We start from the raw sequence: 55,931 nt of genomic DNA, 5'->3' as shown, positions 1-55,931 counted from the left end.
ACCGGTGACGGAATCTGGGGCGAGCCCGCCGATCATGCCGAATCTATCCGCACGCTGAAGCGGCTGCCGGAGCTTGGCGTCAACTTCATCGATACGGCCGATTCCTACGGCCCCGATATTTCCGAATGGCTGATCAAGGAGGCACTGCATCCCTATGCCGCCAAGTCCGTCATCGCCACCAAGGGCGGGCTCACCCGCCACGGCCCGAACATCTGGCTGCCCGTCGGACGTCCGGAATATCTGATCCAGCAGGCGCATAAGAGCCTGCGTAATCTCGGTGTCGAGCAGATCGATCTCTGGCAGTTGCACCGCATCGATCCGAAAGTGCCGGCCAAGGAACAGTTCGACGCGATCAAATCGCTGCTCGATGCCGGCCTCATCCGCCATGCGGGGCTGAGCGAAGTGTCGGTTGCCGACATCGAAGCGGCGTCGAAGCACTTCAAGGTCGCGACCGTCCAGAACCGCTACAATCTCGTCGACCGCACCAGCGAGGACGTGCTCGATTATTGCGCCAAGCACAATATCGGTTTCATCCCGTGGTATCCGCTCGCCGCCGGCGATCTCGCCAAGCCGGGTTCGCTGCTCGATACGATCGCCAGAAAGCACAATGCCGCCCCCAGCCAGATCGCGCTCGCCTGGGTGCTGAAGCGCAGCCCGGTCATGCTGCCGATCCCCGGCACCTCAAAGGTCAAGCATCTCGAGGAAAACGTTGCGGCGGTTGATATCACGCTGTCGGACGAGGAATTCTCGGCTCTCGATGCCGAGGGTCGGAGGGTGTTCAAGGCGGCTTGATTTGCACCCGGTGGCTGCCACTCACCGTAACCCTCTCCCCGTAAAAACGGGGCGAGGGGACCTGCCATGCGAGAGCCGAGGTGGGAATGGAGAGGGCGCGGTATATCCCCTTCGCCCCGTTTGCGGGGGGTCCGAAGGACGGGTCGAGACCAGTGGCTCGACCCCGGTCGGTGCCGGCAGGCGGATGAGGGTCCAGCCTCGCCGATCTCCCAGGCCGCAATTTTCGGCAGAATTTTGACCACATGGTCAAACATGCCGTAAAATGAGGCGCTGGCCTGTTATTTTAGAGGCAAGCCATGCGCTGATTGCATTGCTGCATTGCGGTATTTTCGCTATTCCCGATCAAAAGAATTGGGTATTACTATCTTCGTAAGCAGCGCACTCCTCCTCCCAGCGCTCTTACATCGGACTGACAACACTCCTCCTCCCAGTTGTCAGTCAGGATCAAGAGCCCGGCGCACCTCCTCCCGCGTCGGGCTTTTTTCGTTTCCCCATCGAAATCGATCAATTGCCGATCCGTGCCACGCCGGTCCTGCCGTTATCCCGGGTCCATTTGACCTTGTTGGCGCCAGTGCGTTCGAGTGCGAAGCACATCGGCCTGCCCTTGTTCCAGCTCTGGAATTTCTGGCAGAGGCGGTTGGCGTCGATCCACCATCTGCCGCTATCGCTGGGCTTGAAATAGCGGCCGAGACCGATCGCCTTGCCGTTGCCGTCGACCTTGCCGGAGGAGCGGAAGATCAGCGGCAGTTCGCCGCCGAGCGGGGTGGAGAGGTAGACCGTCCTGCCGATGATATCGCGGCGGATCTCGGCCTCGCCGAGCGTCTCGGTCGAGCCGAGAGACGGCATCAGCACCAACGTCGATAAGCATGTGATCCCGAGCAATTTCATCACCGTGATCCATCGATTGAATGCGATTGGGAAAAACGCCGTGGACGGCAGAAAGTTCAAGAGCAATCCCGCAAAACTCCGCCGCGGTCCGGGTCCGGGATTGCGCGCAAACAAAAGGCTTCCAGCCCGCGCGGTTTGACTCGGCAAGCCTCGTCGGACTATTTGAACGGGCGCCGCCTGTCCGGTGCGTGAACCGATTGGAGTTTGGTCATGATCGGCAAAAGGCGCGGCTCGCGTGCGGCTCTGACAGGTCTTCTGGTGGCAATCATGGCGCTTTCCGGCTGCGGCGGCAGGCCGGTCGGTGTCATGCAGGCGGCCGGCAGCGTGCCGCCGGGCACCTCGAAGGTCGATCTGCTCGTCGCGACGACGCGGGCTGCCGATGACAATCCCGCCGTGCTGTTCTCCGGCGAACGCGGCACCGGGCTCGCCGTCAATGCCGTCGACGTCTCCATTCCGCCGGACGCCAATCGCAAGGTCGGCCAGGTGCAATGGCCAAATCGGCTGCCGGCCGATCCGCTGCGCGATTTCGTCACCGTTTCCGTCGATCCGCTGGAAGGCGAGCGGGCAGGCGAGACCTGGCTGAAGAGCCACATGCCGAAGAGCCGGCGGGTGCTGGTCTTCGTCCACGGCTTCAACAATCGTTATGAGGACGCCGTCTACCGCTTCGCACAGATCGTCCATGATTCGCATGCCGACGTCGCGCCGGTCGTCTTCACCTGGCCGTCACGCGCCAGCATCTTCGATTATAATTACGACAAGGAAAGCACCAATTATTCCCGCGACGCGCTGGAGGAGCTGCTGACCCGCACCGCCGCCAATCCCGCTGTCAGCGACGTCACCATCATGGCCCATTCGATGGGCACGTGGCTCACCGTCGAGGCGCTGCGGCAGATGGCGATCCGCAACGGTCACGTCGCTTCGAAGATCAACAATGTCATCCTCGCTTCGCCCGATCTCGATGTCGACGTCTTCGGCCGCCAGTTCGCAAGCCTCGGCAAGGACAAGCCGCACTTCACCATCTTCGTCTCGCAGGACGACCGGGCTCTGGCGCTGTCGCGGCGCATCTCCGGCAATGTCGACCGGCTCGGCCAGATCGATCCCTCCGCCGAGCCCTATCGCAGCAAGCTCGAGGCGGCCGGCATCACCGTGCTCGACCTCACGAAGCTCAAGGGCGGCGACCGGCTGAACCACGGCAAGTTCGCCGAAAGCCCCGAAGTGGTAAAGCTGATCGGCGACCGGCTGATTGCCGGCCAGACGATCACCGATTCCAATGTCGGGCTCGGCGAAGCCGTCGGCGCGGTGGCGATGGGCGCTGCCCAGACCGCCGGAAGTGCCGTCAGCGTCGCCGTCAGCACGCCGATCGCGATCTTCGATCCGCGCACCCGACGCAACTACGACGCCCAGCTGAAACGTCTCGGCCAGTCGATGAACAATACCGTCGGTTCGGTCGGCGACAGCGTCGGTGCCGGTCTCCCCGAAAGCCAGTAAAAATTCCATAGGCATCATCGAAGATCTGATATATCAGAGTCGCGACGGCAATCCTGTCTGCCGTGCGATGGGTTGATTCATGGCGGATGAGACGAAGAAGAGCGTGGTTGTCGTCGGCGCGGGCGTGATCGGCGCCTCGATCGCCTTCGAGCTGCAGCGGCGGGGCCTGGCGGTGACGCTGATCGACAAGGGCGAGCCGGGACGCGGCACCTCTTTCGGCAATATGGCGAGCATCGCGCTGGATTTTGCCGCCGGTTCCGGCCCCTCGACCTGGAAGAAGATCCCCGGCTGGCTGCTCGATCCGGAAGGCCCGGTCTGGCTGCGGCCCTCCTATGCGGCAAAAATGCTGCCCTGGTTCCTGCGCTTCCTCGCCGCCGGCCGGCCGTCGCGGCTCCGAGCGATCGAGGATGCCGGCATGAGCCTGTCGAACCGCGCGCTCGGCGATTTCAGGCAGATGTTGCAGGCGATCGGCGCGCCTGAATTGATGACCGAGGAAGGATGCCTGGCGATCTACGAGACCGAGGCGGAATTTACCGCCGATCGCGCGCATCTCGCCATGATGCAGCGCTACGGTCTCGAATTCGAGGTCTTGAGCAACGGCGCCATCCAATATTACGAACCCGCACTATCACCGGCGATCGCCAAAGCCGTGCTGCTGCCCGACAATAAGTCGATCCGCGATCCCTACAGGCTGGTGGTCAAATTGACCGAGGCCGCCCTGGCCGCCGGTGCTGCCTTCGTTTCCGGCGCGGTGAGGAATATCGAGCGCCGGGGCGATGGCACATCAGTCATTCTCCTCGAGGATGGCAGGCGCATCGAAGCCGGTTCGGTTGTGCTTGCCGCCGGCGTCCACACCCGTTTCCTCGCCGAAAACCTCGGCGAGCCGATCCCGCTCGAAACCGAACGCGGCTATCACACCCAGATCATGAAGCCCGGCATCTCCATGCGCTATTCGGTGATCTGGCCGCATCGCGCCTTCATGGTGACGCCGACGGCGGGCGGCATCCGGGTCGGCGGCAATGTCGAACTCGCCGGTCTCGACGCGGCTCCGGATTTCCGCCGCCCCCGGGTGCTGGTGCGCCATGCCCAGCGTGCGCTGCCCGGCCTGAAGGTCGAGGAGGCGACGGAATGGATGGGTCATCGCCCGGCGCTGCCCGATACGATCCCGATCATTTCGCCGTCCTCGAAGATGCCGGGTGTTTTCTATGCGACCGGCCACGGCCATCTCGGCCTGACACTTTCGGCAACGACAGCGCTTGTGATCGCCGATATGGTGACCGGGGCGAAACCATCCGTCGATTTGACCCCGTTCCGCATAGACCGGTATTAACTTGGAACGATCCGCATCGATGGCGGCGTCACCCGTCACGTCCGAACTGGAGTTTTCGATATGAGATGGAAGCGCACGATCCAGCTGCTGGATGTTCATGCCGAAGGCGAAATCGGCCGTGTGGCGATCGGCGGCGTGCCGAAGATCCCCGGCGAGACCATCGCCGCCCAGCTGCATTGGCTGAACACCGATCCGAAGGGCAACGAGCTTCGCCGCTTCCTCTGCCTGGAGCCGCGCGGCGCGCCGATCGGCTCGGTCAATCTGCTGCTGCCGGCGCGGCATCCTGACGCGGATGCCGCCTTCGTCATCCTGCAGCCCGACCAGGCGCATGCGAGCTCCGGCTCGAATTCGATCTGCGTCACCACCGCCCTGCTCGAATCCGGCATCGTCGAGATGCAGGAGCCGGAAACGATCGTCACGCTCGAAACCGCCGCCGGCCTCGTCAAGGCGACGGCAACCTGCCGCGACGGGCGCTGCGAGAAGGTCAAGCTCACCATGGTGCCCTCCTTCGTGCATGAGCTCGATGTCGGCGTCGACACGCCGCATTGGGGAAGGATCAAGGCCGATATCTGCTATGGCGGCATTTTCTATGCCCTTGTTGATGTCGGCCAGATCGGCCTGACGATCGAGAAGGCCAATGCCGCCGGCCTCGTCCAGGCCGGCATGATCCTCAAGGAGCTGATCAACCGCGACATCAAGGTCGTCCATCCCGAGATCCCGGCGATATCAGGCGTCGCCTATGTCATGTTCCGCGATACCGAAGCCGACGGCACGGTGCGCACCTGCACCACCATGTGGCCCGGCCGGGCCGACCGTTCGCCTTGCGGCACCGGCAATTCCGCCAATCTTGCCACCCTTTATGCCCGCGGCAAGGCCAAGGTCGGCGACACCTTCACCTCGAAATCGATCATCGGCTCGGAATTCGAGGTCGGGCTACAGGCGGTGACCGAGGTGGCCGGCCGCCCGGCGGTCATCCCCACCATCACCGGCCGCGGCTTCACCTTCGGCCTGACCCAGGTGGCCCTCGACCCCTTCGACCCGCATCCGAACGGCTTCGCCCTGACGGATGTCTGGGGACCCTCGGCGGGAGAGATTTAACGCTCAGGCTCGATCCGGCGAAGGCCGGGCCTGGCATCGGCATTAGCCAGATGGGTTGAAAGCGAGCATCGTGTCGGAGAGTTTGTGGCCGGCCGTGGGCGTAGCGTGCAATGCCCGCTGCGAGTACGCGTGCAGCAATGCGGGATCATCGATCACATGGGCCGGGACTGCGTAGTAGCGGCGAACCGTCACCTCCCTGCCGGCCGCACGGTAGCTGAACGGTTCGGAACCATCGGCCTCGAACTCCGCGCGCATCGCATCGTCGACGCGGAGATACAAGATGCCCTTCATGACGAATCCGAATTGCGCGCCGTTTCGGACCAGAGCGGATCCGCCGAAGAAGCGTCGGACATCGATGGAGCCGGCTGGAGCGATCTGGCCCGCAAAGTCGAGCGCCAGCCTGCGTGTCGCCTCGCTACTCATGCGGCTGTGGCGCCAGAGGATCGAAGAAGCCGGTGATCGCGCCGAGCCGGCCATCGGAAATCACTCCGAAGCTGGTGCCCGTCTGCAAGACCATGTCGTCTTCCCGGCGCAGTGCCCAGCGTGCCAGCGAACGTTCATTATGATGGAGAACGCTCAATATCTTGAACCGGCCTCCCGGTACGCTCTCCTGAAATCCGGCCATGTAAGCCGAGAGACCGGTTCGTCCCGCGATCGCTCCATTCGGATCGCAATAGGTCACATTGTCAGCGAGGCAAGCCAACATTTCCGGCTCGCGAGCGGCAGCATCCAGCGACCAGATGGCTGCATATCGATTCCATAGCGCCTCAGGTGTCATGACAGCGTCTCCAGTTGATTGAATTCGTCTTCTATTGCCTGCCGCAGGCCGGTCTTGTCTTCGCCGCCGCGAATGAGCACGAGGAGGCCCTGATAGAGGGCAAGAAGGCGGATGGCTGTCCTCGTCGCCTTGGCGCCATCGGCATCCCGAGCGAAGGTCGACGCCTCGGTAAGCCTCGAGCCGAATGTGGTGCGGAGGAGACCGAGCGCGGCCTCGACACGGGGATGCGGTTGGACACCACCGCCGAATTCCACCGCCGTGTTTGTGATCAGGCAGCCGAGGGAGCCGTCGTCGGGCTCATGCAGGAGTGAAAGGAACAGTTGGCGCAAGCCTTGAAGTCCGCTCCCTGGCGGCGCATATCGCGCGATCCGCCCTTCCAGGACAATCCGGTGGTAGTGTCCGAACGCTGCGTCGAAGAGGCCGGCCTTGTCGCCGAACGAGTGATAGATGCTGCCGCCTTTGAGGCCCGTCGCCTCCTCGAGGTCCCGGATTGATGCGCCTTGATAGCCCTGCTTGCGAAAGATGTGCATCGCCCCCGTCAGCACCGCCTCCTCATCGAATTCCCGCGTCCGGCCCATAGTCGCTCCGATTCTTTATCGCTCATTCTAGAATGGCTGATAAAGAATGCAAAAGCAACCGCCTCCCGTGACTTTCCGAAAAATCCCGCCAGATCGACCTCGGTCGAGCCAGGCGATTCCGCGGGATTGGAATGTGCCGGGGAGCGGCTCAGGACTTCGTACGAAATTTGGCGTGAGAAGAGACTGCCTCGTCTCAGCCTAGAGCAATTCCAGGAAACGTGCGAAGCGGCTTTCCGTCCGGAATTGTGTAAAAACAAAAAGTTAGAGCGGTTCGGCATCCGCGGTCCGAGTGTCCCAACCCAGCATGGCCAGCTCGGCGACTGCCTCCAGTTCGCTACGGCTCGCTCCGTCACGGGCCAGGATCGACATGCCGTTCTGAACGGTCTGGATGAAGCGGGCGAGCGCATGGACGTCGGTCGAGACCGGAATTTCGCCTTCTGATATCGCCTGGTTCAGGCGCAGGTTCAGGCGGTCGAGCGTCACGGTGCGGGCGGCTCGCACGAGTTCGCCGAGTTCCACATAGCCCTCACTGCCGACCGAAGACAGCGTCACCATGCAGCCGCGGGGAATATCCACGACACAGCCGGTCAGGACAGCGGCCGAATCCATCAGAAGCGACTTGACCGCTTCGCGGGCCGTGCCCGCCGAAAAGAAGCCTGCCCAGACCAGCGCCTCGTTGTCCTCGCGATAGTGGCGCAACGCTTCGGCATAGAGCGCCTCCTTCGAGCCGAATGCGGCGTAGAGACTCGGCGATCCGATCCCCATCGCCTCGGTGAGGTCGGCGATTGAGGTCGCCTCGAAGCCCTTGATCCAGAACAGGCGGGTCGCCTGGGCGAGGGCTGCTTCCCGATCGAACGCCCGCGGCCGTCCGCGGCTACGGGCAGGGCTGTCATCGACTTTCCGGTTTTCATCCGATTTCTGCATCGATCATTATATAAACCCGTTGACACCTCGCGGCAATGCGCCTAGCTATTTATGTACCGATCATTACAGAAAGAGAAGATCATGACAGAACTGGCTGGTAAGCGTGCCCTCGTCACTGGTGGTTCGCGTGGGATCGGCGCCGCCATCGCATTGGCGCTTGCCGACAAAGGCGCTGATGTCGCCATCACCTATGAGCGTTCGGCCGATCGCGCCGCCGAAGTCGTCCGGGCGATCGAGCACAAGGGCCGCAAGGCGCTTGCCATCCAGGCCGACAGTGCCGATCCGGCGGCCGTGAAGCGTTCGGTCGACGAGGCCGCCCAGGCGCTTGGCGGTCTCGACATTCTCGTCAACAATGCCGCAATCGCGCTTTACGGTGCGATTGCCGACGTCAGCGTCGAGCACATCGATGCGCTGCTGGATGTCAATGTGCGATCGCCTTTGCTCGCTTCGCAGGCCGCCATTCCCTATCTGCAGGCGGGAGGCCGAGTCATCACGATCGGCTCGGCCGGTGCCGAACGCATCGTCGGTGACACCGGTACGGTCTATTTCATGACAAAATCCGCGCTTCATTCGTTTACCCGCGGCCTCGCTCGGGAACTCGGATCTCGCGATATCACCGTAAACCTGGTCCAGCCGGGCTCGACCGACACCGATATGAATCCCGCCGATGGCGACTTCGCCGACTTCCAGCGTGCGCTGATCCCACTTGGTCGTTACGGCAAGCCGCAAGATGTGGCGGCGGCTGTGGCTTTCCTCGCGAGCCCGGCTGCAAGGCACATCACGGGAACCATTCTCACGGTGGATGGCGGCTTGAACACCTGACCTTGTCGCGGCACTCCAATTGTCCTCATCGTGAGGCGGCACAGCCCGCAGGGCGAAGCCTCGAAGGACACGCCGCGACGCCGCTCCTTGCATAGATCCAACGCCGGAACGCCCGACCTCGCATCCGCCAAGAATAGGCACGCGCTTGAAAACTCCCAGGGCCTGTCATAACCTGTTTGAGCAAAGCTTGCTGTATTGATCGGCCACATCAGTGGCGACTGCAGCACTGCCAGGCGTATTGTCCTGGTGCCAAGCTTTGCCGATTATCCCAAAATATCCGGAGATTTCCGAATGACCCGTGCGCAATGTAGTTGCGGTGGACTCACCGTTACACTCTCGCAGCAGGCAAGATTGGTCGTTGCATGTCATTGTTTCGATTGCCAGCGCAGAACTGGCAGTCCATTCGGCGTCGGTGCGTTTTATCCCTCGGACTCCGTCGCCGTTTCGGGAAGCCAGCGTGAATTTAACCGGACAGCCGCAAGCGGTGGAAAGATCCGCAACTATTTTTGCCCGAACTGCGGGTCTACGGTCTATTGGAGGGCCGACAACCTGCCAGGTTTTACCGGTGTTGCCGTCGGTGCGTTGGCAGACCCGCAATCTCCGGCTCCTGCCCTGTCCATCTTTGAGCAATCAAAACATCACTGGCTTCATATCGACGGCGCCGTTGGGCATTTCCAACAAAGCAGCGCGACAAAGAATTCCAAGTAAGACCCGTCGACCCGTCAGCGCCGTTGCGAAAGTCTGGCGCTGACATGGTCTGCGGCGAGCATCTCGGCCGGGGCTGGCCTGCCGAGCAGATAACCCTGGCCGATGTCGCAGCCCAAATCCTGAAGCCGCTGAAGCTGGCTCTCCTCTTCGATGCCTTCGGCGGTTATCGTCACGCCAAGCCCGGCGCCGAGAGCGATGATCGCCTTGATCACCTTGTCCTGCTTGTCGTTGGTTTCGAATGAAGCGACGAAACTCCTGTCGATCTTGATCTTGTCGAACCGGTAGCTGGAGAGCTGCGAGAGGCTGGAATAGCCCGTTCCAAAGTCGTCGAGGGCAATCCTGACACCGGCGTTCACCAGATCGTCGAGCACGATACGTGCCGTGACGGCGTCCTGGATGATGGCGCTTTCGGTCACTTCGAGCTCGACCCTGTGCGCCGGCAGACCGACATCGCCCAATATCTTGAGAATTCTGAGGCCCAGCAACCGGTCGCTCAACTGGATCGGGGAAAGGTTGAATGACAGGACGAGCTCATTTGGCCAGGACAGCGCGTCGGTGCAGGCGCGGCGAAGCAGTTGGTCGGTCAATTCGACGATCAGCCCGGCTTCTTCCGCCACAGGAATGAATTCGTTCGGCGGGATGAATTCGCCGGAAGCGGTCTTCCAGCGTGCCAGTGCCTCGAAACCGATAATCTTGTTCGTCTTCAGGTCCACGAGCGGTTGATAGTAGGGAACGATCTCAGCCTTCCTGATGGCGGCTCTCAGATCGGCTTCCACCCGAATCCGTTTCGCCAACTCTTCCTGCATCGAAGGCACGAAGGGCTTCACCAGATCGCGCCCCTGCTTTTTGGCGACATACATCGCGCAGTCCGAATGTCGGATGACCTGGCTGAGGTCATCACCGTTCTCCGGATAAAGCGCGAAGCCGACACTGGCGCCGAGGTCGACGGCGACGCCATTGAAGGTGAAGGGCTTGCCGATCACGCTCACGATGCGGTTCCCCAAGGCGGCCAGATCGGGATTTCCCGTGCGTCGCGCCAGAACGACAAACTCGTCTCCACCAAGGCGGAAGACATGCTCACGCGGAAAGAGGGAGGAGAGCCGTTGCGCAACGGCCTTCAGCACCGCATCACCGTGATCGTGCCCCAAGAGGTCATTGATCTTCTTGAAGCCGTCGAGATCGATGCTGAACACGGCATAGGTCTCTTGGCCCCTCTGATCGCTCATCGACTGCGCGCAGACGGATTCCAGAAATCTGCGGTTCGGCAGTTCGGTCAGCGTGTCGTGACAGGCAATCCAGTCCACGTTCTTTTCGGCCTGCAGCCTGCGACGAACCTCCCTCGAGAGATCACGGATCCGCAGTGCGGAATAGATCAGCCCGAGAAACCCTGACATATTCAGGGCAAGGAGCGCGTGGTCCAGCGGATAGTCATGATGCTTCTCGATGAACGCATCCAGCCCCTCATGCCAGTGGAAGAACCACGACAGGCAGAAGAGAAGCAGGAAGACCGCGAGCCAGACAAGGATCTCCACCTGGGGTCTGGTCGGTTGGACGCGAGGCATATGAACAGGCTCCTGTTGTGCGAAGAGCCCTCATGGCCAGTTTGGAGAACCGCATCGTCTCCGACATGTTTCAATCAACAGCCGGCACGGCTGCTGCTCGTGTCACCGGATACCGGCGACCAATGGGCAACTTCACGGCATCGGCGTCCTGTCCGTGATTGAAGACCGCCACAACTCATTCGGGCGGAATTAAGAAAGTCGGGCAATACCGTCGTTGATAAAGCCGCACAGGTCCGTAAGTCGTTTGTGACCCTTGAAAGTTAATGGCGGGTTGCATTGAAGAAGGGGCGGGCGATTCGATGCGTGAAACGGATATTTCTCCCGCAAATCGGATGAGGCTTTACCAGGCCCGGAAAATCCCGCTTGACGACTTTGATTAATCAGCCGCTTCCACGATGCATTACCTCGCTTCAACGGAAACCATGAATTAGACATCGGCGCCTTTTCATAGGCCGGATTGTCAAGGCAATTTCGATTGGTGGAGCGAGGTGAGTTGGGCTTTTGCTTCAGCGAGGACGTTGTTCGTCATTCGAAGGTAGAGTGATGTGCCCGTCTGTTCGAATAGCGGCTTGACGCCTTCAGCTAAATTGACCGCCTCGTCCAACATCGCGATCCTCTCGTTTTTCGGAACCGAAGGAAGCTCTGCCTTTGCATAGTGCTGCAGGGTCCGCGCAAGTTTCATATTCATATAGGCGGAAGCGTCTTGCGAATTCTGCTTTTCCGTTATCGCGTATGCGTCACGATGAAGCTTCAACGCTTTCTGAAATCCAGCTTCCTGCTGGCTCAGTTCGGCTAGGAGTAGCGTGTCATCGCCAAGGTTCGCCATGTTTTCCCAGCTGGGGCCGTCCTTGTCTAATTTTCTGGCTATTTCAAATGCCTGACTATTGAATTTTACAGCCTTTTCAGCGTCTGTGCGCTGCTGGGTATCCGATGCGATGCGTCCGTATGCTGTGCCAAGTTTGCTATAGATGTATCGCAATTCACGTTCATCGGTGCTGTTTTCAAATTTGCTCAGCCACTCCTCCAGCGGCTTCACACCCCGCCTAGCGTGAGCGCTTCCGTTTCCTGGATTGAGCTCATTGGCATAGCCCAGCGTTGCAGAAAAGTCCTCAGCAAAGTCGAGCTCCGCTTCTTTGTCTGGATCTTTGATGCCTTTGTGTTCACGTTCCAATAGTTCTGCAGAACGCAACAGCAGGGTCTCGTTGGATTTCCAGCGCCCAAGCTCTTCCAGAGCCTTGGGCATTCCGCTTGGTACGAACCTATCGCAGTCGGTCCGACCGGCAAGCGGGCACAGGGCCAACAGCGCTTCACCAGATTCAGCTTTCATGGCAGAGCCAAACAGGAAGGGTGGATAATAACCGGTAGAGGCACCGCTCGCATTATTTGCGATCCAAAGGCTATCGAGAGCAGAGAAGGCTTCTTTCGCAGCATCCGGCGCAGCCGCATCCAGTGCGGCTCTCAGCATCGAGATTGCCAGGACAGCGCGCCTGTTTCGATCGGTTTCGTTGTCGGAAAGAGAATAAGTATACTCCTCGTCCGCGTCGCCAAGGATCATGGCCAACCAGATACGTTTTTGGCTTATCTCAGCTGCGCTGCCCGTTGAAATGTTGCCGCAGGCGTCTAGAAGCTCTTCTGCGGCATCCGCATTGGATTTTGTCATTTCCCGTAGTTCGATGCAGAGGTCGGCATCTCCGGCATAGGAGAATTTGTCTAACAAGGGCGTCGCAATATGCGCCTCGCGCCCTGAAGCATCCTTGTAGATCCTGGAAGGCGGCGTTTCGCTCGCCGGTGGGATGCCGTCTGGCTTGATAGGGGTAGACAATCGAGTTTCTGTCGTGAGCGCCATGTAGGCGGCGGCAACGAGCACGCAAGCAATCACCAGGCGCTCCTTCATTTGATTTTCCCAAACCAGTTCGACGCACACAGATGATCGATCAATCGACACTCCCGGATTCCACATGTCTTACGGCGTTGAGCGCTTGACACCCAACCGCTTCATCACCCGGTAGATCGTCGTCCGCGATAGGGCGCGAGGCGCTGCACGGAAAGAGATCAGACAACACTATTGCAGATCCAGGTTGTGAAAGTCTAACTTTTGTTTGAGGTTTTGCGACTGAGCGACGGCTAATGAAGCCGATCCCGACTGGAATTTCCCATCACCGAACGGCGGTTTTCACCCGACCGTAGAAATCCTCAGGCTTCTTCGGCGCCGATCCTGAGCGGCCTTTGCCAACCGGTCGTTCTAAAGTTCCGCCTCTCGCAGCAGCTCGTCCAGGCGGGTGGCCCATTCCTTGTTGCCATCTCTGAAAGGGCCAAGCGCATCGCCGGCAGCTTCGGGAAAGTCGCTGGCCGCCGTAGCAAAGCGGCGAGCCTGCTCACGATGTCCCGCGGCCGCATGGCAACACGCCTGAATGCGCAGAAGCGCCGGCCAGTCAGGCCGCGCCTTTAACGCCGTACGCCCCGTTTCGAGCGCGCTCTCCACGTCGCCCGAAAACAACAATGCAAGCATCAAGAGGCCGAACCAAACCCCATTCTGCGGATCATGGGGGTTGAGTTCGAGGCCGCGAGCCAGGGGCTTGCGCGCACCGGCGGCATCACCCGAAAAAAGACGGGCCATGCCGAGGACGAGATAGCCCAACGCGAAACTCGAACCGAGTTCGATGGACCGTTCCGCTGCGAGGATCGCCTGGTCAGCCCTGCCTGTATAGGCCGACACAATCGCCAGCGCATAGTGCGAATACGGGTTTCGCGCGTCGAGATAGATCGCGCGCAGCGCCGCATCCAAACCCTCCTTCCCGTCCGCGGCGGGGTTATCGGTCCAGCCGTAGGCAATGAGGCCCGCATTGACCCGCGCCCGCCAGATCTGCGCCTCCGGCAGCAGGGGATCGAGCTCCGTGGCCTCGCGGAAAAATCGCCGGGCCATGAGGTGGGTGGACTGCGTGACCTTGTGGAAATGGAATGTGCCTTGTCGGACAAGATCCCAGGCAGTGATGTTGCCGGTGTGCGGAGCGACCTGAAGCCCATGGCGCAACAGCAGCTCGGGCTCGACCGCCGCTGCAATCCGTTCGGCGATGGCGTCTTGCACCGCAAATACCTCGGCCACCTGAAGATCGTAATGTTCGGACCAGACGGTGGCGCCTTTCGCGACGTCGGCGAGGTGCACCGATATTCGTATCCGATCGCCGGCATGCCGAACAGCTCCATCCACCAGAAAATCGACGCCAAGTTCGTGCGCGATAGATTGCGGATCGCTCGAGCCATTCCTCCTTGTGAAACTCGCCCCACGTGACGCGACGCGGAACCATCTGAACCGGACGAGCGCCATGATCAGGTCGTCGGTGATGCCGTCGGCCAGATACTGTCTTTCAGCATCGCCGCCGAGATTCTCGAACGGCAGTACCGCAATCGCCGGGATCGAACTGGTCTGCGCATGCCATCCGCTATCGGCTGCATCGGTCCGGCTCTCCACCGGACCGGAGAATCTGTAGCCGACCCGCGGAACCGTGACGATCCATCCGCTGCCGTCTGATGCGGGGCCGAGCAGCTTGCGAAGGGCGGCAATCTGAACGGAAAGATTGCTTTCCTCGACGGCCAATCCCGGCCACGCGGCATCCATCAAGGCCGACTTGGAGACGACACCCCCCTGTGCCGAAAGCAGAACGGCAAGCAGCGAAGCACCTCGGGCGCCGATAGCGACAGGCCTATTGTCGCGAAACAGGCATCCGTTCTCGGCAATGAACTCGAAGTGGCCGAAGGCAAGGTGCTGGGTGTTCATGGCCGGGAATGATACCGCGATTTCGCAGCTTTTCGGAACTTTTCGGCCCCGCTTCAGGACTTGCGCCGGCTGAACGCGCAGTCTGCTCCAGTGCAGCGGTTGAAGTGGTGAAAGCGATGAAGAACGAAGCAACGCAACCGAAAAATCCGCATCTGTTAGCCGCGAAAGTCGTACGCGGGAGCGGCAGCCATGTCGCCGAGCAGGGGTCTGTCTATCGCTCGGGCGTCTCGGCGGAAAGCGTCGGATCAACCATGCTGTGGCTCGGGACGATTTCGCTACCCGCAGGCAGACGAACCAGGGCCCATCGCCATGAGGGACACGAGACGGCCCTTGTCATGACCGCGGGCCACGAGATCGAGATCTGGTCGGGGTCGAGGCTCGAACAGTGCGAATTGGTCCACGCCGGCGACTATCTTTTCATTCCGGCCGGCGTTCCCCATGTGGCCGTCAATCGCTGCACCGAAAACGCCGAGTTCCTCGGTGCCCGCAATGACCCCGCCGCCAACGAGAGCGTCGTTCTGATGCCGGAGCTCGATAACATCCTACCTTGATCATGCCGGGAGGTGCACCATGGCCATCATCGAACAACGTCTGGCCGACATGGGTCTGGAATTGCCCGAGCCTTTGAAAGTTCGCGAAGGGCTGCGAATGCCCTTCGTCTGGGTTCGGGTGCGCGGCAACCGCGCCTACATTTCCGGTCACGTCGCGTGCAACCGCGATGGGACATTGGCAGCCCCGCTTGGCAAGGTCGGAGCGGAGGTCTCGCCAGAGCAGGGTTACGCGTCGGCCCGGCTCGTTGCCCTGGCCCACCTCGCCAGCCTCAAACGTGCTATCGGAGACCTTGATCGGGTCACGGCTTGGCTGCGCGTCTTCGCCATGGTGAATGTTGCTCCGAGTTTTAATGAGACGCCGCTGGTCACAAACGGCTATTCCGATCTGATACTGGAGCTGTACGGGCCAAACATTGGCGCCCACGCCCGCTCGTCCATCGGCATGGCCATCCCTTTAAATGCGCCCGTAAACTGTGAAGCGGAAGTCGAAATTGACGGGTGACCGCTAGAAGACGAACGGATCCACCCCGGCCGCCGCCTTGGCACCCGCCTCCCTCGGATAGATCACCCCCTTGCGCAGGATGATATTGGCATAGAGCCTCGGCTCGCCGGTCTGGATCACCGCATGGGCGGTTTTCACCCTTCCGTAGAAATCCTGGCCGATCAGCGGCACCACCTGCCGGTGCGGCTCGTGGTGCGCGCAGCAGTCGATCATCTCCTCATGCACCGGGTCGAGCTTGTCGCGCTCGGCCTTGACGGTCGAGCGGAAGATCGCCTCGGGAACGAAATCGTCGATCGGCAGCACGCTGAGCACGGCGTTGAGCACCGGGATGAGGTGGTGGCCGTCGAGCCGGATCAGCCGGCGCGCATGTTCGACGCCCGGATAATTGCCGTCCACGATGGCGATCTCGTCGCCGTGACCCATGGCGCGAAGCGTAAAAAGCAGCTCCGGGCTCAACAGTGGATCAAGTCCTTTCAGCATGGTCTACCTCCTTGAAGAGTACGTTCTGGTCGGTGAGGTAACGCGCGAAGATCGGCAGGCTGGCGCCGCCGATGGCGCGCGCCTGGGCGCCGACCGCGCCCTCGATGATTTCGGGCATGACGACGCCCTGCAGGTCGAGCTTGGCGGCTTCGTCGATGGTGGCCTGCACCACGCGGCTGCGCACCCAGCCGGGAAAGCCGCCGTCGATGACGGCCGCGCTGAAATCGAGGATCGAGGCGGCCGCGACGATCGCCTGCGCCAGCGCCTTGGCGCTATCCTGGATCCAGCTTTCCATCGGCTCGCCGAAATCCACCCAGTCGTCGGCGGAATACCAGAGCGGCTCGGGATCGATGCCGCGCTCGCGCAGCATGTTTTCGAGCACGAAGATCGAGGCGATCTCGAGCAACTGCTTGGTCTCGCCATTCTTGCCGCGCACGGGCAGCGGCCCGATCGCGCCCGCCGTGCCGGTGCGGCCGGAAAAGATCGCCGAGTTCAGGACGATGCCGCCGCCGATGAAGGAGCCGATGAAGAAATAGACGAAATCGGGATAGGACGGCCCGACGCCGAAGACGAGTTCGGCGCCGCAGGCGCTGGTCGCATCGTTCTGCATGAAGACAGGGTGGGCGACGCGTTCGGCGATGTCGGCCTGCAGGTCGATATCCCGCCAGACCTCCATGGCACCCGGCGGCGCCCCCACCTCTTCGGCCCAGTTCCAGAGCTCGAAAGGCGCGGCGATGCCGAGGCCGGCAATGCGGCCGCGCTGCTTGTCGTCGAGCCGGTCTTCGAGTTCGCGGATGCCCGATGTGACGAAGGCGAGGATTTCATGCGGCAGCGGATAGGCATAGGTCCTATGCAACTGCATGCGAATGCGGCCGACGAAATCCATCAGCACCAGATCGGCGCTGCGCCGGCCCATCTTCAGGCCGAAGGAATAGACGGCGTCGGAATTGAGATGCATCGGGATCGATGGCTGGCCGACACGGCCGCGCACCGGTTCCCCGCGCGACAGCAGCCCTTCCTTCTCCAGGACCCGCATGATGACGGAGACGGTCTGCGCCGACAGGCCGCTGCGGCGTGCGATATCGGCCTTCGACAGCGCGCCGTAGAGACGCACCAGCGACAGCACGAGCCGTTCGTTATAGGCCCGTACCCTGACCTGGTTCGCACCTCCGGCCGGATTCAGAATTGGTGGCGGGACCGGTATATTCGCCGGTCCATCCAAGGACGACATGGCCGCTCCTCCCGATTGTTGGCCTATGCCCTAATTCGATTGAGCATGCCACATCGAATTAATAATTCAATTGGATTTATTTATTGACAAGCCGATTTCTTTTCGCTCTTAATTGCCGTCGTCAAGGGCACGGGACCGCTGGGAGGCATTAGCGATCCACGGCGAAGTGTCATATCTTAAGATTCCGGCCCCGCAGGGGCGGCGCCGGCAAACTCTGGGAGGAGTTCCATGAAGAAATCTGTTCTCGCTTTCGGCGCGCTCGCGCTTGGTGTCACTTTTTCCGCTCCTGTCATGGCGGCTGACGTTGCTGCCTGCCTGATCACCAAGACCGACACCAACCCCTTCTTCGTCAAGATGAAGGAAGGTGCGACGGCCAAGGCCAAGGAACTCGGCGTTTCGCTGAAGTCCTATGCCGGCAAGATCGACGGTGACAGCGAAAGCCAGGTCGCCGCCATCGAAAGCTGCATCGCCGACGGCGCCAAGGGCATCCTGCTCACCGCTTCCGACACCAAGGGCATCGTCTCGTCGGTCAAGAAGGCGCGTGATGCCGGCCTGCTGGTCATCGCGCTCGACACGCCGCTCGAGCCGGCCGATGCCGCCGACGCCACCTTCGCCACCGACAACCTGCTCGCCGGCAAGCTGATCGGCCAGTGGGCCAAGGAAACACTGGGCGACAAGGCCAAGGACGCCAAGGTCGGCTTCCTCGACCTGACCCCGTCGCAGCCGACGGTCGACGTTCTGCGCGACCAGGGCTTCATGATCGGCTTCGGCATCGACCCGAAGAATCCGGACAAGATCGGCGACGAAGACGACAAGCGCATCGTCGGCCATGACGTGACCAACGGCAATGAAGAAGGCGGCCGTAAGGCCATGGAAAACCTTCTCCAGAAGGATCCTGGCATCAACGTCATCCACACGATCAACGAACCGGCCGCTGTCGGCGCCTATCAGGCGCTGAAGGCTGTCGGCATGGAAAAGAACGTGCTGATCGTCTCGGTCGACGGCGGTTGCCCGGGTGTGAAGTCGGTCAAGGAAGGCGTCATTGGCGCCACCTCGCAGCAATATCCGCTGCTGATGGCGTCGCTCGGTATCGAGGCGATCAAGAAGTTCGCCGATAGCGGTGAAAAGCCGAAGCCGACCGAAGGCAAGTCCTTCTTCGACACCGGCGTTTCGCTCGTCACCGACAAGCCGGTCTCCGGCGTCAAGTCGATCGACACCAAGGAAGGCACCGACAAGTGCTGGGGCTGAGCCCGCTTTATTAAAAGCAGACCGGCCGGGGCTTGATCCCCGGCCGTTTTCGACGGACGATGTGCCGTCGCCTCACGAACCGGCTAAGCAAAGACCGGAAGGATATCGGTGACGGCCCCCGCGCGAGTTCGGCGCGCGGATGCGGAGGAGGAACCATGACCGGAACACAGGAATTCGAACGCGTTCTCGACGGCAGCGACAAGAGCGTTGCCTCCTTCGAGCACCAGGATGTCTCGCTGATCAAGCGCGCCCAGCATTTTCTGCACTCGACGCCGGCCGCCGTGCCGCTGATCGTGCTGGTGCTGGCAATCATCATCTTCGGCATCGCCATCGGCGGACGGTTCTTCTCGTCCTACACGCTGACGCTGATCCTGCAGCAGATCGCCATCGTCGGTATTCTCGGCGCCGCCCAGACGCTGGTGATCCTGACTGCCGGTATCGATCTTTCGATCGGCGTCATCATGGTGATCTCGGCCGTCATCATGGGCAATGTCGCCATCACCTACGGCATACCGACACCGATCGCGGTCGCAGCCGGCATGCTTGTCGGCGGCCTGTGCGGATTGTTGAACGGCTTCCTCGTCGCCTACATGAAACTGCCGCCGTTCATCGTCACGCTCGGCACCTGGAATATCGTCATGGCGACGAATTTCATCTATTCCGCCAATGAGACGATCCGCGACACCGACGTCGACGAACAGGCGCCGCTGCTGCATCTTTTCGCCATGAGCTTCAAAGCCGGCACAGCCGTGCTGACGCTCGGCGTCATCGCCATGGTGCTGCTCGTCCTGCTGCTCTGGTATGTGCTCAATCACACCGCCTGGGGCCGGCATGTCTATGCGGTCGGCGACGATCCGGAAGCGGCCAAGCTCTCCGGCATCCAGACCAAGAAGGTGCTGCTTACCGTCTATACGATTTCGGGCGTCATCGCCGCCTTCGCCGCCTGGGTCTCGATCGGCCGCAACGGCTCGATCTCGCCGTCCTCGGCGGTCACCGACTATAACCTCCAGGCGATCACCGCGACCGTGATCGGCGGCATCTCGCTCTTCGGCGGCCGCGGCTCCATTCTCGGCACGCTGTTCGGCGCGATGATCGTCGGCGTCGTCTCGATGGGCCTCAATATGCTCGGCGCCGACCCGCAATGGAAAGTCCTCCTGACGGGCGTGCTGATCATCGCCGCCGTCGCCATCGATCAGTGGATCAGAAAGGTTTCGGTGTAATCATGGCTCGCGAACCCCTTCTCACCGCCCGCGGTCTCGTCAAGCGCTACGGCCGCGTGACCGCCCTCGATAATGCCGATTTCGACCTCTATCCGGGTGAAATCCTCGCCGTCATCGGCGATAACGGCGCCGGCAAGTCCTCGCTGATCAAGGCGATCTCGGGCGCCGTCACCCCGGACGAGGGGGTGATCACGCTGGAAGGCCGGCAGGTGCAGTTCCGCTCGCCGATGGAAGCGCGCGAGGCCGGCATCGAGACCGTCTATCAGAACCTTGCTCTGTCGCCGGCGCTGTCGATCGCCGACAACATGTTCCTCGGCCGCGAGATCCGCAAACCGGGCGTGCTCGGCTCCATGTTCCGCATGCTCGACCGGCCGGCCATGGAGAAGCTCGCGCGCAACAAGCTCTCCGAACTCGGCCTGATGACCATCCAGAACATCAACCAGGCGGTGGAAACGCTCTCCGGCGGCCAGCGCCAGGGTGTCGCGGTCGCCCGCGCCGCCGCCTTCGGCTCGAAGGTCATCATCATGGACGAACCGACGGCAGCCCTTGGCGTCAAGGAAAGCCGCCGCGTGCTGGAACTGATCCTCGACGTCAGAGCCCGCGGCCTGCCGATCGTGCTGATCTCCCACAACATGCCGCATGTGTTCGAGGTGGCCGACCGGATCCATATCCACCGCCTCGGCCGGCGTCTCACGGTGATCGATCCGAAGGAATACACCATGTCCGACGCCGTCGCCTTCATGACCGGCGCCAAGGCGGTGCCGACGGAGACCGTCGCGGCATGACGGCACGCATCGACGAAATCGCCGGCGCAGTTCTTGACCGCGCCGGCAACTCCAGGCGTTTCCTGGTCGCCATCGCCGGGCCGCCGGGTGCCGGCAAATCGACCATGGCCGACAATCTGGCCAACGCCCTGAAGGCGAAAGGCGAGCGTGTCGCGGTGCTGCCCATGGATGGTTTCCACATGGACAATGCCATTCTCATCGAACGCGGCCTGCTTGCCCGCAAGGGCATTCCGGAAACCTTCGATGTGCGCGGCTTCCTGGATATCGTCCGCGCGGTTCGCCCCGCAGATCAGGAAGTCCTCGTCCCGGTCTTCGATCGCTCGCGCGAGCTTGCGATTGCCTCTGCCCGCCCGATCTCTCCCGAGGATCGTTTCATCATCATCGAGGGCAATTATCTGCTCTTCACGCAGGGCAAATGGGCTGAACTCGACGGCATCTTCGACTACACGATCATGCTCGCCCCTCCGATCGAGGTGCTGGAAGAGCGCCTTTGGGATCGCTGGCGCGGCTATAAGCTGACCGAGGAAGCCGCCAGCGCCAAGGTCTACGGCAACGACCTGCCGAACGGCCGGCTGATCCTCGAAAACCGCCGCCCGGCCGATGTGACGCTGGAGATCGCGCTGGCGTGACGCCGTGCGGCATGCATGGAAAAGAGCGAAAGCGCATCGCATGAATCAATTTCAATGCGAGGCGCTAATGCATGTCGCCCGGAAGTGTGCTGCGGTTCCGGGGTAACGACATGCTTGAAAAAAGAGCGAAAGCGCGTCGCATGAATCAATTTCAATGCGACGCGCTTTAGTGCTATCGAGGCCGCAGACGCATCGCTTCGGAGGCCTGCCATGCAATCGATCACCATCCGCCGTCCTGACGACTGGCACCTGCATCTGCGCGATGGCGCCATGCTGGAAGGCGTGATTGCCGATACGAGCCGCACCTTCGCCCGCGCCATCATCATGCCCAATCTCGTGCCGCCCGTTGTCACCACCACTGACGCCAGGGCCTATCGCGAGCGTATCCTCAAGGCGCTGCCGGACGGCCATCGCTTCCAGCCGCTGATGACGCTTTACCTCACCGAGCATACCAGCCCCGGTGACGTGGAGGAGGGGGCTGCGAGCGGCCTCATCACCGCCGTCAAACTTTATCCCGCCGGCGCCACGACCAATTCGCATGGCGGCGTGCGCGATATGGAAAAGGCGATGCCGGTGCTGGAACGCATGGCGAAGATCGGCCTGCCGCTCTGCGTCCATGGCGAGGTGACGACGCCTGATGTCGATATCTTCGATCGTGAGGCCGTCTTCATCGACACCGTGCTCGATCCGCTGCGGAAGCGTCTGCCGGAACTGAAGGTGACGATGGAGCATGTCACGACAGCAGATGGCGTCGATTACATCAAGGCCGCCAAATCAAATCTCGCCGGCTCGATCACCACCCATCACCTGATCATCAACCGCAACGCCATCCTGGTCGGCGGCATCCGCCCGCATTATTACTGCCTGCCGGTCGCCAAGCGTGAGAACCACCGGCTGGCCCTGCGTGCGGCCGCCGCAAGCGGTGACGCCCGCTTCTTCCTCGGCACCGATTCCGCCCCGCATGTCGATCCGCTGAAGGAATGCGCCTGCGGCTGCGCCGGCATTTACACCTCCGTCAATACGATGAGCTGCCTCGCCCATGTCTTCGAGCAGGAGGCCGCGCTGGAGCGGCTCGAAGCCTTCACCTCACTGAACGGGCCGGCCTGGTACGGGCTTGCGCCGAACGAAGAGCGCATCACGCTCTCACGGCAGGCCGAGCCGGTCGTCTTTCCCGCGAAGATTGAAACCGGCGCCGGTCCGGTGACGGTGTTCGATCCGATGTTTCCCCTGCATTGGCAGGTGGTGTAGCGGGTATAGGTTTTCAGAATTCAATTTTAAATGGAATATTCATCTTAAGTTTCGGCGTGACGTTAAACGCGTAACATTTGCATTGTGCAGTGCATCATTTGTTAACGGATGCATAAGACATTCCTCGCTGCGAACCCCAGAAGCTGCCAACATCCGGCACTGGAATAGCTGCGGAGACTGAAGAGCATGATGCTTGACTACAACTCCCTTTTGCTAGCGCTCGGCGTCTCCGCGGCATGCCTTGCCGTGACACTGATGGGCAGCTGGATTGTCCGCCGGGCGGAAACGGTGCTGCTCACCGCCACCGTCGGCCTGGTCCTGGTCGTCAGCGGCATTTTTGTCTACAGCGCCTATGTCAATACGCCGGAGACATGGTTGGGCGTCGCCAACTTCGTGCTGTTTCATGCCGGCTTTGCCACCATCTGGGGGGCCGGCCGGCAGTTCCTCACCGGCCGTCCGTCCGTTCCGGCCATCGCGATCCGCGCCCTTGCGGCGATGGTCTTCTCCGTCGTGCCGATGCTGTTGGGTTATGACGGCCTCGCCTTCATTGCCGACAATATCGCCATTGCTCTTTTGCTCTTTGCCACCGCCCGGCAATATTGGCTCGCGCGCGCCGAGGCGCCGGCCCCGCTCCTCGGCATCACCGCGCTTTACACGCTGACCGCAATCTCCTTCGTCCTCTGCGCCGCCGTGCTGATCTCCGACGGAAAGCTGGTGCTCGGCAAGGCCCCCAGCAACTGGGCCGAAGATCTGAGTCTCGCCGTCTGCATCGCCGGCATGACCGGGATCGGCGCGCTGTCGCTGGCGCTGCATCAGTGGCGGCTCGCCGCTCGCCATCGCCTCGAGGCGATCACCGATCCGCTGACCGGCCTGCTCAACCGCCGCGCCCTGTTCGACGAGTACGGCACGCGCCCGATGGGCAACACCACCGCCGTCATCGTCTTCGATATCGATCATTTCAAATCCGTCAACGATCGCTTCGGCCATGCCGTGGGCGACAGCGTGATCAGGGCCTTCGCCGCCGAACTCGCCGCCCATTGCCGCGCCGGAGATATTGCCGCCCGGCTCGGCGGCGAGGAATTCGCGCTGGTACTGAAGGAGATCATGCCCGGCCGGGCGGAATTGGCGGCCGAGCGCATCCGCCGCTCCTTCGAAGCGCGCGAGATCCAGATCGACAACGAAGTGCTGACATGCACGGTCAGCGTCGGCGTTGCGCCCGGCCGCTCGAACAGCCTGGACTTCGACGCCATGCTGAGTGCCGCCGACAAGGCGCTCTACGTCGCCAAGCGCGGCGGCCGCAACCGGGTTGAGCTTGCCGGCCACCTGCAGGCGGTTCCGCTCGAGGCGTCGCGCACCGCGTCTTGATTCCTGACCGGTGCTCTCATAACATCGACCTCGGCCGGATGCGGCCAGCCGCCCCGCGACGCTCGACGTTTGACACTTTGGCGTTATGGTGAATGCATCCAGAAAACATCCTTCACATCCCTTGCCGTTTGGCGATCGATGGCGAACGGGTCAGCAGACGCGGGCACTGATCTTCCTGTTTGCCGCCAACGGAAGGATGACATCATGCGCGATTTTCGCGACGCCAAGCTCATGGCAAAAACCTTGCGGCAGGCTCTCGCCGACCGCGACATTTCGCTGACCCACAGCGAGACCCTCGAAATCGTCGCCCGCCAGTTCGGGCTAGACCAATGGAACATCCTCTCGGCCAAGATCGACGCGGCGGGCGCTTCCTCGGCCATCGGCATCGAGCCGCCGATGCCGATCTTCCGGATCTTCTCGGTCGAGAAAGCGATGGAATTCTATTGCGGATTCCTCGGCTTTCATCTCGATTGGGAGCACCGCTTCGGCGAAAACTTCCCGGTCTATTGCCAGGTCTCGCGCGACGGCATGGCGCTGCATTTGAGCGAACATTCCGGCGACGCCAGCCCCGGCGCCAAAGCCTTCGTCCGTGTCGCCAATGTCCGGGCCTACCACGCCGAACTCGCCGGCAAGGACTACCGCTACATGAAGCCCGGCGTCGAGGAAGCGCCCTGGGGATTGGAGATGACCGTCATCGATCCTTTCAGCAACCGCATTGCCTTTTGCGAGCAGAAGTAGACGAGGGGCGGCTTGGCTCCTCCCCAGCGGGGAGAAGGTGGCCCGAAGGGTCGGATGAGGGGCCGCACGGCATACCCTATATGTTGACCTTCGCTTACGCTCCGTGCATTCGCGGCCTTGCCGCTCACCCCCTCAACCGCCTGCCGGCACCGACCGGAGTCGAGCCGCGGGTCTCGACCCGTCCGACCGACCCCCGCCGGGGAGAAGGGACGTGTGGCAGACGCGCCGCCTAGACAATCATCAGCGCCCGCACGAATGCCACCGAGGCGAGCAGCGAGGCGATCGTCCGCACATGGTTCCACCATGTCCAGTCTTTGAGATAGGTGGTCCAGAGCTGAACCGCCTCCGCCCCGCTGCCGCTGACCTTATCAAGCGCATCGTTCATCGGCACGTTGAAGATGATGGTCGAGAGGAATGAGGCGACGATATAGAGGGTCGCACCTGCGAGCATCAACACGGATGCCCCGCCGCGCCAGTCGATCACCGCCAGCACCGCGATGACGATGCAGAGGATTGCCGTCGGCACGAAAAGGCCCATGAAGGGCGAGCGGACGATCGTGGCGTTGATCGAGTTCATCGCCGCGATGCCCTGTTCCGCCGGGATGCGCGAGAAGGCGGTCATGATGAAGGTCGAGAAGGCGAAGAAGATGCCGGCGACGAGTCCGCTGCCGATCGCCGCGGCGGCGAGGGAGAGGGTGAGAACGATCTGCATGGTCAGGCGCTCCATATTCCGCTTGTCGCGGTTCGGCGGGCATATTGGCCAAAATCGGTGGCGGGGCGGCCGAGGATTTCGGCGACACCGCCCATCACCCTGGAATTGCGCCCGTCGAGCACCTGGCCGAACAGTTCCTCCAGAAGATCGATCAGGCCTTGGGGCAGGCCGGCTGCAGCAAGCGCGCCGGTGAAATCCGCCATCGACACCTGCTCATATTCGATCGGCCGCCCAGTGGCCGCGGCGATCTCGGCGACCGCCTGTCGGAAGGTCAGTGCCCGCGGGCCGGTCAGTTCGTAAACCTTGTTGCGATGGCGGGGATCGGTCAAGGCGGCGACGGCGGCATCGGCGATGTCGTCGGCATCGATGAACGGTTCGCTGATCTCGCCTGCCGGCAATTGCAGCCGGCCGCCGATGATCTGCTCGACAAAGGCGCCCTCACTGAAGTTCTGGCAGAACCAGGAGGCGCGCAGGATGGTGGTGTCAATGCCGGACGCCTTCAGCGCTGCCTCGCTGCGTTGCGCGCCCTCTTCGCCGCGGCCGGAAAGCAGCACGATATGCGCAAGGCCACAGTCTACCGCGACCTTGGCGAGTGCGCCGATCGCCTCTGCCGCCCAGGCGACGGAAAGATCCGGCTGGAAGGCGACATAGGCGCTCGATGCGCCCTCAAGTGCCTCGCGCCAGGTCGACCTGTCCTCCCAGTCGAAGAGACGGGCGCTGGAGCGTGACGCCGCGCGAACGTTGAGCCCGCGCGCTTCCAGGCGCTTGGTGATGCGGCCGCCGGTCTTTCCCGATCCACCGACGAGGACGATTTCGGAATTCTGCATGTCGAAGCTCCTTCCTTGATCAAAACAAGAGAAACTCTCTCATTTGCAAAATGAGATAAACTCTCTTATTTTCTTTGTCAACTTGGAAAAGGAGCAGACGATGTCGGAGCAGCCGGTCGCAACGCGCAGGCGCCAGCAGGAGCATAGCGGCCAGCTGCGCCGGATCCCCAGCCAGCAGCGCGGCCGTGAGCGCTTCGAAAAGATCCTCGCCGTCGCCTCCGAGCTGATCGAAAGCCATGGCAGCGACGGCTTGAAAATGAGCGAGATCGTCGAAAAGGCCGGCCTTTCCTTCGGCGCCCTCTACCAATATTTCCCCGATAAGAGCTCGATCATCCGGACATTGGCCGAGCGTTTCAACGAAGAGGGCAGGCGATGCGTCGAGGCGGAGCTGGCGAAGGTCACCGATGCTGCGGGGCTGCAAGGCGCGCTCGCCACGATCGTTGACGAATATTACGGCTTCTTCCGCCGCGAGCCCGTCATGCGCGACATCTGGCATGCGACCCATACCGACAAGCTGCTGCAGCAGGTCGATGCCAAGGACATGGAATTTCATGCCCAGGCATTTCTCGCCGTGCTCGTCCGCCTATGGCCGCATCGCGACCGCAAGGAACTGCTGGCGATCGCCCGGCTGACGATGCAACTGCTTGCCGCCGGCGTGCGATATGCGGTTTCGCTCGATGCGGAGGAGGGCGCCCAGGCGATCGCCCTGTTCAAGAAGATGCAGATCGCCGATATCGGTCGTCTGCTGCGGTAATTGGCTCGCCTTTCGTCTGGAAACGTCGGGCTCTTGCTGCTATTCCCCCAAGGACCCAAGCCGAAGGAGAGCCGCATGATCCAGACCACATTTCCCGACCGCGCCGTGATGGCCGAACTGGTGGCCAAGATGCTCTGGGAAATCAAGGCGGTGCATTTCAATGCCGCCCAGCCTTACAAACTCGCCTCCGGCATGGCGAGCCCGGTCTATATCGATTGCCGCAAGCTGCTTTCCTTCCCGCGCATCCGCTCGACGGTGATGGATTTCGCTGCCAGCACCCTGCTGCGCGATGCCGGCTTCGAGCAGTTCGATTGTATCGCCGGCGGCGAGACCGCCGGCATCCCCTTTGCCGCGCTGCTGGCTGACCGCCTCGGCCTGCCGATGATCTATGTCCGCAAGCAGCCGAAGGGCCATGGCCGCAATGCCCAGATCGAAGGCAACATGCCGGAAGGCTCGCGCGTTCTCGTCATCGAAGACCTGACGACAGCCGGCGGCAGCATGTTCAAGTTCATCGACGCGGTTCGTGCCGCCGGCGGCATAGTCGATCATGGCATTGCGCTGTTCTTCTACGGTATCTTCGGCGAACAGCGCTTTACCGACGGCAAGGTCCGGCTGCATCACATCGCCACCTGGCGCAATGTTCTGGCCGTCGCCAAGGCGCAGAAGCTCTTTGACGACAAGACGCTGACGGAGGTCGAGGCCTTCCTTGATGCGCCGCTGGCCTGGTCGGGCAGGAATGGTGGGGTTAGTGAGCTTTCGCTCTAGCCAGTTGACAAAAGCTCACTTAATCGATTGATGGACATATCAGTGCTGTTGGGAGGAATACGATGATTTTGTGCTGCGGCGAAGCCTTGATCGACATGCTGCCGAGGGACACGACGCTCGGCGAAAAGGGCTTTGCGCCCTATGCCGGCGGCGCGATTTTCAACACCGCGATCGCGCTCGGCCGCCTCGGCATCCCCACCGCCTTCTTCACCGGCATTGCCGATGACATGATGGGCGAAATCCTGCTCGCGACGTTGAAGGCGAGCAATGTCGATTACAGCCCGTGCGCCATCACGCCGCGTCCCTCGACCATCGCCTTCGTCAAGCTGGTCAATGGCCAGGCGACCTATGCCTTTTACGACGAGGGCACGGCCGGCCGGATGATCACCACGGCCGACCTGCCTGTTCTGGGCGATGATTGCGAAGCCTTGCATTTCGGCGCCATCAGCTTGATCCCCAGCCCCTGCGGCGAAACCTACGAGGCGCTTCTCGACCGCGAAGCCGCAAGCCGCGTCATCTCGCTCGATCCGAATATCCGTCCCGGTTTCATCAAGGACAAGCCGTCGCATATGGCCCGCATCAAGCGCATGGCCGCCAAATCAGACATCGTCAAATTCTCCGACGAGGACCTCGAATGGTTCGGCTTGGAAGGCGACCACGATACGCTCGCCGCCCACTGGCTTGCCCACGGCGCCAAGCTCGTCGTCATCACCAAGGGTGCGGAAGGTGCTTCCGGCTATACCAAGGAGCGTAAAGTCACGGTCCCGAGCCAACGCGTCACCGTCGTCGACACGGTCGGCGCCGGCGACACCTTCGATGCCGGAATCCTGGCTTCCTTGAAGATGGATGGTCTGCTGACCAAGCCTCAGGTCGCCTCGCTCGACGAAAAGGCACTCCACAACGCCCTGGCCCTCGGCGCCAAAGCCGCCGCCGTCACGGTCTCCCGCGCCGGCGCCAATCCGCCCTGGACGCATGAGATCGGGCTTTAACCCTCGCGCCGGGGACGGTGCGAGGCTTTTTGCGATGACGGCTGGACGCTGATCGATCAGGCGATTGTCCGGGGAAGTTCGGGAGCGGTCACCAGGTCCCGCAAGAAGTTTTCGCACCAAAGCGAGACATCGTGAGAGAGCAGATGCTCCATCATCATGCTCCAGCGTTCGCGGCGCTCCCCAAGCGACATGGCAAGGCCCCTGGCAATCGCATTGGCAGTGCCTTCGACATCGTAGGGATTGACCAGCAGCGCACCCTTCAGCTCCCGAGCCGCGCCGGCGAAGCGCGATAACACCAGAACGCCCGCGCGATCCGGATTCTGGGCGGCGACATATTCCTTGGCGACGAGATTCATGCCGTCGCGCAACGGCGTGACCAGCCCGATCGTCGCCAGGCGGTAGAGGCCGGCGAGCACGGTGCGGTTGATCGAACGGTTGACATAGCGGATAGGCACCCAGTCGACCGTCCCGATGGCGCCGTTGACGCGGCCGGCCTGCTCGGCGACCATCTTCTGCATATGCTCGTATTCGGGAACTTCCGATCGCGACTTCGGCGTGATCTGCAGATAGGTGACCTTGTTCTGATAGGCGGGATTGCCGGTGAGGAAGCGTTCGAACGCTTCCAGCCGCTGAATGATGCCCTTGGAATAATCGAGCCGATCGACCCCGATGATCATGTCGCGGCCCTCGATGCTGCGCCGGGTCTTTTGCACCATGACATTGTTTGCGGCGCTCTCGGCGAAGTCGGCGAAGCCCGCGGTTTCGATACCGATCGGATAGGCGCCCGCCTTGAATATCCGCCCATGTGAATCGAACGATCCATTTCCGAGGTCGTCGCCAATGCCTTCCCTTCTGAGATACCCGGCGAAGTTCTGGAGGTCGTAGTCCGTCTGGAAGCCGACGAGATCGTAATGCGAGAGCCCGCGCATGATTTCTTCATGGACCGGCATCGTGACGAGAATGTCGGCCGGCGGCCAGGGAATGTGCAGGAAGAAGCCGATCCGGTTCTTCAGCCCCATTTGGCGCAGTTCGGCGGCCAGCGGAATGAGGTGGTAGTCATGAACCCAGATGATGTCGTCCGGCTCGATCATCGGCGCCAGCCGGTGCGCGAAAAACCGGTTGACGCGGAAATAACCGGCCATTTCCTTTCGGCCATATTCGGCGAGGTCGAGGCGGTAGTGACAGATGGGCCAGAGAACACGGTTTGCAAATCCGCGATAATATTCCTCGACGTCGGTGTCGGTGAGATCGGTCAGCGCATAGGTAATGTTACCCTTCTGCAGTTGCGACAGCGGGCCAGGCTCCCTGTCTCCGCTCGACTCTCCCGACCATCCCATCCAGATGCCGCCGCGCGCCTGCAGGGCTGCCTGCAGCGCGACCGCCAGGCCGCCGGCCGCGGCGCTCCCATCCTTGGCCGGCATGGGAACACGATTGGAAACGACGATAAGACGGCTCATGAATTTCCTTTGGTGAAGATGGATCGTGAAAACGCTCTATGGTGAGCGTCTCGGGCAATCTCCCGAACTGGGCGCGAAAGAGCGGATCCGGACGAAAGTGGCCCGGTGCATACGCCAGCGGAAACAATGAAACGGGGCATCGCCCCCGGCTTGTAGGCCATGTCGTCGGAAGTACCCTGCGCACATATTTTGCTTGAATCTAGGGCGATGGCGGCAGATTGAAAGAATTCTTTCTAAAATTTTCTATTAGAAGAAAGTTCAATCCGGTTTTGCGCCACAGGCCCCATCGACAGGGATGCTTCAGGCAGGCCGTCATCAATTCACCATTTGCGGGCCGCAATGACCATGCTGGCGCCAATCCGCTCTGGGTGCATGAGATTGGTATGTAAGGTTAAAGCCCGCTTCGCCCCTCATCCGGCTGCGGCCACCTCCCCATCCCCATTGACGCTGCGTTTGGCAGGTCCCCTCGCCCCGTCAGAACGGGGAGAGGGTCAGGGTGAGGGGTAATCTCGCCCGCTTACTTCGCCAGCTTCGCCAGCGCCGCAACCAGGCCCTGCGTCGAGGAATCATGGCCTGCCGCACTTTCCTTGCCTTCGACGACCGGCAGCAGGCCGGTTGCCAGTTCCTTGCCGAGCTCGACGCCCCACTGGTCGAAGGAGTTGATGCGGAAGAGCACGCCTTCGACGAAGACGCGGTGTTCGTAAAGCGCGATCAGGCGGCCGAGGGCGTAGGGGGTCAGCTTGTCGTAGACGAAGGTGATCGATGGGCGGTTGCCGGTAAAGACGCGGTGCGGGGCGATGAAATCGGCCTTCTTGTCGTCCATGCCCTTGTCGGTCAGCTGCTTCTTGGCTTCCGCGAAGGTGCGGCCCTTCATCAGGGCTTCCGACTGGGCGAGAACGTTGGAGATGAGCAGCTGGTGCTGGTGACGCAGCTCCGGCTCGAAGGCATTGGCGGCGATCATGAATTCGGCCGGGATGATGCTCGTGCCCTGGTGGATGAGCTGGTAGAAGGCGTGCTGGCCGTTGGTGCCGGGTTCGCCCCAGACGACCGGGCCGGAATTGCCCTCGACCGGCGTGCCGTCGATGGTGACACCCTTGCCGTTCGATTCCATGTCGAGCTGCTGCAGATAGGCCGGGAAGCGCGACAGGCGCTGGTCGTAGGGCAGGATGGCGCGGGTGGGGTAGCCCAGCACATTGCGGTGGTAGAAGCCGATCAGGCCGAGCAGCATCGGCAGGTTTTCGGTAATCGGCGCCTTACGGAAGTGATTGTCGACGGCATGGGCGCCATCGAGGAATTTGCCGAAATTCTCCGGCCCGACGGCGATCATCAGCGGCAGGCCGATCGCCGACCAGATGGAGTAGCGGCCGCCGACCCAGTCCCAGAAGCCGAAGACGCGGGCGCTGTCGATGCCGAAGGCAGCGACCTTGTCGAGCGCCGTCGAGACGGCGGCGAAATGGTGCTGCACGGCCGCTTCGCCGAGCGCCCTGGCGATGAAATTGCGCGCCGTCTGCGCATTGGTCATCGTCTCGACGGTAGTGAAGGTCTTCGAAGCGACGATGAACAGCGTCGTTTCCGGCTGCACCAGCTTCAGGATATCGGCGATATGGGCGCCGTCGATGTTGGAGACGAAATGGGCGCGCGGGCCGTCATGAAAGGGGGCAAGCGCCAGCGTCGCCATGACAGGGCCGAGGTCCGAGCCGCCGATGCCGATATTGATGACATCGGTGATCGCCTTGCCGGTGGCGCCCTTCAGCGCGCCGGAGCGGATCTCGTCGGCGAACTTGCCCATGGCGGCAAGCACGGCATTGACGTCGGGCATGACGTCCTTGCCGTCGACCAGCACCGGCGTGTTGGAGCGGTTGCGCAGCGCGGTGTGCAGAACGGCGCGGTCCTCGGTGAAATTGATCGCCTTGCCCGAGAACATTTCCTCGCGCTTCTTCTCGACGCCGCCGTCTTCGGCAAGCTTCACCAGCAGCTTGAGGATATCGTCATTCACCGCCGTCTTGGAAAAATCCATCAGCAGGTCGTCAAGCGAAACGGAAAAACGCGAAAAGCGCTGCTGATCGGCGGCGAAGGCGGCACGGATATCGGTCGCCTTGGTGGCATCAGCGGTGCTTTTCAGCTGTTCGACGATGGCGTTCATGGGAGGCTCCTTTGGAGGCGGAAAGGGTTGCGGAAACTATTCGCTTTATCACCCGCAAATCAAGTTCAGCCACCTGCCGAAATAGAAAAAAGCCACCCGCGGTGAGCGGATGGCCCTCAATTTCATTAGAGCGCCGCGCGTCCCAAAGACGTGCAAAGGACGCTGTAACACTTTGAATTCGTCAAATTCAGCCGCGCAGGTCCTTGCGCAGGATCTTGCCAACCGGCGACTTCGGCAGTTCGGTGCGGAACTCGATGAAGCGCGGCCGTTTGTAGTTGGTGAGATTGGCGGTGCAATGGGCTTTCACCTCCGCCTCGGTCAGGTTCGGATCCTTCCTGACGACGAAGAGTTTGACCGCCTCGCCCGAATGTCCGTCCGGCACGCCGATGGCCGCGGCCTCGAGAATGCCGGCATGCATGGCGGCGACCTCCTCGATCTCGTTCGGATAGACGTTGAAGCCGGAGACCAGGATCATGTCCTTCTTGCGGTCGACGATCTTGGTATAGCCGCGTTCGTCCATGAAACCCATGTCGCCCGAGCGGAAATAGCCGTCATCGGTCATCACCCGCGCCGTCTCCTCCGGCTTCTGCCAGTAGCCGGCCATCACCTGCGGCCCGCGGATGCAGATCTCGCCGACCTGGCCAAGCGGTAACGAATTGCCTTCCTCGTCGCGGATGTCGAGGTCGGTGGAGGGCAGCGGCAGGCCGATCGTACCGGTGAACTCGGCCGAATCGAAACGGTTGGCGGTGGCGACAGGCGAGGTTTCGGAAAGGCCGTAGCCCTCCGTCACCGGCGTGCCCGTCATCTTGAGCCAGCGGTCGGCGACCGGCCGCTGGACGGCCATGCCGCCGCCGAGCGACATGATCAGCGGGGAGAAGTCGAGCTTGGCGAAATCGGCATTGTTCATCAGCGCATTGAACAGCGTGTTGAGGCCGGGGAAGATATGCACGTCGGATTTGCCGAATTCCTTGACGAGACCGGGAATGTCGCGCGGATTGGCGATCAGGATATTGTGGGCGCCGAGCGACATGCCCATCAGCGAATTCACCGTCAGCGCAAAGATATGGTAGAGCGGCAGGGCGCAGAGGAAATTCAGCACCTCGGGCTGCTTCTTGCGCTCGAAGGCCGAGCGGAGCCAGAGCGACAGCTGCTGCTTGTTGGCGAGCAGGTTCGCATGCGTCAGCACCGCGCCCTTGGCAACGCCCGTGGTGCCGCCGGTATATTGCAGGAAGGCGATATCGCCGCCGGCAAGCGTCACCGGCGCAAGCTTCTTTCCCGCCCCTTCGCGCAGCACCTGGCCGAAGCTCTTGTGCTGCGGGATCGACCAGGAGGGAACGAGCTTCTTCACCTTGCGCACGACGAAATTGACGATCAGCCCCTTGGGTCCCAGCATTTCGCCGAGCGAGGTGACGACGACATGGCGCAGATCCGTCTTGTTGAGCACCTGCTCCACCGTGCGGGCGAAATTCTCCAGCACGAAGATCGCCTTGGCGCCGGAATCCCGCAGCTGATGTTCGAGTTCGCGCGGCGTATAGAGCGGGTTGACGTTCACCACGACGAGGCCGGCGCGCAGGATGGCGTAGGTGGCGATCGGGTTCTGCAGCACGTTCGGCATCATCACGGCGACGCGATCGCCCTTCTCGAGGCCGATGCTCTGCAGCCAGGCGGCGAGTTTGCGCGTCTTGCTCTCCAGTTCACGATAGCGCATCGCCTTGCCCATGCTGGAAAACACCGTCCGGTCGGCGTAACGGGCGCAGGATTTTTCCAGCATTTCGGCAAGCGAGGCATATTCCAGAGGTGGGAGTTCGGCCGGAACGACATCGGGATAGCTGGCAAGCCAGGGCTTGTCGGGTTTGGCTCCGTTCGGATGGACGGAAATGCTGTTCATCGTATCCTCTCTCCCTTGCGGCCGCCGCTGAGCCAGCAATCGTCTGGCCCATATTGACCGGAAAGATCCTCCGTCTTCCAGTCCGGCAGCTTATGCCATTGCCTGAACGGTTCAAGCCGAATGAAGCTATACTAACCTTGACGTAAACGTCAACATTCGGCCATCGCCGGATCGTAGGAAGGCTGGGGAACTTTGAGTCGGCCATGACGTTGATCCTGTAGACTCACTATGAGGAAACACCAAAAGGAGGTGCACAATGTTGAACCAGGATACTGACGCCACCCGCCGCGACCCGAACGTCGAGGGCACGCATGCGATGATCGCCAGCGACCGTGTCGAAGGCACCCGTGTTTATGGTTCGGATGGCAGGCATATCGGCTCGATCGAACGCCTGATCATCGGAAAACTCGACGGCCGCGTCGCCTATGCCGTGCTGAGCTTCGGCGGCTTCCTGGGCATCGGCCACGATCACTATCCGCTTCCCTGGGAAAAGCTGAACTACGACACCCAACTGGACGGCTATCGCATCGACCTGACCAAGGAGCAGATCGAAGGCGCCCCGAGCTATTCGGACGATGACGACACCTGGTACAACGATAATGGCCGCCGGGTCTATGATTACTACGGCGTGCCGCCCTACTGGATGTAACGTCGTCCGATAGGCCGAGCTGGAAGGGCCCCGCGGCATGCGGGGCCTTTTTGGTGTTTGGTGACAAATGTCGTGGCTCGGCAGCCCCTCATCCGGCTGCCGCTACCTTCTCCCCGTAAACGGGGCGAAGGGGATGTACGCGACCGCTCTCGGCTCGTCCCTCTACCCGTTTACGGGCAGAGGGTTAGGGTGAGGGGCAGCTAGCGCGAACCGACAACAAGATCATTGGCCGATCGCAGCACGGTGCCGATGACAATATCCTCTGCCCTGATCGCCTTCGCCGTCTTGACCGCAAAGACATGGCTCTCGCCCGGCAACAGCGTCATCAGCATCGAATCGACGACGGCATCCGGATCCAGCCGATCCGCCATCAGGCAGAGATCCTTGAGGAAATTTTGCGCCGTCACCTTGACCTGATACCCGCCCTCAATGCTGGTGACATCGACCGCCAGCCGCGGTGCCGGCAAGGCAAGCTCGATATCCTCGACGAAATAATGGAAGGCCCGCCTGTCCAGCATCTGCACGACGATGAGCTCGTCCTTCGCTAAGCCGGGAGTGACGATATCCTTGGGCAGCGGAAATTCCTTGGCCTCGAAGCGGTCGCAGAGCAGCCGCCAGAATTCGAATTCAGCAAGCACGGTGCCATCGAGCTTCAGGCGTTTGCCGCTGATCTTCGCCCGCCAGAACAGGGTGCGTTCGTTGACCGCCACCGCCGCAAGCCCGTCGCCGCGCGGCTGGATCGTCAGCAGGCGCGGATCATAGGCTGCCTTCAGCGCATACCAGAGCGGCTTGCGGCGGCCGGCCGAATCGAGCGCCGCCCATGAGGTCACCGGCCAGCAATCGTTGAACTGCCAGACCACTGCGCCCTTGCAGACATTCCGGTGCGAGCGCATGTGCTCGACGCCGAAGCGGATGGCGCGCGCCTGGTTGAGCTGGGTGGCGAAATGCCAGTCGTCCATCGTCTGCGGCTCCGGCAGATGGCCGGCAAGGCCGCGGATCAGCTTGTCATTACCCTCGGTCGCCTTCTGATGGTGGAAGACGCCGTTCGATTGCGGCGTCAGCGGCTGGTCGTGCACGCTTTCTTCGATCGTCGCCCAGGCGGCCGGCGCCTGCCAGCCGAATTCGGAGCAGAAACGCGGGATGTAATTGCGGTAGACCTCGTAGCCGACATCGTTCCACACGTCCCAGATATGTTTGCAGCCATGGCCGTCGGCATTGGGTTCGATCTCCATCGAGCCGGAATAGGGGCTGCCGGGATAATAGGGCCGGTCGGGATCGAGTTCGCGGCAGAGTTTGGGCAGCAGGTCGAGATAATAGCCGAGCCCCCAGCTCTCGCCCGCCTTGATGATCGGCCGCCAGCCCCATTCGTCGAAGCCCCAGATGTTCTCGTTATTGCCGTTCCAGAGGACCAGCGAGGCATGCGGCATCAGCCGCACGACATTGTCACGCACCTCCGCCTTGATCTCGCTTCTGAGCGGCTCCTCCTCCGGATAGGCGGCGCAGGCAAAGAGGAAATCCTGCCAGACCAGCATGCCTTCACGGTCGCAGGCCTGATAGAATTCGTCGGCCTCGAAAATGCCGCCGCCCCAAACGCGCAGCAGATGGATGTTGGCGGCCTTTGCCTCCTCGATCCGCGCGGCATAACGCTCGGCCGTCACCCGCGGGGGGAAACAATCGTCCGGAATCCAGTTCGCCCCGCAGATGAACAGCGGCACGTCGTTGACGACGAAGGTGAAGGCCGAGCCGTGTTCGTCGGCCGAGGTGTCGAGCCGCAGCGAGCGGAAGCCGAGTTCGCGTTCAAAGCTGTCGAGCAGATCGCCGCTGGCCTCGTCGACCAGCCTCAGCGTCATCGGATAGAGCGGCTGCGCGCCGAGATGGTGCGGCCACCACAGCTGCGGCGAGGGGAGGGTAAGCTCGAAGGCGCTCTCGTCTTCGTCAGCATTGATTGCCACCGTCTGGGTCACGCCGCCGATTGCGGCGACGAGCTTGCACGGCGCCTTGTCGCCATGCCGCGCCAGCCTGGCATGGACCTTGATCAACCCATCGCCGCCGGCAAGCGTTGCGGATACGCGCGTTTCGGCAAGCCGCACCTGATCCCAGCTTTCCAGCCGGACCGGCTTCCAGAGACCTGCCGTCACCAGCGTCGGTCCCCAGTCCCAGCCGAAATTGCAGGCCATCTTGCGCATCAGATTGCCCGGTCCCGGATAGTTGTTGGGGCGGTAGCCGTAATGCCTCTCCATCTGCGCGCCATAGGCGTAGGCCGAGCGGAAGGTGACCGTGAGTTCGTTGCTCCCGGCCTTCAGCAGCTCCGACACATCGAAGCGATAGGTGCGGTGCATGTTGAAGGTGCGGCCGATCTCTTCGCCGTTGAGGGATATCACCGCGACCGTATCGAGCCCGTCGAAGACGAGTTCCCATACCTTGCCATCATCAGGCATTGCCTCGAAGCTGCAGCGATAGGTCCAGTCGGTTTTGCCGATCCAGTCATTGGTGATCTCGTTGACGTCGATATAGGGATCGGGGATCAGCCGGTTGGCGAGCAGGTCGAGATGCACGCAGCCCGGCACCGTTGCGGGTATCGCGGCCGGCAGGCCGGATCTTCCTGTATCGTTACAGGTAAGCGTCCAGCCGGAATTGAGCGCGGTCTTCTCGATCATGGGCGGGCTCCTGATTCATGCCGCTCGAAGCTGTGGGATTAGGTGTGGAGTAGAACTATGTCGCCGCAAGAAGCGTCAGAGAAACCGGCCGTGGCGCTGCAGCACTTCGATCTTGTAGCCGTCGGGATCGCTGATGAAGAAGAACAGGCCGAAGAGCTTGCCGTCGCGGTTGAGCTCCACCAGTTCGCCGGGATGAAGCCCGAGGTTCGACAGCCGCTTGCGTTCGACCGACACCTCTTCGACCGAGACGGCGAGATGACCATAGGCATTGCCGAGCTCGTAAGGCGCGGTCCGGCCCTTGTTGACGGTCAGCTCCAGCTCGAAGCCGGTCTCGGCATTGCTCAGATAGATCAGCGTGAAGGTTTCGAAATCGACGCGGTCGGCGACCGAAAGGCCGAAGGCCTTGCCGTAGAAGTCGACGGAGCGCGCCTCGTCGAGAACGCGGATCATCGAGTGGATCATCTTCGCCAATTCTGCCTCCCATTCCACGACAGCGCCGCGCGTCTTTTCAGACGCGCAAAGGACGCTGTGGCACTTGGTACCCGTCCTTTTACGCCGGGCGCAAGCCGATTCTTCGGGTGATCGCCGCTTCGACCAGGCCCATGGCGTCATAGATCAGCACCGCCATCAGGCCGACGATCAGGCCGCCCTGCAGAATGAAGGCGGTATTGTCGGAAATCAGCCCGGCGATGATCACCTCGCCGAGACCCTTTGCCGCAACCGTCGAGCCGATCGTCGCCGTGCCGATATTGATCACGGTCGCCACCTTCAGCCCTTCGAGGATCAGCGGCAGGGCAAGCGGCAGCTCGACGCGAAACAGCCGCTGCGTGCCGTTCATGCCCATGCCGTCGGCGGCATCGAGCACCTGCGGCGAAACCTGTTTCAAGCCGGCGACGGTGTTTTCGAAGATCGGCAGCAGACCATAGAGAAAGAGCGCAATCAGCGTCGGCATGGCGCCGAAGCCGGTGGCGGGAACGGCGAGCGCCAGCACCGCGACCGGCGGAAAGGTCTGCCCCGCATTGGCGATGGCGCGCGACAGCGGCAGGAAGTCAGCCCCGCTTTCCCGCGTCACGAAAATGCCGCCGACAACGGCAAGCACGGCGCTGCAGACAATCGAGCCGATCACCAGTTGCAGATGGCCGACGGCCAGCGAGGCAAGGCTGTTCTGCGTATAGACGGCGGGCGCATTGTTGTTGGTCAACGGCGTGAGCAGGAAGGAAAGCCACTCCGTCCTGAACAGCAGGATCAAGAGCAGGGCGAGCGCCGCCAGGCGGAAGAGATTGGCGACGAGGAGTTTCATGCCTTGCGGCCCAGTTCGAGAAGCCGGCTCATCGAAATCGACCCGACAGCCGCCTTCTCGCCGTTCTCAACGGCCGCCTCGTCGACCCCCTGCCAGATCATTTCGGCCAGCGCATCACGCAGGCTGAGCGACTGCGGCAGGGCATAGGCGAGACCGCTTTTTGCCGGCGCCATGCTTTCCTTGAGCGGCAGCAGCGACATCAGCTTCAGCGCCCGGTCGGAGGTGCCGGTCAATTGCTGCACGAAGGGATCGGCCGGCTCGGTGAGGATCTTTTCCGGGGTCGAGCATTGCAGCAATCGGCCCTGGCTCATGACAGCGATCTGGTTGCCGAGATGGAAGGCCTCGTCCATGTCGTGGGTGACGAGAATGATCGTCGTGCCGAACTGCTTCTGGATCGCCAGCAGATCGTCCTGCGCCTTGCCGCGGATGACCGGGTCGAGCGCCCCGAAGGGTTCGTCCATCAACAGCAGTTCCGGCTCGGCCGCCAGCGCCCGGGCGACGCCGACACGCTGCTGCTGGCCGCCGGAAAGCTGGTGCGGGTATTTGTCGGCAAAGGTCGCCGGATCGAGGTTGAAAAGCCCGAGCAGTTCCTCGACCCGTTTGGCGATGCGGGCGGAATCCCAATCGAGAAGCTGCGGGACAGTGGCGATATTCTGCGCCACGGTGCGGTGCGGAAACAGGCCGTGGCCCTGGATGGCATAGCCGATCTTGCGGCGCAGCTCGGTCACCTCAACGTCCATGACATTCTGCCCGCCGACGAAGATCTGACCTTCGGTGATCGGCACCAACCGGTTGATCATCCGCATCAGCGTCGATTTGCCCGAGCCCGAGGTGCCGACGATGACGGTGATCTCACCCTTCTCGACCTTCATCGAGACGTCGTCGACGACGGTGGCCGTGCCGTAGCGCTTGGTGACGTTCCTGATCTCGATCATGCTCATGCGGCGGATCCCCGGATGCTGTCGATGACCGCATCGAGGATGACGGCCGATGAGAAAGCGAAGAAGACGGTCGGCACGGCGCCGAGCAGGACGAGGTCCATGGCCGTCTGGCCGAGCCCCTGGAAGATGAAGATGCCGAAGCCGCCGCCGCCGATCAGCGCGGCGATCGTCACCATGCCGATCGCCTGCACCAGCACGATGCGGATGCCGGTGAGGATGACGGGGAAGGCGAGCGGCATGTCGATGCGGGTCAGGATCTGCAAGCGCGTCAGTCCCATGCCGGCGGCCGCGTCGCGCACCGCGGGGTCGACGCCCTGCAGGCCGACGACGGTGTTGGCGACGATCGGCAGCAGCGAATAGAGCACCAGTGCGATCAATGCCGGCGCCGTGCCGATGCCGCGGATGCCGATGGCAGCGGCCAGCGGCACATGGGTGGCGAGATAACCGAGCGGCAGCATCAGCAGGCCGAAGAGCGCCAGACTCGGGATCGTCTGGATGAGGCTCAGCCCCTGCAGCACGATGGCCCGCAGCTTCGGCACCCAGAAGCAGAGGATGCCGAGCGGCAGGCCGAGAATGATGGCGATGGCGAGCGAGCCGAAGGCCAGCAGCAGATGCGAAATCGCCTCGGTCTCGAATTGCGCAGCCCGTGTGGAAAATTCCTTCATGATCGAAAGGCTGTCGAGCAGGCCTGACGTGAGCGAGAGGAACAGCAGCGCCGTATAGGCCGCAAGGGCTGCGACCCGCATCCACGGCGCCAGCCGGATTTTGACAAGCGCATCTGATATCACGAGCCCGATGACGGCAAACAGCACCCAGAAACCGCCGCCGGGCGTCATCCGCGCCACCGTGCTGCCGGGCGGCGTCGCCGCCGCCGAGACGAGGCCGATCGCAACGATCAGCGCCGCAAGGCAGAGCGTCGCGACCGTAAGCCGGGCAAGGGCGTTGGTGAGCAGCAGCGCGGCGAAAGCGGTGAGAAGGAGAAGCACGGTCAGGATGATGACGGAAGGCTGGGGAAGAAGCTGCGTGAGCAGCATCGGCTTGCCGGCGGCGATACGGTTGGCCTTCACATAGATGAAGGGCATCAGGGCCGTCGCCGCAATGCCGCCGGCCACCAGAACCACGCCGAGCCGGTCCAGCCTGCGGACCGCTGAGGTTTCTTCCATCAATTCAACCCTGTCTGCCAACCTGTCCGCTCAATCCTATCAGCAAAGGGAGGCTCCGCCCGAACGTCGGGCGGAGCGAGCGATGACTATTTCAGGAAGCCTTTTTCCTTCAGATAGGCTTCCGCGACGGACTTTGCCGGCTCGCCGTCGACCTGGATCTTGGCGTTGAGCTTGCGCAATTCGTCGGCGGTCAGGCTCTTGAAGATCGGCGAGAGCACTTCCTCGATCTTCGGATTGGCCTTCAGCACCTCTTCGCGGATGATCGGCGTCGGCGCATAGACCTGCTGCACGTTCTTGTCGTCTTCGAGAACGGTCAGTTCGGCCGCTTCGATCGCGCCGTCGGTGCCGTAGACCATCGCGGTATTGACGCCGTTCGTCTGGTCGGCGGCCGCCTTGATCGTCGCCGCCGTATCGCCGCCGGAGAGAACGACGGTCTGGTCGGGCTTCAGCTGGAAGCCATAGGTCGTCTGGAAGGCGGGAAGCGCACCGGCCGAATTGACGAATTCGGCGGAGGCGGCAAGTTTGGCGGCACCGCCGCCGGCAACCCATTTGCCGAAGTCCGTCAGGCTCTTCAGCTTGTTCGGTTGGGCGACATCATTGCGCACGGCGAGCGCCCAGGTATTGTTGGCAGGCGACGGCGTCAGCCAGACGATCTTGTTGGCGTCGTAATCGAGTTTCTTCGCCAGCTCATAGCCCTGGTCGATGTTCTTCCAGGCGGCATCATCCGCCTTGTTGAAGAAGAAACCGGCATTGCCGGTATATTCGGGATAGATGTCGATTTCGCCAGCGGTGATCGCCTTGCGCACGACCGGTGTCGCGCCGAGCGCGATGCGGTCCTGCGTCTTGATGCCGTTGGCTTCGAGCGCGAGCGCGATGACGTTGCCGAGCAGCGTGCCTTCGGTGTCGATCTTCGACGAGACGACGACGTCGGCGGCCTGGGCCGCACCCACCGCGAAGGCGGAGAGCGAGACGGCAAGTGCGAGTTTCTTCAGCATGGAATATCCCCTGTGTTAACACCGTTGAATGAGGCTCAAGCCCTTGGCGGTAGGCTTGCGCGCAGAAGATCCGCCGGCGAGGGCGACGAGGCCGCCATCATGCCGGAATTGCGTGCGTCATGGAAATAGCGTGCCCACCCGAAAAATCGATGCAAGCCCCCTCCAGTATTTGCGGTCGCGGCACGATTATGGCGGCGAATGCACCTCCACGCGCGGAAACGCATTCCCTTTTCCAAGGCCGGCGCGATTTGTTTTTGTCCCCTTGCGTGTTTCCACGATGCTCCGGTGCTCTTTCACGGTTTCCCGGCGCCCGGATTTTTTATGACGGAAACGATAGCCCGCCTATTCTGAGGCAGGGATATCTTTTTTCATGAACACATCATATCGTCCGGTTTTTTCAGCGCTTTCCGGAGGTGGCCATTGCATCTTGGTGCCCTGTTCATTGCAAGCCATGTGCTGACATCCGGCTCGGTGCGCGAGACCGCGCGCCGCTTCCAGCTGTCACCCTCCACTGTCTCCACCGCAATCCATAATCTCGAGACCGAACTGGCGATAAAACTGACCGAGCGCGCCTCCGGCGAGCTGGTGACGCTGATTGCGAGCGGCAGGGTGCTGGACGGGCTGGAGCCGATCATGGCTGCGATTGCCGAGCTCGGCCAACTGACCGGCCATGACGGCGCCGCCGAGGCCTACGAGACCTGGGCATCCCGCATCCCCGTCAAGATCGTCACCATGGAGCGTTTTTTGGAAGTGGCCGACCAGGGCAGCATCAACCGGGCCGCCCGCCGGCTTCGCTTGGGTCAGCCACAGCTTTCACTGCAGCTTGCCAATCTTGAGAAATTTCTGGGTGCTCGGCTGTTCGAGCGGCAGGCGCAGGGCTCGGTGCTGACGGAAGAGGGCAGGCGCGCCTATCAGATTTTCATGGCGATCAGCCAGGCATGGAACGACCTGAAATCGTCGGCCGACGAGCGTTACCGACGCACCGCCCGATCGCTGCGCATCGGCTCGATCATCCCGACCGGCTCGGAAAGCTGGGTGGCGCGCTGCCTGGGCGTGCTGGTCTCCGAATGGAATGCCCGTCGCAACAATAATGCGATCTCGCTGGTGTCGATGACCGCCGACGATCTGCGCGAGGCGCTGAAGAACGGTCGCATCGACGTGGCGATCCTGGACTCGGTCTTCGGCCTCGAAAGCTTCCGGCATCGCGAATTGCTGCAGACCGACATGGTGGTGATCGCGCCACCTGACAGCACCGAGATGAGCGTCGCCGATCTCGTCGCCGGCCATGCGATCTGCATGCCGAGCCCACGCACCGGCCTCGGCCATGCGGCCATGGCCTTCAGCTACGAGCGCGCGCCCAACCGGCGCCTGCGCGGCCAGGATATCACCGCGGCGGATTCGCTGCCTGTGATCGTCGACCTCGTCGCCAATCACGGCTATGTCTCCTTCCTCGGTCGGGTCAGCGCCCTGCCGATCGCCGACAAGGTGCGCATCGTCGATCTCGACGTGCACCTGCCGATGTCCTATCACGTCGCTTTCAACCATCGCAAAGCCGCCGCCGATGCCTGCACCGTCATCATCGAGGCGGCGGCGAGAATTACGTCGGAAACCGTCGCGCAAACCAAAAGGCAGGCGGACGCCGGAGCCAGGGAGACTGCAGCGTGACCATCTTGCTCGAAGTGTGCGTCGACAGCGCCGAAGGCCTTGCCAGCGCGATCGAAGGCGGCGCCGGCCGCATCGAACTCTGCTCGGCGTTGGAACTCGGCGGGCTGACGCCGCTACCGAGCCTGATGCGGATCGCCGCCCGCGCGCCCATTCCGGTCTATGCGATGATCCGCCCGCATGCCGGTCCCTTCATCTTCGACAAGGCGGACGAAGAGGCGATGATGATCGATATCGACGCGGTGCGCACAGCAGGCCTCGCCGGCGTCGTCATCGGCGCCAACCGGCCGGACGGGACGCTCGACATGCCGCTGATCCACCGCTTGAAGGCGCATGCGGCCGGCCTCGGCTCGACGCTGCATCGCGCTTTCGATCTGGTGCCGGATGCCGATCAGGCGCTGGAGCAGGCGGTCGAGCTCGGTTGCGAGCGGATATTGACCTCCGGCTGCGCGCTGAAGGCGGCCGACGGCCTCGAGGCGCTGAAGCGCATTTCGGCCAAGGCTGCCGGCCGCATCTCGATCATGCCCAGCAGCGGCATCCGCCCGACAAATGTCGGGGAGATCCTGCAGGCGACCGGCGCTCGCGAGGTCCACGGCTCCTGCAGTTCACCGGTCGAAAGCGCCGATCCGCGCGCGGTGGCCTTCGGGTTTGAGGCGAAAAGCACGAACAAGACGGATGTCGCGGTTGTGAGGGAGATGCGCAGGGCGATCGAGGCGGTGGGTTAGAAGTTGTAGCCCGCGCCAGCATCGAGACGAGACAGCCCCTCATCCCATCGGCGTGAGGGACAGCAAAGACGGCCCATCACTCGCGATCGTGCACGACGCCCATGATATCGCCCCTGCGGGAGACGCTCACCAGGAGATCGTCCCCGTCTCGCCATGCTCGGATCAGATATCGTTCACCCACGTCCTTCACATCTCTGACGCGGTAACCACGTCTCTCAAGGAGGCGAACCGCATCGTCCGGCCCGAAATTGTCCCGACCCGAGCGCCATCCGCTTCGCTGGTCGTGGTGGCGATTCCATCGCTGCAGAAAATCCGTTTCCGTCTGGTTATCGTCGGGATCGGAATAGAACTCCGATCCCTGGCCTTCCTGGATGACCACCTGCGCGCGGGCCGGCACCGTAAGTGGCATTGTCAGCGCCGCAGCCATTGCCAAGGAAGCAATTCGCATTTTCATCGCTCGACCCTTTCCATCACTCAATCGACGAAGTTCTGCCGGCTATCCGGCGGCCCCACTTATGGACACTTCCGTATTCGTCTGTGTGCTTTTTGATTGAGAAATGTTGCGCGACATCTTGCGCGCCGGTTGGAGGCGAAGAGTACCAACAAAACGGATGTCGCCGTTGTGAGGGAGATGCGCAGGGTGATCGAGGTGGCCGCAGGATAACGGAGCGTGGGGACAGGGAGCCCCTTTTTGTCGATTGCACCCCCCGTTTCGTCATCCTCCGCTCAAGGCCGAGGATGACGGAGTGTGGGGGAACCTAAGCAGCAAGTACGGCGAACATGACAAAATAATCGCCTAATTCTGCAGGACTTTTCCGACGCTGCCTAACCCCCGATAGTGATGACAGCCTTGATCAACCCATTCTTCTCATGCGCCCAGCGGGCGAGATCGCGCGGCGCGTCGGCAAGCGTCGTGCGGTGGGTGATGAGTTTCTCCACCGGCACCAGGCCTTTGGCGATCGAATCCGCGACATGCTCGAAATCGACGCGGGTGGCGTTGCGGCTGCCGATCACCATCATCTCGCGCTTGTGGAATTCGGGATCGGAGAAGCGGATATCGTCCTTGACGACGCTGACCAGTACCAGCGCGCCGCCATGGGCGACGAAGGAGAAGGCCTTTTCCATCGAAGGGCCGTAACCCGTCGCATCGAAGACCACGTCGAAACCGTCGCCGTTGGTTTTGGTGCGAACGCTCTCCGCTGCCGCCTCGTTGGCAACGATGCCGGAGGTGAAGCCGAAGCGCTCCGAGGCCATCTGCAGCCGCTCGGTGCTGGTATCGAGCAGCGTCACCTCATGTCCTGCGATGCGCGAGAAGATCGCCGCCCCGAGCCCGATCGGCCCGGCGCCGATGACGAGCGCCCGCGCACCGGGGCCGGTCATCGAACGGCGCACCGCATGGGCGCCGATTGCCAGGAACTCGGTCGTTGCCGCCGCCTCGAGGCTCAGGCCCTTGGCGGGATAGAGATTGCCGGATGGAACCGAAATCTCCTCGCAGAAGGCGCCGTCGGTATGGACTCCGAGCACCTTGATGTTGGTGCAGCAATTCGGCTTGCCCTGACGGCAGGCGACACATTGCCCGCAGGAGAGATAGGGATTGACGATGACGGGCGTGCCGACCGCGATCGCCACACCTTCGCCGGCTTCCAGCACCGTCGCCGAGATCTCATGCCCCATCACCCGGGGATATTCGAGGAAGGGGTGCTTGCCCTCGAAGATGTGGTAGTCGGTGCCGCAGATGCCGACATGGCTGACGGCAAGCCGCACCCAGCCGGCGGCGGGAGCCGCTGGCGAAGGACGCTCGACGATATCGAGCACGCCGGGCTCCCGGCAAAGAACTGCTTTCATGACGGGTCTCGCATTCCTTGAATGGAAGAAGCCGGCTCGTTCAAGCCGGCTGTCTCATGTCGCTCAATTGCTCCGGCGGCGGCGCAGCTGGTCGAAGAACACGATCACGATGATCAGCAGACCGGTGATGATGCGCTGCCAGAAGGAGTTGACGTTCAGAAGGTTCGCGCCGTTGTTGATGGTGGCGAGAATGAAAGCGCCGATCAGCGGCCCGTGCACCGAGCCGACCGCGCCGAACAGGCTGGTGCCGCCGATGACGGACGAGGCAATCGCCTGCAGTTCCCAGCCGTCGGCCTGCGTTGCATTGCCGATGGCGATGCGCGAGGCGAGCAGCACGCCGACGAAGGCGGCGAAGGAGGCCGAGAGGATATAGGCAAGATAGATCATGCCCTTGACGTTGACGCCGGAAAGGCGCGCCGCCTCGGCGTTCGAACCGACCGCGAAGAGATAGCGGCCCCAACGGCTCAGATGCAGGAAGATGAAGGAGGGGACCGCCACCAGGATGACCATCCAGAACAGGCTCGGAATACTGAGCAGATCGGCGCGGGCGAAATTGCTGAAGCCCTCATTGGTGATGTTGATCGTCGAACCGTTGGTGATCAGCAGGCCGATGCCGCGCAGCGATGTCAGGGTTGCCAGCGTGATGATGAACGGCGGCAGGCCCATATGAACGATGCCGAAGCCATGGAAGGCGCCGATCGCCACGCCGATGGCGAGCGTCAGCGCGATCGCCCCCCAGAGCGGCACGCCGGCCTGCAGCAGCCAGGCGATGATGACGGTGCAGAAGCCGACGATGGCGCCGACGGAAAGATCGATGCCGGCGGTGATGATGACGAAGGTCTGTCCGAGTGCGAGGATCGCCGTCATCGCGCCCTGACGCAGCAGGTTCGAAATGTTGAGCGGCGTCCAGAAGCTCGGGGTGACGACGCCGAGCACGATCCAGAGGAAGATCAGCAGGCCGATCAGCGTCAGGCCGAACAGGATGTTCATTTTCCGGCGCGGCGGCGGTGCGACGATCTCAGTGGGGGTGGCAGTCATGAATTTTCTCCCTCTTATTCTTTTGGCTCAGACGCCGATCGCTTCGCTGAGCACTTCTTCATGCGTCGCCGCGTGGAAATCATGGCTGGCGACGATCTTGCCGGCGCGGAAGACGTGCAGCCGGTCGGCCAGTTCGTAGACTTCGGGCAGGTAGGAGGAGATCAGGATGATGCCCGCGCCGTCCTTCAGAAGCTTGGCGAAGAGCCGGTAGATTTCCGCCTTGGTGCCGACGTCGACGCCGACAGTCGGTTCGTCGAAGATGAAGAGCCGGGCGCCATGGCTCAGCCATTTGCCGATGACGATCTTCTGCTGGTTGCCGCCCGACATGCTGGAGGCCGGAACGCGCCGGCTCGGCGTCTTGATGCTGAGATCGCGGATCTGCTTGTCGGCATTGGCCGACTCGCGCGCATGGTTGATCACAGGTCCGTGGCTAAGCCGTCCGAACACCGGCAGGTTGATGTTGAGGCCGATCGGCAGGTTGAGGCAAAGCCCTTGGTCGCGCCGGCTTTCCGGCGCCAGCGCAATGCCGAGCTCCATCGCGGTGCGTTCGTTCTTGATGTCGACGCGCTTGCCCATCCACTGGATATCGCCTGATGTCGTCGGCTGGCGTCCATAGAGCCCGAGCGCGAATTCGCTGCGCCCGGCGCCGATCAGGCCGTAGAGCCCGACAATCTGGCCCGCCTTGACGCTGAGCGACACGTCTTCGAAACCCGGACCGGAAAGACCGTTGACGGCAAGGATCGTCTCGCCGATCGCAATCTCTTCCTTGTGGTAGATCTGTTCGATCGAGCGGTTGATCATCAGCGCGATCAGCTCGGCATCGTTGGTCTCGCCGATCAGGCGCGTGCCGACATGCGTGCCGTCGCGCAGCACCGAGACACGGTCGGCAAGTTCGAAGACTTCCTCCATGCGGTGGCTGATATAGACGATGGTGACGCCTTCGCCCTGCAGGCGGCGGATCAGCTTGAAGAGCTGCGCCGATTCCTGGCGGGTGAGATAGGCTGTGGGTTCGTCGAAGATCAGGAACTGCGTGCCGCGCATTGCCGCGCGTGCCGTTGCCACCAGCTGCTGCTGGCCGATCGTCAGCGAGCTCAACAGCGCACCGGCCGGCAGGCCGAAGCCGAGATCGTCGAGCACGGCCTGCGCCATCTTCTCCATCTGCTTCTTGCGCATCAGGCCGTAGCGGTTGACCTCGTCGCCGAGGAAGAGATTGGCGGCGACCGTCAGGTGCCGGCAGAGCACGACTTCCTGGTGGACGGCATTGATGCCGCGGGCGATCGCCTCGTTCGGCGTCGACAGCCCCACCGGCTGGCCGCACCACAGCACTTCGCCGGCCGTGCGGGTGATGACGCCGGTCAGTAATTTGATCAGGGTGGATTTGCCGGCGCCGTTTTCGCCGACGATGGCGTGGATTTCGCCGGCGAGGAAGGTCAGCGTCGCTGGCTTCAGCGCCTGCACATGACCGTAATTCTTCTGCAGGCCCTTGAGTTCGAGGATAGGCGATCCGGCGGGAATTCGATTGGCTTCTTTCAGCGTCGCGCTGTCATCATGGCGATGACTGACCTCTTCCAGTCCGATCATGGACCTCTCCTCCTTGTGTCACGTCTGCTCCACCCCCGGTAACCATACCATGGATGGAAAAGGCCGCGCCGGTTTTTGAAGCCGGCGCGGCCTGTCTGTCTTTGTTACTTGATCTTCGGGTTCAGCAGTGCGTCGATCTTCGGATCGGCCATATTCGCCTTGGTGACGAGGTTTGCGCCGGTGTCGACATTGGCTTCGACCTTCTCGCCCTTGGAGACGGCAAGAGCGGTCTTCACGCCGTCATAACCCATGCGGTAGGGGTCCTGAACGACGAGGCCGGCAATCGCACCATCCTTGAGGAAGCCGACCGTCTTGTCGTCGCTGTCGAAGCCGATGACCTTGATCTTGTCGCCGAGCTTGTTTTCAGCAATCGCCTGGCCGACGCCCTGCGCCATGATCAGGTTCGAGGCGAAGATGCCGACGAGGTTCGGGTTTGCCGTGATCAGGTCGGTCATCATGTTGAGGCCGGTCGTTGCCTGGCCATCGCCGTACTTGTCGGCAATCACCTTCAGGCCGGGATACTTGGTCTTCACCTGATCCAGGAAGCCTTCGCGGCGCTGTTCCAGCGAGCCGACGCCCGGAAGATTGGTGAGGATGACGATTTCGCCCTCTTCCTTGCCGGTGGCGCCCTTGATGGCGGCGGCAAGGCCGTCGGCGGCGATGCGGCCGCCCTGAACGTTGTCGGTCGTCAGGAACGACTTGAACGCCTTGGAGTCGGCAGCGGAGTCAATGCCGATGATCGGAACCGACTTGGCGGCTTCATCGATCGGCTTGCCGAGCGCCTTGAATTCGGTCGGCGAAATGACGACGGCGGCCGGCTTGCCGGCAACAGCATTCTCCAGAATGCTGATCTGGCCGTTGACGTCGGATTCGGCCTGTGCGCCGAGTTCCGGCACGTTGACGCCGAGATCCTTGCCAGCCTTGCGCGCGCCGGCCAGAACGATCTGCCAGTAGAAGGACGTCGTGTCCTTGACGATGATCGGGATCGTCACGTCGGCGGCAAACGACGTTGCCGGCATCGCCGTGGCGATGACCGCGGCACCCGCAAGCGCCGTAAAGGCGCGACGGGACAGAAGGGATTTCACGATACTCATAAGGGTTCTCCTCTCAGGGTGCGTTCTCCTCCGAATAAATCGGCCGCTGAACGCAGGCGGACGATTTTTATCGATAAAAAACATTTGCAGGGAGAAGCTAGCCGAGGCGCAATCAAATTGCAAGTGCGTCAATCTGGCTTTTTTGCTTTGCTAAACTCCGCCCAAGCAACTGATTTTATTCCAATAGTACGATACCCTAAAATAGGGTTCAGGCCAGATCAACCTCATGCGGATGGACGACACCCTTTTTCAAAATCAGGTTACCGTACAGCCGGAATTCCGTCGTCGCGACGATATAGGTGGCCTTGCGGGCCATCGCGTAGAAGGCAAAGCGCTCCACCGGCACGATGCGGAAATCGCCGGCACGCCTGGACACGATCTGCTGGAACTCGGCGCAGACTTCGGGCATCGCATCGGGATCGCCCACTACTTCCATCCGCCACGCCGTTTCCGGCACGAAAGTATCGAGCGGCATGTGGGTGAGGATCGCCTCGGCCATGTCAGTGGCGCTGACGCCGTCGGCGCGAATGACGGGCGGGCCCATCGAGCCCGAGGGAAAATTGGCGTCCGCTATGACGATGTCGTCACCATGTCCCATCGTCTTCAGCGCATGAAGCAGGTCGGGGCCGAGCAATGGATGAATACCCTTGAGCATAATGTCTCCTCAGACCCGCACCGCTTCGGCGCCGAGCGGCGGCGCGACCAGCGTATAGGGCTCGAATTCCCCGTAGATCTCGTCGGCAAGCCGCGGCTCGACGATCTCCATGTTGCGCGTCAGGCTCGAAGCCTTGGCCGTGCCGATCAGCACCGATGCGACGACCGGATCGCGCAGCGGAAACTGCAGGGCGGGAGCCGCGAGCGGCACCCCATGGCTTTTGGCGATCGCTTCCATGGCGCCGACTTTGGCCAGCACATCGTCGGTTGCCGGCATATAATCGAAATGCGAGCCCGGCACCGGGCCGGTGGCGAGAATGCCGGAATTGAAGACGCCGCCGACGACGAGCGACGTGCCCTTCTGCCGGCAGAGCGGCAGGAGTTCGGCAACGGCCGAACGGTCGAGCAGCGTATAGCGGCCGGCAAGCAGGATGCAGTCGAGATCGGCATGGCGCATGACGTCGAGGCAGACGGGCACTTCGTTGACGCCGAGGCCGAAGGCGGAGATCGCGCCAGACGACTTGAGTTCCTCCAGCGCCTTCACGCCGGAATCGAGAAACTGCTTCTGGTGGACCGCATTCTTCGCCGCACCATGCGTATAGACGCCGATATCGTGCACATAGAGAATGTCGATGCGGTTGAGGCCGAGGCGCGCATAGCTGAATTCGACCGAGCGCATGATGCCGTCATAGGAATAGTCGTAATCGGCATCGAAGGAGAGCGGATCGACATAGCTGTAATCAGGCACGGTGCCGGTCGGCACCGGCCGCAGCAGCCGGCCGACCTTGGTGGAAAGCACGTAGCTGCCATCCGGCTGGTCGCGCAGGAAATCGCCGACACGCCGTTCGGCGAGACCCAGTCCATACCAGGGCGCGACGTCGAAATAGCGGATGCCGCTATCCCAGGCCGCCTGCAGCGTCTCCATCGCCTGCTCGCGCGGGCAGGCACGGTAGAGACCGCCGAGAGCTGCCGCGCCGAAACTGATTTCGGTCACCTCCAGCTTGGTCTTGCCGATCTTTCTCGTCTTCATCATTCCTCCTCGCGAAGAAGCTGAAACTGTCTATCCGGAGCAATCCCGGGAAAAGTGTGAAGCGGTTTTCCAAGGGTTTGCGTAAAACAAAAAGCTAGAGCGTTGCGCCCAGATGCCAGGGCACGAATTCGTTATCGCCGTAGCCGAAGAGCTCGCTCTTGGTCTTCTTGCCCGAAGCCGTATCGACGATAAGGTCGAAGATTTCGCGGCCCTTGCCGCTGATCGTCGCGTCGCCGGTGGCGATGGTGCCGCAATCGATGTCCATGTCCTCTTCCATCGACGCATAGAGCGCCGAATTGCTGGAAAGCTTCAGGGACGGTGCCGGCCGGCAGCCGAAGCAGCTGCCGCGGCCCGTGGTAAAGGCGATCATATTCGCCCCGCCGGCCACCTGGCCGGTCGCCGAGACCGGGTCGTAGCCGGGGGTGTCCATGAAGACGAGCCCGGGGGCCGTGACCCGCTCGGCATAACCATAGACCGCCGTCAGCGGCGAGCGCCCACCCTTGGCAACCGCGCCGAGTGACTTCTCCAGAATGGTGGTCAACCCGCCGCGCTTGTTGCCGGGCGACGGGTTGTTGTCGAGCGAGGCGCCGTGCAGAGCGACATAATCCTCCCACCAGGCGATTTTCTCGTCCAGCTTCTTTGCCACCTCGTCGCTGACGGCGCGGCTGCGCAAAAGGTGCTCCGCACCATAGATTTCCGAAGTCTCCGACAGGATCGCCGTGCCGCCGGCCGCCGCCAGCAGATCGGCTGCGACACCGAGCGCCGGATTGGCGGTGATGCCGGAAAAGCCGTCCGAGCCGCCGCATTGCAGGCCGATGATGATCTCGCTCACCGACATCGGCACGCGCTTTTCCTTGCCGACATCGGCAGCGATCTCGCGCAGCATGCCCATGGCCCGCTCGACCGCGCGGCGGGAACCGCCGGCATCCTGAATGTTGAAATGCCGCTTCGAAGCGCCCGCACCGCTCTGGCCGTACAGCGTCAGCTGGTTGACCTCGCAGCCGAGGCCGATCATCAGCACGCCGCCGAAATTCACATGCCTGGTATAGCCGGCGAGCGTCCGGTGCAGCACGTTCATGCCGTCGCCGGTCGAACTCATGCCGCAGCCCTGGTCATGCACGATCGGCACGAAACCGTCGATGCCCTCATAATGCGGCAAGATCGTCCGGTTCGCCTCGTCGGCGATCGCCCGGCAGACCGTGGTGGAACAGTTCACGCTGGCGATGATGCCGATATAGTTGCGGGTCGCCGCCCGCCCGTCGGCGCGGCGGTAACCCATGAAGGTGCGCGCCTTGTCGTCGGCCGTCGCCGTCTCCGGCGCCGAATTGGCGGTCGCCGCCAGCCGGTCGTTTTCGAAATGCAGGTTGTGGCTGTGCACATGGTCGCCGGCCCTGACCTCTTCAGTGGTGCGGCCGATCGCCTGTCCGTATTTCACCACGGGCGACCCGAGCGGAATATCCGCTATCGCCACCTTGTGGCCGGGGTCGATCTTCTGGCGGGCTTCGATGCCGGCAACCGTCGAACCCGGCGCGATTGCCGCCGTTGCGACCGCGACATTGTCTCCGGCCGAAAGGATGATCCAAGGCAGTTTGTCCAATTTCTTCTCCCTGGGAAACACTCGCTGCATCGGCGAATGCGCATTGATTTTGTTTTTTATCTACAATAAACATTTTCAAGTCAACGGGAATATTGATCCTGTGGACGAGGGAGGCAATGAGCCGCAGGCGACCGGAAATAAGCTAAAGGTCGTTTGAACAAGCCCCGGTCCGCTCTGTCCTGCTGTGAAGCGGGAAGGCGCTCACGAGGGCGGAAAGCGGGGTCTGGTGGCACGGCAGAATACGGTCTTCAAGGAAGCCTACAACAGGTATGCTGCAGCCTTGCGCACGGATACCGCACTGCCCTCGGAGCCGGAGATCGCCGCCCAGCTCGGCGTCAGCCGCTCGACGGCGCGCGCCATCCTGACGCGGCTCAGCGAAGAAGGCATCATCCGCTGGAACAAGCGCCAGAAGATCGTGCTGCGCCAGCCGACGGACCGCGACCTCTTTCCCTCGGAAGAAACCGATTCCCTGCACGACATCATCGAGCGCAGCTTCATGCAGCGCATCCTTGCCGATGATGCAGCACCCGGCATGCAGATCAACGAATTGGAGCTAGCCCGGGAGATCGGCACCGGCACAACAAGCGTGCGCGAATTCCTGATCCGCTTCTCCCGCTTCGGCCTCATCGAGAAACGGCCGAACAGCCACTGGACGCTCAAGGGCTTCACCCGCGAATTCGCCCTCGAACTCGCCGATGTGCGCGAGATGTTCGAGCTGCACTCCGCCGCCGAATTCGGCCGGCTTCCGCGCGACCACCAGGCCTGGATCGATCTCGCCGCCATGCGCGACGAACATCACGCCATGCTTGCCGACATCAACCAGCGTTTCAAGGACTTCTCCGTCCTCGACGAGCGCTTCCACCTGTTGATCCACCGCGCCTCGAAAAACCGCTTCATCGCCGATTTCTACGACGCCATCGCCATCGTTTTCCACTATCACTACCAGTGGAACAAGACCGCCGCCCGCCAGCGCAACGAACGCGCCATCCACGAACATCTGGATTATATCGCAGCCCTGGAATCCGGCGACCAGGCGGCAATCGAAACCGCCTGCCGCGCGCATCTGCACTCCGCCCGCCAGACCCTGCTGCAATCCCTGCCGCAGATTGCCAGTGAAACGGCGTGAGGTGGGGAGAGTTATTCCGGGAAAAGTGCCGCATTGGGTGCCTGCAAAAACCGGCCGGCGTCTTCAGCTGCTCAATTCCCTTTCAAATATCTCCCGGCAATTGCGACAATATTTTCTCGCGCGCGGCGCGCGATGCGGAAAGGCGCTGCCTCGTATCTCCCAGCACTTTTGCTGAGGCTTCCTTCGGCGTGCCGGAAGAAAATGGTGGTGCGGGAGCATATTCCAGAGCGAGCTGGACCGTTTCGGCTTCTGTCTGCCCCAGAAGCTCGCCAATCACGGATAGTCCGAAATCGATGCCCGAGGTGACACCGCCTGCGGTGATCAGGTTGCCATCCTGTACGACTCGCTCCTCGACGGGCGTGGCGCCAAAGCGCGGCAGGAAATCGAGCGCATTCCAGTGGGTCGTCGCGCGTTTTCCCTTGAGCAACCCCGCCGCCCCCAGCACCAGCGCGCCCGTGCAGACAGACGTGACGTAGCGCGCCTTCGCCGCCCGCTCCCGAACAAAAGCGAGCACCATCTCGTCGAGCAACAATGCGTTGATGCCGCTTCCGCCCGGAACGCAGAGAACGTCGAGTGGCGGGCATTCCGCAAAGGTCGTGGTCGGCGTCAAAGACAGCCGGGTAGAGGCCAGAACGGGCCGCAAATCCTTCCAGATCAGATGAACCTCTGTGCCTTCAGCCGAGGCGAAAACCTCGTAAGGGCCGGTGAGGTCGAGTTGCTGAACATCGGGGAAGACGAGGATTCCGAAAGAAAGAGGCATGGGAAACTCCTGATTGACTTTCCCAATCCTAGTGGAGCAATGATTGGCGTGTTTGCCAATCATCCCTCCGTTCATGCCAAATAACCCTCGCCGTATCGAAATCCTGACCTTCCCCGACAGCCAGCTTCTTGATGTGGCAGGCCCTTTGCAGGTCTTTGCAACGGCAAACGATCTGGCTGCGCTTGCTGACAAAGCGAGGCCCTATGAGACTGTCGTGGTGGCGCAATGCGCTCAGGTGAGAACATCGTCGGGTCTCGCCTTGGCAGCCTCCCCGTTGCCGTCGCCGGATGCGCCGCTGGACACGCTCGTCGTGGCGGGAGGCTGGGGTGTCAATGCGGCTTGTGAAAACCGCGATCTGGTGGAATGGGTCAGAGGCCGCTCAAAGGCGGCGCGGCGCACCGCTTCCGTTTGCAGCGGTGCATTTTTGCTGGCGACAGCAGGATTGCTCGACGGACGGCGTGTCGTCACGCACTGGCAGCGTTGCGCTGAATTCACAAAACGCTTTCCGTTGGTGCGCCTCGATCCTGACCCCATTTTTGTTAGTGATGGCGACATGTGGACATCCGCCGGCGTGACAGCGGGCATCGACCTTGCCTTGGCGCTCATCGAGATCGACCTGGGTCGGAAGGCGGCGCTCGCTGTCGGGAGGCAGTTGGTGGTTTTTCTGAAGCGGCCGGGCGGACAGTCGCAATTCAGCACGGCCCTCTCACTGCAGGAAAATGACGGGCGTTTCGACCAACTGCACGCATGGATCATGGAAAACTTGAGCCGCCCATTGCCGCTGGCGGCTCTTGCCGCACGGGTCAACATGAGCTCGCGCAGTTTTTCGCGGCATTATC

53 protein-coding genes (2 of these 53 running past the window's edge) are annotated in these 55,931 nt (G+C 62.1%); 23 read left to right on the top strand and 30 right to left on the bottom strand.

Translation table 11 applies throughout. The annotated features are described in order from the left end of the window. On the top strand, window positions 1-792 hold the 3' portion of the coding sequence (locus ACMUVN_RS27265; protein ID WP_168332449.1) for an aldo/keto reductase. The gene continues 90 nt to the left of window position 1, outside the view; only the last 792 of its 882 coding nucleotides appear in the window; the start codon falls outside the window, past its left edge; the stop codon is at window positions 790-792. 504 nt (window positions 793-1,296) lie between these two features. Here the strand turns inward: ACMUVN_RS27265 and ACMUVN_RS27260 are convergent. Further along, window positions 1,297-1,680 carry a hypothetical protein gene (locus ACMUVN_RS27260; RefSeq protein WP_028755437.1) on the bottom strand — a complete coding sequence of 128 codons (384 nt, stop codon included), beginning with the start codon at window positions 1,678-1,680 and terminating at the stop codon, window positions 1,297-1,299. 210 nt (window positions 1,681-1,890) lie between these two features. Here ACMUVN_RS27260 and ACMUVN_RS27255 point away from each other — a divergent pair, with 210 nt between their 5' ends. The 3 genes from ACMUVN_RS27255 (at window position 1,891) to ACMUVN_RS27245 (ending at window position 5,596) form a co-directional block, all read left to right on the top strand. Further along, the gene (locus tag ACMUVN_RS27255) at window positions 1,891-3,168 is read left to right on the top strand and encodes an alpha/beta hydrolase (protein ID WP_028755436.1); all 1,278 of its coding nucleotides are present in this window, start codon (window positions 1,891-1,893) and stop codon (window positions 3,166-3,168) included. Window positions 3,169-3,247: 79 nt separating this feature from the next. Further along, window positions 3,248-4,498: an NAD(P)/FAD-dependent oxidoreductase gene (locus ACMUVN_RS27250; RefSeq protein ID WP_414815709.1), complete on the top strand. Its 1,251-nt coding sequence runs from the start codon at window positions 3,248-3,250 to the stop codon at window positions 4,496-4,498. 60 nt (window positions 4,499-4,558) lie between these two features. Then, window positions 4,559-5,596 (top strand): 4-hydroxyproline epimerase, encoded by a 1,038-nt coding sequence (locus ACMUVN_RS27245; RefSeq protein WP_183903718.1) that lies wholly within the window; start codon window positions 4,559-4,561, stop codon window positions 5,594-5,596. 42 nt (window positions 5,597-5,638) lie between these two features. Here ACMUVN_RS27245 and ACMUVN_RS27240 read toward each other — a convergent pair whose 3' ends face one another. The 4 genes from ACMUVN_RS27240 to ACMUVN_RS27225 form a co-directional block, all read right to left on the bottom strand. Beyond that, window positions 5,639-6,019 (bottom strand): TfoX/Sxy family protein, encoded by a 381-nt coding sequence (locus ACMUVN_RS27240; protein ID WP_414815708.1) that lies wholly within the window; start codon window positions 6,017-6,019, stop codon window positions 5,639-5,641. Beyond that, complete coding sequence (locus tag ACMUVN_RS27235) at window positions 6,012-6,374, bottom strand: nuclear transport factor 2 family protein (RefSeq protein ID WP_414815707.1); 363 nt, start codon at window positions 6,372-6,374, stop codon at window positions 6,012-6,014. Before ACMUVN_RS27235 ends, ACMUVN_RS27240 begins: the two co-directional genes overlap by 8 nt. Continuing rightward, on the bottom strand, window positions 6,371-6,952 hold the full coding sequence (locus tag ACMUVN_RS27230; protein WP_132573651.1) for a TetR/AcrR family transcriptional regulator: 582 nt from the start codon (window positions 6,950-6,952) through the stop codon (window positions 6,371-6,373). The genes ACMUVN_RS27235 and ACMUVN_RS27230 overlap by 4 nt, the downstream gene beginning before the upstream one ends. A gap of 261 nt (window positions 6,953-7,213) precedes the next feature. Further along, window positions 7,214-7,876: a TetR/AcrR family transcriptional regulator gene (locus ACMUVN_RS27225; RefSeq protein WP_414815706.1), complete on the bottom strand. Its 663-nt coding sequence runs from the start codon at window positions 7,874-7,876 to the stop codon at window positions 7,214-7,216. A gap of 81 nt (window positions 7,877-7,957) precedes the next feature. On the opposite strand from ACMUVN_RS27225, the gene ACMUVN_RS27220 reads away from it, so the two are divergent. Beyond that, window positions 7,958-8,698, top strand: a complete 741-nt coding sequence (locus ACMUVN_RS27220) for an SDR family NAD(P)-dependent oxidoreductase (RefSeq protein ID WP_028756132.1) — start codon at window positions 7,958-7,960, stop codon at window positions 8,696-8,698. A 291-nt stretch (window positions 8,699-8,989) separates the two neighbouring features. Then, a complete protein-coding gene (locus ACMUVN_RS27215) occupies window positions 8,990-9,406 on the top strand; it encodes a GFA family protein (protein ID WP_414815705.1) in 417 nt (138 codons plus the stop codon). Window positions 9,407-9,420: 14 nt separating this feature from the next. Here the strand turns inward: ACMUVN_RS27215 and ACMUVN_RS27210 are convergent, their stop codons facing one another. The 3 genes from ACMUVN_RS27210 to ACMUVN_RS27200 form a co-directional block, all read right to left on the bottom strand. Next, window positions 9,421-10,968, bottom strand: a complete 1,548-nt coding sequence (locus ACMUVN_RS27210; RefSeq protein ID WP_414815704.1) for a putative bifunctional diguanylate cyclase/phosphodiesterase — start codon at window positions 10,966-10,968, stop codon at window positions 9,421-9,423. A 460-nt stretch (window positions 10,969-11,428) separates the two neighbouring features. Further along, window positions 11,429-12,862, bottom strand: a complete 1,434-nt coding sequence (locus ACMUVN_RS27205; protein ID WP_414815703.1) for a hypothetical protein — start codon at window positions 12,860-12,862, stop codon at window positions 11,429-11,431. Window positions 12,863-13,210: 348 nt separating this feature from the next. Then, complete coding sequence (locus tag ACMUVN_RS27200) at window positions 13,211-14,743, bottom strand: winged helix-turn-helix domain-containing protein (protein ID WP_127431008.1); 1,533 nt, start codon at window positions 14,741-14,743, stop codon at window positions 13,211-13,213. 116 nt (window positions 14,744-14,859) lie between these two features. Between ACMUVN_RS27200 and ACMUVN_RS27195 the strand changes: the two genes are divergently transcribed. Next, window positions 14,860-15,294 carry a cupin domain-containing protein gene (locus tag ACMUVN_RS27195; RefSeq protein ID WP_414815702.1) on the top strand — a complete coding sequence of 145 codons (435 nt, stop codon included), beginning with the start codon at window positions 14,860-14,862 and terminating at the stop codon, window positions 15,292-15,294. 19 nt (window positions 15,295-15,313) lie between these two features. After that, window positions 15,314-15,796: a RidA family protein gene (locus ACMUVN_RS27190; RefSeq protein WP_028756137.1), complete on the top strand. Its 483-nt coding sequence runs from the start codon at window positions 15,314-15,316 to the stop codon at window positions 15,794-15,796. 3 nt (window positions 15,797-15,799) lie between these two features. On the opposite strand, the gene ACMUVN_RS27185 is transcribed toward ACMUVN_RS27190, so the two are convergent. Beyond that, window positions 15,800-16,276 carry an RbsD/FucU family protein gene (locus ACMUVN_RS27185; protein WP_028756138.1) on the bottom strand — a complete coding sequence of 159 codons (477 nt, stop codon included), beginning with the start codon at window positions 16,274-16,276 and terminating at the stop codon, window positions 15,800-15,802. After that, the gene (locus ACMUVN_RS27180; RefSeq protein WP_414815701.1) at window positions 16,260-17,507 is read right to left on the bottom strand and encodes an ROK family transcriptional regulator; all 1,248 of its coding nucleotides are present in this window, start codon (window positions 17,505-17,507) and stop codon (window positions 16,260-16,262) included. The genes ACMUVN_RS27185 and ACMUVN_RS27180 overlap by 17 nt, the downstream gene beginning before the upstream one ends. A gap of 228 nt (window positions 17,508-17,735) precedes the next feature. Between ACMUVN_RS27180 and ACMUVN_RS27175 the strand changes: the two genes are divergently transcribed. The 7 genes from ACMUVN_RS27175 to ACMUVN_RS27145 all read left to right on the top strand — a co-directional run bounded on the left by ACMUVN_RS27175 (window position 17,736) and on the right by ACMUVN_RS27145 (window position 24,740). Continuing rightward, entirely contained in the window at window positions 17,736-18,755 is a 1,020-nt protein-coding gene (locus tag ACMUVN_RS27175) for a sugar ABC transporter substrate-binding protein (protein ID WP_028756641.1), read from the top strand. Between the two features lie 155 nt (window positions 18,756-18,910). Then, on the top strand, window positions 18,911-19,975 hold the full coding sequence (locus ACMUVN_RS27170; RefSeq protein WP_028756640.1) for an ABC transporter permease: 1,065 nt from the start codon (window positions 18,911-18,913) through the stop codon (window positions 19,973-19,975). 2 nt (window positions 19,976-19,977) lie between these two features. Next, window positions 19,978-20,760, top strand: coding sequence for an ATP-binding cassette domain-containing protein (locus ACMUVN_RS27165; RefSeq protein WP_254960725.1), 783 nt, complete (start codon window positions 19,978-19,980; stop codon window positions 20,758-20,760). After that, on the top strand, window positions 20,757-21,389 hold the full coding sequence (locus ACMUVN_RS27160; protein WP_028756638.1) for a nucleoside triphosphate hydrolase: 633 nt from the start codon (window positions 20,757-20,759) through the stop codon (window positions 21,387-21,389). The genes ACMUVN_RS27165 and ACMUVN_RS27160 overlap by 4 nt, the downstream gene beginning before the upstream one ends. Before the next feature lie 210 nt (window positions 21,390-21,599). After that, the gene (pyrC, locus tag ACMUVN_RS27155) at window positions 21,600-22,637 is read left to right on the top strand and encodes a dihydroorotase (protein WP_168332441.1); all 1,038 of its coding nucleotides are present in this window, start codon (window positions 21,600-21,602) and stop codon (window positions 22,635-22,637) included. Window positions 22,638-22,823: 186 nt separating this feature from the next. Next, window positions 22,824-24,002, top strand: a complete 1,179-nt coding sequence (locus tag ACMUVN_RS27150; protein WP_414815700.1) for a GGDEF domain-containing protein — start codon at window positions 22,824-22,826, stop codon at window positions 24,000-24,002. 204 nt (window positions 24,003-24,206) lie between these two features. Further along, a complete protein-coding gene (locus tag ACMUVN_RS27145) occupies window positions 24,207-24,740 on the top strand; it encodes a glyoxalase superfamily protein (RefSeq protein ID WP_097543239.1) in 534 nt (177 codons plus the stop codon). Window positions 24,741-24,969: 229 nt separating this feature from the next. Here ACMUVN_RS27145 and ACMUVN_RS27140 read toward each other — a convergent pair whose 3' ends face one another. Beyond that, window positions 24,970-25,452 (bottom strand): DUF1772 domain-containing protein, encoded by a 483-nt coding sequence (locus ACMUVN_RS27140; RefSeq protein WP_097543266.1) that lies wholly within the window; start codon window positions 25,450-25,452, stop codon window positions 24,970-24,972. Window positions 25,453-25,454: 2 nt separating this feature from the next. Next, window positions 25,455-26,279, bottom strand: a complete 825-nt coding sequence (locus ACMUVN_RS27135; protein ID WP_097543240.1) for an NmrA family NAD(P)-binding protein — start codon at window positions 26,277-26,279, stop codon at window positions 25,455-25,457. Between the two features lie 100 nt (window positions 26,280-26,379). Here ACMUVN_RS27135 and ACMUVN_RS27130 point away from each other — a divergent pair, with 100 nt between their 5' ends. The 3 genes from ACMUVN_RS27130 (at window position 26,380) to ACMUVN_RS27120 (ending at window position 28,787) form a co-directional block, all read left to right on the top strand. Then, window positions 26,380-27,033, top strand: coding sequence for a TetR/AcrR family transcriptional regulator (locus ACMUVN_RS27130; protein WP_097543241.1), 654 nt, complete (start codon window positions 26,380-26,382; stop codon window positions 27,031-27,033). Window positions 27,034-27,108: 75 nt separating this feature from the next. Then, on the top strand, window positions 27,109-27,798 hold the full coding sequence (locus tag ACMUVN_RS27125; protein ID WP_047617096.1) for an orotate phosphoribosyltransferase: 690 nt from the start codon (window positions 27,109-27,111) through the stop codon (window positions 27,796-27,798). Between the two features lie 62 nt (window positions 27,799-27,860). Next, on the top strand, window positions 27,861-28,787 hold the full coding sequence (locus ACMUVN_RS27120; protein ID WP_097543242.1) for a carbohydrate kinase family protein: 927 nt from the start codon (window positions 27,861-27,863) through the stop codon (window positions 28,785-28,787). Between the two features lie 56 nt (window positions 28,788-28,843). Here ACMUVN_RS27120 and otsA read toward each other — a convergent pair whose 3' ends face one another. The 3 genes from otsA to ACMUVN_RS27105 form a co-directional block, all read right to left on the bottom strand. Next, the gene (gene otsA / locus ACMUVN_RS27115) at window positions 28,844-30,244 is read right to left on the bottom strand and encodes an alpha,alpha-trehalose-phosphate synthase (UDP-forming) (RefSeq protein WP_414815699.1); all 1,401 of its coding nucleotides are present in this window, start codon (window positions 30,242-30,244) and stop codon (window positions 28,844-28,846) included. 517 nt (window positions 30,245-30,761) lie between these two features. Next, window positions 30,762-32,387 (bottom strand): glucose-6-phosphate isomerase, encoded by a 1,626-nt coding sequence (gene pgi, locus ACMUVN_RS27110; RefSeq protein ID WP_414815698.1) that lies wholly within the window; start codon window positions 32,385-32,387, stop codon window positions 30,762-30,764. Between the two features lie 187 nt (window positions 32,388-32,574). Continuing rightward, complete coding sequence (locus ACMUVN_RS27105; protein WP_063474761.1) at window positions 32,575-34,275, bottom strand: long-chain fatty acid--CoA ligase; 1,701 nt, start codon at window positions 34,273-34,275, stop codon at window positions 32,575-32,577. A 256-nt stretch (window positions 34,276-34,531) separates the two neighbouring features. Between ACMUVN_RS27105 and ACMUVN_RS27100 the strand changes: the two genes are divergently transcribed. Next, complete coding sequence (locus ACMUVN_RS27100) at window positions 34,532-34,924, top strand: PRC-barrel domain-containing protein (RefSeq protein WP_028756625.1); 393 nt, start codon at window positions 34,532-34,534, stop codon at window positions 34,922-34,924. Between the two features lie 200 nt (window positions 34,925-35,124). On the opposite strand, the gene ACMUVN_RS27095 is transcribed toward ACMUVN_RS27100, so the two are convergent. The 6 genes from ACMUVN_RS27095 to ACMUVN_RS27070 all read right to left on the bottom strand — a co-directional run bounded on the left by ACMUVN_RS27095 (window position 35,125) and on the right by ACMUVN_RS27070 (window position 41,980). Next, window positions 35,125-37,581, bottom strand: coding sequence for a glycoside hydrolase family 2 protein (locus ACMUVN_RS27095; RefSeq protein ID WP_414815697.1), 2,457 nt, complete (start codon window positions 37,579-37,581; stop codon window positions 35,125-35,127). A 75-nt stretch (window positions 37,582-37,656) separates the two neighbouring features. Beyond that, window positions 37,657-38,052, bottom strand: a complete 396-nt coding sequence (locus tag ACMUVN_RS27090; RefSeq protein ID WP_414815696.1) for a VOC family protein — start codon at window positions 38,050-38,052, stop codon at window positions 37,657-37,659. A 79-nt stretch (window positions 38,053-38,131) separates the two neighbouring features. Then, window positions 38,132-38,881, bottom strand: coding sequence for an ABC transporter permease (locus ACMUVN_RS27085; protein WP_028756622.1), 750 nt, complete (start codon window positions 38,879-38,881; stop codon window positions 38,132-38,134). Beyond that, the gene (locus ACMUVN_RS27080; RefSeq protein WP_414815695.1) at window positions 38,878-39,822 is read right to left on the bottom strand and encodes an ABC transporter ATP-binding protein; all 945 of its coding nucleotides are present in this window, start codon (window positions 39,820-39,822) and stop codon (window positions 38,878-38,880) included. Before ACMUVN_RS27080 ends, ACMUVN_RS27085 begins: the two co-directional genes overlap by 4 nt. Then, window positions 39,819-40,985, bottom strand: a complete 1,167-nt coding sequence (locus ACMUVN_RS27075; RefSeq protein ID WP_414815694.1) for an ABC transporter permease — start codon at window positions 40,983-40,985, stop codon at window positions 39,819-39,821. Before ACMUVN_RS27075 ends, ACMUVN_RS27080 begins: the two co-directional genes overlap by 4 nt. Window positions 40,986-41,071: 86 nt before the next feature. Then, a complete protein-coding gene (locus ACMUVN_RS27070) occupies window positions 41,072-41,980 on the bottom strand; it encodes an ABC transporter substrate-binding protein (protein ID WP_028756619.1) in 909 nt (302 codons plus the stop codon). Between the two features lie 420 nt (window positions 41,981-42,400). On the opposite strand from ACMUVN_RS27070, the gene ACMUVN_RS27065 reads away from it, so the two are divergent. Together ACMUVN_RS27065 and ACMUVN_RS27060 are read left to right on the top strand one after the other, a co-directional pair. Further along, window positions 42,401-43,645 carry a LysR family transcriptional regulator gene (locus tag ACMUVN_RS27065; protein WP_063474756.1) on the top strand — a complete coding sequence of 415 codons (1,245 nt, stop codon included), beginning with the start codon at window positions 42,401-42,403 and terminating at the stop codon, window positions 43,643-43,645. Beyond that, entirely contained in the window at window positions 43,642-44,367 is a 726-nt protein-coding gene (locus ACMUVN_RS27060) for a copper homeostasis protein CutC (protein WP_414815693.1), read from the top strand. The genes ACMUVN_RS27065 and ACMUVN_RS27060 overlap by 4 nt, the downstream gene beginning before the upstream one ends. A gap of 76 nt (window positions 44,368-44,443) precedes the next feature. Here ACMUVN_RS27060 and ACMUVN_RS27055 read toward each other — a convergent pair whose 3' ends face one another. The 8 genes from ACMUVN_RS27055 to ACMUVN_RS27020 form a co-directional block, all read right to left on the bottom strand. Then, complete coding sequence (locus ACMUVN_RS27055; RefSeq protein ID WP_047617082.1) at window positions 44,444-44,821, bottom strand: hypothetical protein; 378 nt, start codon at window positions 44,819-44,821, stop codon at window positions 44,444-44,446. A gap of 371 nt (window positions 44,822-45,192) precedes the next feature. Then, window positions 45,193-46,212, bottom strand: a complete 1,020-nt coding sequence (locus ACMUVN_RS27050; RefSeq protein ID WP_097622860.1) for a zinc-binding alcohol dehydrogenase family protein — start codon at window positions 46,210-46,212, stop codon at window positions 45,193-45,195. A gap of 63 nt (window positions 46,213-46,275) precedes the next feature. Next, a complete protein-coding gene (locus tag ACMUVN_RS27045; RefSeq protein ID WP_028757718.1) occupies window positions 46,276-47,250 on the bottom strand; it encodes an ABC transporter permease in 975 nt (324 codons plus the stop codon). 27 nt (window positions 47,251-47,277) lie between these two features. Beyond that, a complete protein-coding gene (locus ACMUVN_RS27040) occupies window positions 47,278-48,831 on the bottom strand; it encodes a sugar ABC transporter ATP-binding protein (RefSeq protein WP_048338242.1) in 1,554 nt (517 codons plus the stop codon). A 104-nt stretch (window positions 48,832-48,935) separates the two neighbouring features. After that, window positions 48,936-49,925, bottom strand: coding sequence for an ABC transporter substrate-binding protein (locus tag ACMUVN_RS27035; RefSeq protein ID WP_048338243.1), 990 nt, complete (start codon window positions 49,923-49,925; stop codon window positions 48,936-48,938). 208 nt (window positions 49,926-50,133) lie between these two features. Continuing rightward, window positions 50,134-50,580 (bottom strand): RbsD/FucU family protein, encoded by a 447-nt coding sequence (locus ACMUVN_RS27030; RefSeq protein WP_048338244.1) that lies wholly within the window; start codon window positions 50,578-50,580, stop codon window positions 50,134-50,136. Window positions 50,581-50,589: 9 nt separating this feature from the next. Further along, window positions 50,590-51,609 carry an aldo/keto reductase gene (locus tag ACMUVN_RS27025; protein WP_063474858.1) on the bottom strand — a complete coding sequence of 340 codons (1,020 nt, stop codon included), beginning with the start codon at window positions 51,607-51,609 and terminating at the stop codon, window positions 50,590-50,592. Window positions 51,610-51,703: 94 nt separating this feature from the next. Further along, window positions 51,704-53,206 (bottom strand): UxaA family hydrolase, encoded by a 1,503-nt coding sequence (locus tag ACMUVN_RS27020; RefSeq protein ID WP_048338246.1) that lies wholly within the window; start codon window positions 53,204-53,206, stop codon window positions 51,704-51,706. A 226-nt stretch (window positions 53,207-53,432) separates the two neighbouring features. On the opposite strand from ACMUVN_RS27020, the gene ACMUVN_RS27015 reads away from it, so the two are divergent. Continuing rightward, on the top strand, window positions 53,433-54,332 hold the full coding sequence (locus tag ACMUVN_RS27015) for a GntR family transcriptional regulator (protein WP_047617273.1): 900 nt from the start codon (window positions 53,433-53,435) through the stop codon (window positions 54,330-54,332). An 82-nt stretch (window positions 54,333-54,414) separates the two neighbouring features. Here the strand turns inward: ACMUVN_RS27015 and ACMUVN_RS27010 are convergent, their stop codons facing one another. Beyond that, the gene (locus ACMUVN_RS27010) at window positions 54,415-55,092 is read right to left on the bottom strand and encodes a DJ-1/PfpI family protein (RefSeq protein WP_097622859.1); all 678 of its coding nucleotides are present in this window, start codon (window positions 55,090-55,092) and stop codon (window positions 54,415-54,417) included. A 73-nt stretch (window positions 55,093-55,165) separates the two neighbouring features. Here ACMUVN_RS27010 and ACMUVN_RS27005 point away from each other — a divergent pair, with 73 nt between their 5' ends. Further along, window positions 55,166-55,931, top strand: partial view of a GlxA family transcriptional regulator gene (locus tag ACMUVN_RS27005; RefSeq protein WP_097543248.1) — the 5' portion only. 200 nt of this gene lie beyond the right edge of the window; 766 of the gene's 966 nt are visible here — the first part of the coding sequence; its start codon is at window positions 55,166-55,168; its stop codon lies off the right edge, out of view.

This window comes from Rhizobium sp. IY2, assembly GCF_047532935.1.
Taxonomy (GTDB): domain Bacteria; phylum Pseudomonadota; class Alphaproteobacteria; order Rhizobiales; family Rhizobiaceae; genus Rhizobium; species Rhizobium anhuiense.
The sequence above is the reverse complement of the archived record's forward strand: the minus strand, read 5'-3'. Positions and strand labels throughout refer to the sequence as shown.

What these genes read in the sequence shown, in the direction of transcription:
- ACMUVN_RS27190 (WP_028756137.1), top strand. Translation starts at nt 15,314, where the DNA reads ATGGCCATCATCGAACAACGTCTGGCCGACATGGGTCTGGAATTGCCC.
- ACMUVN_RS27220 (WP_028756132.1), top strand. Translation starts at nt 7,958, where the DNA reads ATGACAGAACTGGCTGGTAAGCGTGCCCTCGTCACTGGTGGTTCGCGT.
- ACMUVN_RS27240 (WP_414815708.1), bottom strand. Translation starts at nt 6,019, where the DNA reads ATGAGTAGCGAGGCGACACGCAGGCTGGCGCTCGACTTTGCGGGCCAG.
- ACMUVN_RS27120 (WP_097543242.1), top strand. Translation starts at nt 27,861, where the DNA reads ATGATTTTGTGCTGCGGCGAAGCCTTGATCGACATGCTGCCGAGGGAC.
- ACMUVN_RS27150 (WP_414815700.1), top strand. Translation starts at nt 22,824, where the DNA reads ATGATGCTTGACTACAACTCCCTTTTGCTAGCGCTCGGCGTCTCCGCG.
- ACMUVN_RS27135 (WP_097543240.1), bottom strand. Translation starts at nt 26,279, where the DNA reads ATGCAGAATTCCGAAATCGTCCTCGTCGGTGGATCGGGAAAGACCGGC.
- ACMUVN_RS27175 (WP_028756641.1), top strand. Translation starts at nt 17,736, where the DNA reads ATGAAGAAATCTGTTCTCGCTTTCGGCGCGCTCGCGCTTGGTGTCACT.
- ACMUVN_RS27035 (WP_048338243.1), bottom strand. Translation starts at nt 49,925, where the DNA reads ATGAGTATCGTGAAATCCCTTCTGTCCCGTCGCGCCTTTACGGCGCTT.
- ACMUVN_RS27140 (WP_097543266.1), bottom strand. Translation starts at nt 25,452, where the DNA reads ATGCAGATCGTTCTCACCCTCTCCCTCGCCGCCGCGGCGATCGGCAGC.
- ACMUVN_RS27170 (WP_028756640.1), top strand. Translation starts at nt 18,911, where the DNA reads ATGACCGGAACACAGGAATTCGAACGCGTTCTCGACGGCAGCGACAAG.
- ACMUVN_RS27235 (WP_414815707.1), bottom strand. Translation starts at nt 6,374, where the DNA reads ATGACACCTGAGGCGCTATGGAATCGATATGCAGCCATCTGGTCGCTG.
- pgi (WP_414815698.1), bottom strand. Translation starts at nt 32,387, where the DNA reads ATGAACGCCATCGTCGAACAGCTGAAAAGCACCGCTGATGCCACCAAG.
- otsA (WP_414815699.1), bottom strand. Translation starts at nt 30,244, where the DNA reads ATGAGCCGTCTTATCGTCGTTTCCAATCGTGTTCCCATGCCGGCCAAG.
- ACMUVN_RS27255 (WP_028755436.1), top strand. Translation starts at nt 1,891, where the DNA reads ATGATCGGCAAAAGGCGCGGCTCGCGTGCGGCTCTGACAGGTCTTCTG.
- ACMUVN_RS27105 (WP_063474761.1), bottom strand. Translation starts at nt 34,275, where the DNA reads ATGAACAGCATTTCCGTCCATCCGAACGGAGCCAAACCCGACAAGCCC.
- ACMUVN_RS27010 (WP_097622859.1), bottom strand. Translation starts at nt 55,092, where the DNA reads ATGCCTCTTTCTTTCGGAATCCTCGTCTTCCCCGATGTTCAGCAACTC.
- ACMUVN_RS27055 (WP_047617082.1), bottom strand. Translation starts at nt 44,821, where the DNA reads ATGAAAATGCGAATTGCTTCCTTGGCAATGGCTGCGGCGCTGACAATG.
- ACMUVN_RS27050 (WP_097622860.1), bottom strand. Translation starts at nt 46,212, where the DNA reads ATGAAAGCAGTTCTTTGCCGGGAGCCCGGCGTGCTCGATATCGTCGAG.
- ACMUVN_RS27160 (WP_028756638.1), top strand. Translation starts at nt 20,757, where the DNA reads ATGACGGCACGCATCGACGAAATCGCCGGCGCAGTTCTTGACCGCGCC.
- ACMUVN_RS27075 (WP_414815694.1), bottom strand. Translation starts at nt 40,985, where the DNA reads ATGGAAGAAACCTCAGCGGTCCGCAGGCTGGACCGGCTCGGCGTGGTT.
- pyrC (WP_168332441.1), top strand. Translation starts at nt 21,600, where the DNA reads ATGCAATCGATCACCATCCGCCGTCCTGACGACTGGCACCTGCATCTG.
- ACMUVN_RS27250 (WP_414815709.1), top strand. Translation starts at nt 3,248, where the DNA reads ATGGCGGATGAGACGAAGAAGAGCGTGGTTGTCGTCGGCGCGGGCGTG.
- ACMUVN_RS27030 (WP_048338244.1), bottom strand. Translation starts at nt 50,580, where the DNA reads ATGCTCAAGGGTATTCATCCATTGCTCGGCCCCGACCTGCTTCATGCG.
- ACMUVN_RS27230 (WP_132573651.1), bottom strand. Translation starts at nt 6,952, where the DNA reads ATGGGCCGGACGCGGGAATTCGATGAGGAGGCGGTGCTGACGGGGGCG.
- ACMUVN_RS27225 (WP_414815706.1), bottom strand. Translation starts at nt 7,876, where the DNA reads ATGCAGAAATCGGATGAAAACCGGAAAGTCGATGACAGCCCTGCCCGT.
- ACMUVN_RS27180 (WP_414815701.1), bottom strand. Translation starts at nt 17,507, where the DNA reads ATGTCGTCCTTGGATGGACCGGCGAATATACCGGTCCCGCCACCAATT.
- ACMUVN_RS27205 (WP_414815703.1), bottom strand. Translation starts at nt 12,862, where the DNA reads ATGAAGGAGCGCCTGGTGATTGCTTGCGTGCTCGTTGCCGCCGCCTAC.
- ACMUVN_RS27100 (WP_028756625.1), top strand. Translation starts at nt 34,532, where the DNA reads ATGTTGAACCAGGATACTGACGCCACCCGCCGCGACCCGAACGTCGAG.
- ACMUVN_RS27040 (WP_048338242.1), bottom strand. Translation starts at nt 48,831, where the DNA reads ATGATCGGACTGGAAGAGGTCAGTCATCGCCATGATGACAGCGCGACG.
- ACMUVN_RS27130 (WP_097543241.1), top strand. Translation starts at nt 26,380, where the DNA reads ATGTCGGAGCAGCCGGTCGCAACGCGCAGGCGCCAGCAGGAGCATAGC.
- ACMUVN_RS27185 (WP_028756138.1), bottom strand. Translation starts at nt 16,276, where the DNA reads ATGCTGAAAGGACTTGATCCACTGTTGAGCCCGGAGCTGCTTTTTACG.
- ACMUVN_RS27080 (WP_414815695.1), bottom strand. Translation starts at nt 39,822, where the DNA reads ATGAGCATGATCGAGATCAGGAACGTCACCAAGCGCTACGGCACGGCC.
- ACMUVN_RS27215 (WP_414815705.1), top strand. Translation starts at nt 8,990, where the DNA reads ATGACCCGTGCGCAATGTAGTTGCGGTGGACTCACCGTTACACTCTCG.
- ACMUVN_RS27125 (WP_047617096.1), top strand. Translation starts at nt 27,109, where the DNA reads ATGATCCAGACCACATTTCCCGACCGCGCCGTGATGGCCGAACTGGTG.
- ACMUVN_RS27145 (WP_097543239.1), top strand. Translation starts at nt 24,207, where the DNA reads ATGCGCGATTTTCGCGACGCCAAGCTCATGGCAAAAACCTTGCGGCAG.
- ACMUVN_RS27245 (WP_183903718.1), top strand. Translation starts at nt 4,559, where the DNA reads ATGAGATGGAAGCGCACGATCCAGCTGCTGGATGTTCATGCCGAAGGC.
- ACMUVN_RS27025 (WP_063474858.1), bottom strand. Translation starts at nt 51,609, where the DNA reads ATGAAGACGAGAAAGATCGGCAAGACCAAGCTGGAGGTGACCGAAATC.
- ACMUVN_RS27085 (WP_028756622.1), bottom strand. Translation starts at nt 38,881, where the DNA reads ATGAAACTCCTCGTCGCCAATCTCTTCCGCCTGGCGGCGCTCGCCCTG.
- ACMUVN_RS27210 (WP_414815704.1), bottom strand. Translation starts at nt 10,968, where the DNA reads ATGCCTCGCGTCCAACCGACCAGACCCCAGGTGGAGATCCTTGTCTGG.
- ACMUVN_RS27200 (WP_127431008.1), bottom strand. Translation starts at nt 14,743, where the DNA reads ATGAACACCCAGCACCTTGCCTTCGGCCACTTCGAGTTCATTGCCGAG.
- ACMUVN_RS27260 (WP_028755437.1), bottom strand. Translation starts at nt 1,680, where the DNA reads ATGAAATTGCTCGGGATCACATGCTTATCGACGTTGGTGCTGATGCCG.
- ACMUVN_RS27195 (WP_414815702.1), top strand. Translation starts at nt 14,860, where the DNA reads ATGAAGAACGAAGCAACGCAACCGAAAAATCCGCATCTGTTAGCCGCG.
- ACMUVN_RS27095 (WP_414815697.1), bottom strand. Translation starts at nt 37,581, where the DNA reads ATGATCGAGAAGACCGCGCTCAATTCCGGCTGGACGCTTACCTGTAAC.
- ACMUVN_RS27070 (WP_028756619.1), bottom strand. Translation starts at nt 41,980, where the DNA reads ATGCTGAAGAAACTCGCACTTGCCGTCTCGCTCTCCGCCTTCGCGGTG.
- ACMUVN_RS27045 (WP_028757718.1), bottom strand. Translation starts at nt 47,250, where the DNA reads ATGACTGCCACCCCCACTGAGATCGTCGCACCGCCGCCGCGCCGGAAA.
- ACMUVN_RS27165 (WP_254960725.1), top strand. Translation starts at nt 19,978, where the DNA reads ATGGCTCGCGAACCCCTTCTCACCGCCCGCGGTCTCGTCAAGCGCTAC.